The organism is Isoptericola sp. NPDC019482 (assembly GCF_040632295.1).
GTDB lineage: Bacteria > Actinomycetota > Actinomycetes > Actinomycetales > Cellulomonadaceae > Isoptericola.
In genome coordinates, this window is sequence record NZ_JBEYBQ010000012.1 from 56553 (window position 1) to 112492 (window position 55940).

Consider the following 55940-nt stretch of genomic DNA (forward strand, 5'->3'; position numbering starts at 1 on the left):
CGTCGGCTCGGCGAGGCCGACCAGGATGCGCAGCGTCGTGGACTTGCCGGCGCCGTTGGGCCCCAGGAAGCCCGTCACCCGCCCGGGGGCGGCCGTGAACGACGCGTCGTCGACGGCCGCGAAGCCGCCATACCGCTTGGTGAGGGACTCGATGGTGATCACCATCGGACGCTAGCCGCGCTCCGTGCCCCGGGGCGTCATCCCTGGGGTGGACGTCGACGGGCGGGGTCAGCCGACGGGAGGACCCGCGAGCGCGCCCTCCTGCCCCGCGGCCCACGCGTAGTCCGGAGCGTCGCGCAGCAGGGCGTCGTGCGGGCCGCGCGCGACCACGCGGGCCGTCCCGGCCCCGTCCGCGCCGAGCAGCAGCACCTCGTCGGCGCCGGCGAGCGGCGTCAGGCGGTGCGACGCGACGACGACCGCGCGCCCGGTGGCGCGGGCGTGCGCCGCGAGCGTGGCGACGAGCGCGTCGGCGGTGGCTGCGTCGAGGTGCTCGGCGGGCTCGTCGACCAGCAGCACGCGGGCCGGGGCGAGCAGGGCCCGGGCGATCAGGAGCCGCCGGCGCTCGCCGCCGGAGACGTCGGCGCCGTCCGGGCCGAGCATCGCGTCCAGCCCCTCGGGCAGGGCGGCGAGCCACCCGTCCAGGCCGACGGCGGTGAGCGTGTCGCGCGCGTCGTCGGCGGTCACGTCGGGCCGCGCGACGCGGAGGTTCTCCAGCACGGTGGTGCCGAACAGGTGCCCGTCCTCGGCCACGAACAGCGCGCCGCCGTCGCCCACGCCGACGGTCCCTGCGCGCGGGGGGAGCAGGCTCGCCGCCGTGAGCAGCAGCGTCGTCTTGCCGACCCCGGACGGTCCGGCCAGGGCGACGACGGAGCCAGGCCGCAGCGTCAGGTCGACGCCCTGCACGACCGTGCGGTCGGCCCAGCCGGCGTCGACGCCGCCGAGCTCCAGCAGCGTGCCGGACGCCGGTCGCGCGCCGGTGAGCTGTGCGTCCGACGGGTCCGGGCCGTCCTCGGGGAGGAGATCGACGAGCCGCCGCGCGGCCTCCCGCGACCGGCGCAGCTGGACGGCGGCGGCGGGCAGCGTCGACGTCGCCTCGAAGACGGCGAGCGGCGTGAGCACCACGACGGCCAGCTCGACGGGCGTCAGCGTGCCCGCCGCGACGGCGGGGAGCCCGAGCAGCAGCGAGCACAGCACGGCGAGGGTCTGCGCCCCCGCGTCGATCGCGGCCGACGTGCCGGAGATGCGCGCGCCGTCGTCGGTGGAGCGGGTGAGCCGCGCGTCCGCGGCCCGCAGGCCCGCCAGCCTTCCGTCGAGCCGGCCGGCGACGCGCAGCTGCTGACCGTCCTCCAGCAGCTCGAGCGCGCGCCCGGTGACCTCGGCCCGTGCGGCGGCGCCACGGCGCTCGACCGACGCGGCCGCGCGGGACGCCAGCCACGGCGCCAGGACGCCCGTGAGCAGCAGGCACCCGAGCAGGGTGGCCCCCGCGGCGGGCAGGAACGCCCCCACGAGGACCACGGAGCCGAGCCCCACGCACGCCGCCACCCCGGCCGGGATCAGCGCCCGGACGACGACGTCGCCGACGTCGTCGACGTCGGCGCCCACGCGGGCGAGGAGGTCGCCGCGGCGCAGGGCGATCACCCGCGTCACGGGCCCGCGGGCCAGCGCGTCGTAGAGGTTGGCCCGCAGGGCGGCCATGCCGCGCAGGGCGACGTCGTGGGACGCGAGCCGCTCGAGGTAGCGCAGCACGCCGCGCCCGGTGCCGAAGGCCCGCACGGCCACGACCGCGACCGAGAGCTGCAGCACCGGCGGCATCTGCGACGCGCGGGCGATGAGCCACGCCGCCGCGGCGGCCAGGCCCACCGAGAAGCCGAGCGCCAGCGTGCCGAGCGCGACGGCGCGGGCCACGCGGCTCCAGCGCACCTCGAGCATCGGCAGCACGCGGCGCAGCGGGTCGGCGGCGCCCCAGGGGCGGCTCACGACGCCACCGCCCCGGCCGGGCCGACCGCGTCGACCGGGCGCGCCGCGACGTCCACGACCTGGTCGGCGAGCGCCAGCAGCGACGCCCGGTGCGCGACGACGACGACGGTGCGCCCGGCATCGCGCCAGGCGCGCACGGTGTCGAGCACGACCTGCTCGCCGCGGGCGTCGAGGTGCGCGGTGGGCTCGTCGAGCAGCACGAGGGGCGGGGGAGCGCCGTCATCGGGAAGCCTGCCCGAGGCCTCGCCGTCGAGCAGCGCGGCCGCGAGTGCCACGCGCTGCCGCTGGCCCACGCTGAGGCCGGTGCCGCCGAGACCGACCGGGGTGTCCCACCCCTGCGGCAGCGTCGCGACGACGTCGTCCAGGCCGGTGGTGCGCGCGGCCGCCGCCAGGACGGCGTCGGGCACGGGGCGGCCGTCGGTGACGGCGTCGCGCACGGTGCCGGGGGCCAGGGTGGGGCGCTGGGGCACCCAGGTGACCTGGGACCACCAGGTCGCGGGGTCGACGTCGGCCAGGTCCACGGGGCCCACATCGACAGGAGACTCGCCGACGTCCTCCGCGACAGGCTCGACCAGCACCCGGCCCTCGTCGGGGCGCAGCAGGCCCAGCAGGACGAGCGCGGTCGTCGACTTGCCCGCGCCGCTGGGGCCGCGCAGCGCGACGACGCGCCCGCCGCCGGGACGGCCCGTGCCGAGCGGCACCCGGGCCGTGAGGCCGGCCGGGGCGAGCACGCCGCGGTCGCCGGCGCGCACGCCGACGCCGTCGAGCACGAGGGTCGCCCCGGCGAGGGCGGGCGCGGGCCTGGTGCCCGCGGCCGGGGCCGGCCGCTCGAGGAGGGTGAAGGCCCGCTCGGCGGCGGCGAGTCCGTCGGTGGACGCGTGGAACTCGGCGCCGACGCGGCGCAGCGGCAGATAGACCTCGGGCGCGAGCACGAGCACGGCGATGGCGGGCACCAGGGCGATCATCCCCTCGACGAGGCGCAGGCCGACGCCGACGGCGACGATCGCGACCGACAGCGTGGTGAGCAGCTCCAGCACCATCCCGGACAGGAACGCGATCCGCAGCGTGCCCATCGTGGCGCGCCGCGACGCGTCGCCGAGGGCGCGCACGCGGGCGCCGGGGCCGATCTCGCGGCCGAAGGCGCGCAGCGTCGGCAGCCCGGCCAGCAGGTCGAGCACCTGCGACCCCAGGCGCTCGATGGTGCGCAGCCGGCGCTCGGAGGCGCCGGCGGTCATGACGCCGACCAGCCACATGAACAGCGGGACGAGCGGCAGCGTCACGACGCAGATGAGCGCGGAGACCCAGTCCAGCCCGAGGACGACCAGGACGAGCGCCGGGGTGAGGATCGCCGTCAGGAGCAGCTGCGGCAGGTAGCGCACGAGGTACGGGCCCAGGTCGTCCAGGCCGCGCGTGGCGAGCGTCGCCGTGGCGGCGGCTCCGTCGCCGTCGCCGCCGGCCGGCCGCGGGCCCAGCGCCACGGAGTGCGCCACGACCTGTTCGCGCAGCTCGGCCACGACGTCGGCCGCCGCCTTCTGCGCGTAGCGCTCCTGCGCCCACGCGATCGCGGCTCGCGCGACGAGCGCGCCCACCAGGGCGCCGAGCCACGGCGCGACGTCGGCCACCGCCAGCGGCGAGCCGTCGCTGCCCGCCGTCACGGCCGGGCCGAGGGAGTGCGCGATCGCGAAGGCCTGGAGCACGACGGCGCCGGCGGCGGCGACGCCCAGCGCGGCGGTCAGGGCGACGTACCACCGGGCCGCGCGGGCGCGCTGCAGCAGGCGCGGGTCGAGGGGCTTCACGGGAGCAGGCCAGGGGTCGGCACAGGCGTCAGTATCGACGACGGGGCGCGGGTCAGAACGCCGCGTCCTTGATCTTCTGCCACGACAGCCCGGCCGGGGCGGGGATGTCCTTGCTGGAGAGGCGCCGGCGGAAGATCCAGTACGTCCACGCCTGGTAGGCGATGACGAGCGGCGTGAGCACCACCGCCACCCACGACATCACGGTGAGCGTGTACGGCGTGGAGGAGGCCTCCGCGACCGTGAGCGCCTCGCCGCCGTCGAGGGCGGGGATGACGTCGGGGTACATGGAGCCGAAGATCAGCACGACGGCGCCGGCGATGGCGACGGCGGAGAGGGTGAAGGCCCAGCCCTCCCGCCGCGCCCGCGCGGCCACGACCACGCCGACGAGGGCGAGCGCGGCGACCGCGACGACCGCCCAGGTCCAGGTGACCGAGTAGGCGACCTGCGCCCAGACCGCCCAGCCGCCGGCGACGACGAGCGCCACGACCGACAGCACGGAGGCCAGCCGCCCGGCCCGCTCCCGCACGTCGCCGTCGGTCTTGAGGGCCACGAACACGCTGCCGTGCAGGAGGAAGAGCACCAGCGTCGTGAGGCCGCCGAGCAGGGCGAACGGGTTGAGCAGCGCCCAGAACCCGCCCACGTACTGGTGGTCGGCGTCGAGCAGCAGCCCGCGCACGAGGTTGCCGAACGCCACGCCCCACATGATCGAGGGGATCCACGAGCCGAACTGGATGGCGACGTCGCAGCGTCGCGCCCAGCGGGCGTCGGAGATCTTGCCGCGGTACTCGAACGCGACGCCGCGGGCGATGAGGCCCAGCAGGATGATCAGCAGCGGCAGGTAGAAGCCGGAGAACATCGTGGCGTACCACTCGGGGAAGGCGGCGAAGGTGGCGCCGCCCGCGGTGAGCAGCCACACCTCGTTGCCGTCCCACACCGGGCCGATCGTGTTGATCAGCACGCGGCGCTCCTTGTCGCGCTGCTCCCTGCCGCCGCGCGGCAGGATCGACAGCAGCATGCCGACGCCGAAGTCGAAGCCCTCGAGCACGAGGTAGCCGGTCCACAGGACGGCGATGATGACGAACCAGAGGATCGCGAGGTCCATGGGTCTCCCAGTCTCGGTCTCTATGCCTGCTACGCGATGGCGCTCAGTACGCGAAGGACAGCGGGCGGTCGGCGTCGTCGGGGTCCTGCGCCTCCGGCGACTCGTCGCGGACGACGTCCGGCACGCCCTCGACCGTGTACCGGTGCATGAGGCGATACCAGACGACGGCGAGCACCGCGTAGACCAGCGTGAGGACGATCATCGAGGTGAGGATCACGCCCGCCGGCACCGCCGTGGACACGCCGCGCTCGGTGAGCAGCCGCACCTGGTCGATGCCCGTCGGGTTGGGCGCCACCACCCAGGGCTGGCGGCCCACCTCCGTGAAGATCCACCCGAACGAGCAGGCGAGGAACGGCATCGGGATCGCGAGGATGCCGAGCCGCCCGAGCCAGACGTTGTCGCTCACCCTGCCTCTGCGGGTGGCCCACAGCGCGGTGAGGGCCAGCGCGAGCGAGAACACGGCGAGCCCGATCATGAGCCGGAACGACCAGTAGGTGATCGCCAGGTGCGGGGTGTAGGTGACGGGATCGCCTGATGCGGTGGTGTCGCCGTACCGCTCGGTGTACTGCTCCTGCACGTCGTAGACGCCCGGCAGGTAGGACTCGGGGCCGGAGAAGTGGCCGGTGCCGAGGAAGCTGGTGACGCCCGGCACGGAGATGAGGTGGTCGACGTCCTCGCAGCCGGCGTACAGGGGCCCGATCGCCAGGATCGAGAACTCCGCGCCCTCGGTGCCCTCGCACAGCGCCTCGGCCGACGACATCTTGCCGGGCTGCTGCTCGTACATGAGCTTGCCCTGGAGGTCGCCCGACCAGATCACGCCGGCGCCGGCGATGATCATGGTCCACACGCCGACGAGCACCGCGGGCCGGTAGACGGTGCGCGCCTTCTCGACGTTCTCCGGCTTCTTGCTGCGCACGAGCCGCACCATCCACCAGGTGGCGATGCCGCACACGAAGGTTCCGGCGGTGAGGAACGCCGCCGTGATCGTGTGCGGGAAGGCGGCCCACAGCGTGTTGTTGGTCAGCACGGCGCCGATGGACTCCATCTCGGCGCGGCCCGTCTCCTCGTTGTAGATCGTGCCGACCGGGTGCTGCATCCAGGAGTTCGCGGCGAGGATGAAGAACGCCGAGAGGTTGGTCGCGAGCGCGAACAACCAGATCGCCGCGAGGTGCACCTTCTTCGACACGCGGTCCCAGCCGAAGATCCACAGGCCGAGGAAGACGGACTCGACGAAGAACGCCGCCAGGGCCTCCATCGCGAGCGGCGCGCCGAAGACGTCGCCGACGAAGCGGGAGTACTCGCTCCACGCCATCCCGAACTGGAACTCCTGCCAGATGCCGGTGACCACACCGAGCGCGAAGTTGATGAGCAGGAGCTTGCCGAAGAACTTGGTCAGCCGGAGCCAGCGCTCCTTCTTGGTGACGACCCACGCGGTCTGCATCCCGGCGACCAGCGGGGCGAGACCGATGGTCAGCGGGACGAAGATGAAGTGGTAGACGGTCGTGATGGCGAACTGCCAGCGGGCCAGTGCGAGGGCGTCCACGGGGTTCTCCTTGCTCGTTCGTCCGACCGGTCTCTCGACCGTAGGACCACCGGTGTGCGGGCGCACGACCAGCGCGGTCGTCGTCACGGGACGGGGTTCGTGAAGACTTTCACGATCTAAGTAGTGAAGGTCTTCACAAGTCAAGCCGGGGCGAGTCGAGTCCGCGACCTGCGGCGTCGGGTCACGCGGCGGGGCGCGCAGGATGCGATACTGGTCCGAAGCCGCACGGGCCCACATCCCGGGCGGCCCACGAGCTCGCAGCACTCGCGATCCGCACGCGATGCCGCCGCCAGGCACGAGGCCGGGCGGCGCGTCCGCGAAGAACGCGGTGCCGCAGCCGGAACCGAGACTTCCGTCGGCCGGCGCGCTGAGCGGCGCGCCCGTCCGACGACGACCACCGGTGGTCCGCACATGTGGGGGCGGGACCGCCGGAGCTGGAGCGCCTTCCGTGACGTCCGACAACCCGACCGACGCACAGCCCGCCGAGCAGCGCCGCAAGCCCGCCCGCCGCCGTGCCACCCGGCCGGCCGCCGCCCCGCAGGCCGAGCAGCCCGCCACCGCGCCCGAGACGACCGCGGCGCCGACCGGGACGCCGACCGTGACGCCGACCGCGGCCACCGCCGCGTCCTCCCTTGCCGACCTCGTGCTGCCGGAGCGGGCCGACGCTCCCGCCGGGTCACCCGCCGGCGGCACCGCGTCGCTCGCCGACATCGTCCTTCCCGAGGGGCCCGCCGGTCGCGCGACCGACGATGCCGCCGATGCCGCCGAGAAGCCCGCCCGCCGCCGTCGCGCCACCCGCACCGCGGGCGCGCAGCGCGGCACCGAGCCCGCCGCGACCGAGCCCGCGACCCCCGCGCCCACGGCCGCGGAGCCCGCCGACACGGCCTCCGCCGCCGAGGGCGAGACCGCCCCGGCCGCGACGAAGGGCCGCAGCCGCGCCCGTCGTTCCGCGTCGTCGAAGGCCGAGGCCCCCGCCGCGGCCGCCGACAAGACCGCTGACGAAGCCGCGCCGGCCGACGTCGCGGACGCTGCCCCGGCGGCCAAGGCCCCGGCGAAGAGGACGACGAAGAAGGCCACCACGCGGAAGTCCGCGGGGGCGGCCAAGGCTGCCGAGAAGCCGGCCGAGAAGTCGGCTGGGAAGTCGACCGAGACGGCGACGACTCCCGCCGAGAAGCCCGCCGAGCAGGCCTCGGCCCCGCAGAAGCCCGCCCAGGACGGCGCCGAGAAGGCCGCGCCGCGGTCGCCCGCCGCCCGGGGTGGCGGGTCGGCGACGCCGCGCCTCGCGACGACGGCCGTGCTGTTCCAGGCCCCCGACCTGTCGACCGCGCGGCGCTCCCGCCGCGCGCAGGCCCCCGCGGGCCCGCCGCGCCCGCACGACGCCGCGGCCGAGGGCGCGACGCCCGCGCCCGAGCCCGAGGCCGCGACGAGCGCGCCCGAGACCGCCGCCCCCGTCGAGACGGCGCAGAGCGAGCCGACGCGGACCCGGTCGCGCCGCGCCACGCGGGGCACCCGTGCCGCGAAGGCGCCCGAGCCCGCCGAGCAGCCGGCGTCGGAGGCGGCCGTCGAGGAGCCTGCCGCCGACGCGGCGCCGGTCGCCGGGCCCGCCGAGGTCGTGGCGCCCGCGGAGCCCGTGGCCGACGTGGAGCTCAGCGAGGACGAGGCCGCCGCGGTCGAGGAGGTCGGCGCGATCGAGTCCGAGCTCGTCGCCGAGGGCGTCGAGCTCGTCGACCTGGGCCCGGAGGACCTGAACGACGAGGACGGCGAGGACGACGAGATCCGTCCGCGCCGCCGCCGTCGTCGGGGCGGCCGCGGCCGTCGGGGCGGCCGTCGTCCCGAGGGCGAGGACCTGAACGACGAGGACGGCCCCGACGACGCCGGTGACGACGAGCGGCCGGCCGACGGTGACGCCGGCGAGCAGGCCGACGACCGTGGCGAGGACCAGGCCGACGAGCAGGCCGACGAGCGGGCGGACGAGCAGGGCGACGACGAGGGTGGCGAGTCCGCCTCGAGCCGTCGCCGCCGTCGCCGTCGCCGCGGCACCCGCCAGGAGCGGGCGGAGGCCGCCGTGGCGCGCACCCGCGACCGCGACGAGGTCACGGCCCTCAAGGGGTCGACGCGCCTCGAGGCGAAGCGCCAGCGCCGCCGCGAGGGCCGCGACGCCGGGCGCCGCCGCCAGATCATCACCGAGGCGGAGTTCCTCGCGCGCCGCGAGTCGGTGACGCGGTCGATGGTCGTGCGCGAGCGTGACGGCCGCACCCAGATCGCCGTGCTCGAGGACGGCGTGCTCGTGGAGCACTACGTCTCGCAGCAGTCGCAGGCGTCGATGGTGGGCAACGTCTACCTCGGCCGCGTGCAGAACGTGCTCCCCAGCATGGAGGCCGCGTTCGTCGACGTCGGCAAGGGGCGCAACGCCGTCCTGTACGCCGGCGAGGTGAACTGGGACGCCGCGGGTCTCGAGGGCCAGCCGCGCCGCATCGAGGAGGCCCTCAAGTCGGGCGACTCCGTGCTGGTCCAGGTCACCAAGGACCCGATCGGCCACAAGGGCGCCCGCCTGACGTCGCAGGTCACGCTCGCGGGCCGCTACCTGGTGTTCGTGCCTGGCGGCGGCATGACCGGCATCAGCCGCAAGCTCCCCGACACCGAGCGCAGCCGGCTCAAGAAGATCCTGCGCGACGTCGTGCCCGAGGGCGCCGGCGTCATCGTGCGCACCGCCGCCGAGGGGGCGAGCGAGGCCGAGCTGCGCGCCGACGTCGAGCGCCTCGAGTCGCAGTGGGCCGCGATCCAGAAGAAGTCCAGGTCCGCCAGCGCCCCGGCGCTGCTGCAGGGCGAGCCGGACCTCGCGATCCGCGTCGTCCGCGACATCTTCAACGACGACTTCTCGTCGCTGCAGATCCAGGGCTCCGGCGCGTGGGACGAGATCGCCCAGTACGTCGAGGAGCTGGCCCCCGACCTGCGCGACCGCGTGACGAAGTGGACGGAGAACACCGACGTGTTCGCCGTGCACCGCGTGGACGAGCAGCTCGCCAAGGGCATGGACCGCAAGGTCTGGCTGCCGTCCGGCGGGTCGCTGGTCATCGACCGCACCGAGGCCATGACGGTCATCGACGTCAACACCGGCAAGTTCACCGGCGCGGGCGGCACCCTCGAGGAGACCGTGACGCGGAACAACCTCGAGGCGGCCGAGGAGATCGTGCGCCAGCTGCGGCTGCGCGACATCGGCGGCATCGTCGTCATCGACTTCATCGACATGGTGCTCGAGTCGAACCGCGACCTGGTGCTGCGCCGCCTCGTGGAGTGCCTGGGTCGTGACCGGACCAAGCACCAGGTGGCCGAGGTCACCTCGCTCGGCCTGGTGCAGATGACGCGCAAGCGCGTGGGCCAGGGCCTGGTCGAGGCGTTCTCCGAGACCTGCGAGCACTGCAAGGGCCGCGGGTTCATCGTGCACAGCGAGCCGATCGAGAAGAACGGTGCCCACCAGCACCACGACGGCGACCAGGGCGAGGGCTCGAAGCGGTCGCGCCGCAAGCGCGGCGGCAAGCAGGCCGAGAGCGCGCCCGCGCCCGCGGCCGAGGTGCCGACCCTGCCCGAGGACCGCTCCGAGGCGCGCGAGGCCGTCAAGGCGACGCTCGCCACGATCGCGGCCGCCGCGGCGCACGCCCACGAGCACGAGCACGAGGCGAACGGCGCGAAGGACCCGGCGCCGGAGGCGGACACGGCCAAGGACGTGGCGCGCGACGCCGCCCCGGCGGCGGAGGCGCCTGCCGCGGACGCCCCGTCGGCCGATGTCCCGGCGCCCCTGACGCTGCCCGAGCCCGTGGAGCCGCCGGCCGTGACGCCCGTCGCGCCGGAGACGCTCATCGAGCTGCCGGAGCGCAAGCCGGAGTCGGGGCCCGAGGCCGCGGCCGAGCCCACGACGCCTGCCGAGAAGCCCGTCAAGAAGGCCCCGCGCCGCGCGCGCAAAGGAGCCGGAGCCCCGAAGCCTGCTCAGTCGGGTGCTGGGGAGGCTGCGGCCACGGGAGTGACCGGCACCGAGTGACCTGACCACGAGGTCGAGGTGAGGGCCCGGGGGTGACGTCGACGACGTCACCCCCGGGCCCTGTCGTGTGGTCGGCGCGTGTCATGCTCGGGCCATGACGGGGGACGACGGACGCAGCGGGCGGCTCGAGGTGATCGCCGGCCCCATGTTCGCCGGCAAGACGGAGGAGCTGGTGCGCCGCGTGCACCGGGCGCAGGTGGCGCGCCGTGGCGTGCTCGTCGTCGCGCACGAGCTGGACACGCGCAGCGGTCCGGGCCGGGTCGCGTCGCACTCGGGGCTCGAGGTGCCGTCCCGCAGCGTGCGTGCCGCGGACGAGATCCAGACGCTCGTCGCGGACGGGACAGAGCTCGTGGCGGTCGACGAGGCGCAGTTCTTCGGCCTCGACCTGCCGGACGTGGCGACGGCGCTCGCGGACGCGGGCCTCGTCGTCGTGGTGGCAGGGCTGTCGGTGACGTTCGACGGCCGCCCGTTCGCCCCGCTGCCCGAGTTGATGGCGGTCGCCGAGTCGGTCACCAAGCTCACGGCGGTGTGCGCGGTCTGCGGGCGCGACGCGGCGTTCCACGTCCGGCTCGAGGCCGCGCCCGCCGACGTCGACGACGCGCTGGCCCCGACGTCGGGGCACGTGGGCGGCGCCGAGTCGTACGAGGCGCGCTGCCGGCGGCACCGCGCCTGATGACGCCGGCAGCGCGGGGGAGCGGGGACGCTCAGCCGCGCCCGAGGCGCTGGCGCAGCGGGCAGTCGAACGGGTCGCGCGCGGCCAGCCCGACCTCGTTGAGGTAGCGCACGACGATCGCGTAGGAGCGCAGCAGCGACGTCTCGGTGTACGGCAGCCCGAGCTGCGCGCAGTGCGCACGGACGATGAGCCGCGCCCGCGCCAGGTGGGGCCGGGGCATGCTCGGGAACAGGTGGTGCTCGACCTGGAGGTTCAGGCCGCCCATGAGCACGCTCATCCAGGCGCCCCCGCGCACGTTGCGGGAGGTGAGCACCTGCTTCGACAAGAAGTCGATCCGGCTGCCCGCGGGGATCATGGTCATGCCCTTGTGGTTGGGCGCGAACGTCGCACCCATGTAGACGCCGAACACCGCGAGCTGCACGCCCAGGAACGCGAGGCCGAGCCCCAGCGGCAACCACCAGAGGACGATCGCCACGTAGACGCTGAGGCGCACCAGGATGGTGACGAGCTCGCGCCGCCGCGACGCCCGGTCCTCGGGCGGACCGGTCAGCAGCGACCGCACGGCCGTCACGTGCAGGTTGATCCCCTCGAGCGTGAGCAGCGGGAAGAAGAGCCAGCCCTGCCGGCGGGTGATCGCGCCGAGGAACCCGTGGTGGTCGGCGGCGGCCTCCGTCGTGAACGAGATGACCCCGGGGGCGACGTCGGGGTCCTTGCCCACCTGGTTGGGGTTGGCGTGGTGGCGGGTGTGCTTCGTCATCCACCACGAGTAGCTGATGCCGACCACGGCGTTCGCCAGGAGGCGTCCGACCCGGTCGTTCAGCGGGCCGGACGCGAAGACCTGCCGGTGCGCCGTCTCGTGCGTGAGGAACGCGAGCTGCGTGAGCACGACGCCCAGCGCGGCCGCGATCAGGAGCTGGAACCACGAGTCGCCCAGCAGGACGAAGCCGGTCGCCACGCCGCCGAGCGCCAGGAGGAGGACGACGCCGTTGACGAGGTAGTAGCCGTAGGCGCGGCGCAGCAGCCCGGCCTCGCGGACCTCCCGGGACAGTGCGCCGTACGTGCTGGTGAACTTCGCCGCGGCGCCACCGCGCGGGGCGGCGGAGCTGTCGAGGACGGCCGGGACGACTGGGGGCATGCGTGCCTCGCAGGGGTCGGGGTCGACTTCCCAGCCGAGGTGTGAGCGGTCGCTCGGTCGCGCGGATGCCTCGAGCCTACGGAACCGTAGCCTCAGGACAAGGGGGATGTCCCCCCGAGGGCACGGAGGCGGGCCAGCACGTCGCGCGAGGTCGCGGCGTCGGCCGCCGCGACGATCCCGCGCCCGCCGCGGACGGGCCCGCCGTCGAGGTCGGTGACCACGCACCCGGCCGCCTCGCAGAGCGCGACGCCGGGCAGGAAGTGGACGCTGGCGTCGACGCCGGCCCCGGTCACGTAGGCGGCGTGCCGGCCCGCGGCCACCCAGGCGAGCGCGAGCGACGTGGACGCGACCCGGACCGCCCAGGCCCCGCGCAGCCCGGCGTCGGCGACGAGCTCGGGCGCCCCGCCGGCGTTGTCGACGTCCACGTTGACGAGGCGGGTCACGGGGGTGGGTGAGGCGTCGACGTCGGGGGAGCCCGCCGCGCTCCGCACGCGGGTGCGGACGCCGTCCGTCCACACCACCTCGCCGGTGAGGGGGTCCGCGACGGCGGCCGCCAGCACGCGCTCGACGCCGTCCCGATGCTCCGCGAGGGCGACGTTGACGCCGAACGACGGGACGCCCGCGGCGAAGTTGAGCGTGCCGCACAGGGGGTCGACGTACCACCGCCGGGCGGAGTCGCCGCCGGACGCGCCCAGCTCCTCGCCGACGACGGCGTCCCCCGCCCGGGCCGCGGCGAGGACGGCGCGGACCGCCCGCTCGGCCGCGACGTCGGTGTCGGTGGCGAAGTCCAGACCGACCTTCGCGTGGCGGGTCACGGGGCGCCGGAAGGCGCCGGCGACCTCGGCCGCGCCGGCGAGGGCGGCCTCGACGGCCACCTCGGCATCGGACGTCCGGGGCGAGGGGACGGGGGGCGGCGGGGAGTCCGCGGGGCGGGTCACGTCCGGCATCCTGGCACGGCCGGCGGCCCGGCGGCGGTCAGTCCGTCACGAGCGGCACGAACGAGTAGGTCCCGTGCTCGGTGGTGCGCACGGTGCCGTGCTCGTCGCGCTCCACGAGGACCATCACGTGGCGGACGGGGATCACCATCCGTCCGCCGGGGGCGACCTGGTCCACCAGCTCCTGGGGCAGCCGGGTGGGCGCGGCGGACACGAGCACCCGCTCCCAGCCGCCGACGCGGGGGGCGCCCAGGCGGCCGGGGACGGCCCGGGCCACCCGAGCCCAGGGCATGCCGGCGCGGCGCACGTTGGCCGCACCCCAGGCGGCGAGGTCCGCGTGCCGCTCCAGCCCCAGCACCGACCCGGCGGGCCCGACGAGGCGCGCGAGCAGCGCCGTCGTCCAGCCCGAGCCGGACCCGACGTCGAGCACGTCGGCGCCCGTCGGCACGTCGAGGAGGCGGAGCATCGCCGCGACGGTCGACGGCTGCGAGCACGTCTGGCCGTGCCCGATCTCGACGGGGCTGTCGGCCTCCGCCCACCGGGCGGCCGCGCGGGGCAGGAAGCCGCTCCGGTCGACGTCCCGCAGCGCGGCCGTCACCGCGTCGTCGATGCCGCCGGCGCCCGTGGGCAGGCCGGCGTGTGCTGTCCGCCCGGTCATCTCCCCATCGTCACCCCGCCCGGCGGCGGTCACCGGGCGAGCAGCCACGGCCGGGCCGACGATCGAAGGAGCGGCCGGCGACCGGCGCCGGCCCGCCCGAGATCGGAGGACGACATGGCAGGCACGGTCGCGCGCGTCACGGAGATCACGGCCCGGTCGGACACGAGCTTCGAGGACGCGATCCGCGTGGGCCTCGAGCGGGCGGGGCAGACGGTCCGCCACATCACCGGGGCGTGGGTCAAGGAGCAGAAGGTCGAGGTGTCGGACGGCGCGATCGTCGCATGGCAGGTGGACCTGCAGGTGACGTTCGTGCTCGAGGGGTGAGCCCGGCCGTCGCGAGGTGGGGCACGTCACGGCCGCCGACCGCGGAGGACGTTTGAACCGATCGGCGCCGTGACGTAGTCTTGGACGTCGGCGCGCCTCCGGTGTGCCAGTCCCGTGTGCCCAGGACGCACCGCACTCGACCGCCGCGGCGGGCCGAGTTGCAGACCAAGTCGGTGAAGAACGTCGTGCGGCATGCCCAGACCAGGAGAGATGAGCAGCAACGTGGTGTACGCGATCGTCAAGGCCGGTGGCCGTCAGGAGAAGGTGTCCGTCGGGGACATCGTCGTCATGGACCGAGTCAAGGCGCAGGCCGGTGACACGGTGGAGCTGCCCGCTCTGCTTCTGGTGGACGGGGAGAAGGTGACCACCGACGCCGCGAAGCTGGCGAAGGTCAAGGTCACGGCTGAGGTCGTGCGGGACGAGAAGGGCCCGAAGATCACGATCCTCAAGTACAAGAACAAGACCGGCTACCGCAAGCGCCAGGGTCACCGCCAGCCGCTGACCCGCCTCAAGGTCACCGGCATCAAGTGACCCCCGCCGGGCCGAGCGCGACACCCCGCAGCACGGCCCGCGGCACGGATCCCCTCGTTCTTCGCAGAAAGCAGGTCTGACAGATGGCACACAAGAAGGGCGCGAGCTCCTCGCGCAACGGTCGTGACTCGAACTCGCAGCGCCTCGGCGTGAAGCGCTACGGCGGTCAGGTCGTCAAGGCCGGCGAGATCATCGTCCGCCAGCGCGGCACCCACTTCCACCCCGGCGAGAACGTCGGCCGTGGCGGCGACGACACGCTGTTCGCGCTGACCGCCGGCTCGGTGGCCTTCGGGACGCGTCGTGGCCGCAAGGTCATCGACATCGTCGCGGCCGAGGTCTGAGCCTCACCGAACGCTTCGACTCACCCGAGTCCACGACGAGGGGCGCACCGTCGCGGTGCGCCCCTCGTCGCTTTTTGCCTGAGAGGATCTGACCATGGCCAGCTTCGTCGATCGCGTGGTGCTGCACGCCGTGGGCGGTGACGGCGGCCACGGCGTCGCGTCGATCCGCCGCGAGAAGTTCAAGCCCCTCGCGGGGCCCGACGGCGGCAACGGCGGTGACGGCGGCACGGTGAAGCTCGTCGTGGACCCGCAGACGACGACGCTGCTCGAGTACCACCACTCGCCGCACCGCCGCGCGACCAACGGCACGCAGGGCATGGGCGACGACCGCGACGGCGCCAACGGCGGCGACCTCGTGCTCGGCGTGCCCGACGGCACGGTCGTCAAGGACCGCGCCGGGAACGTGCTCGCCGACCTGGTGGGCGCGGGCGCGGAGTACGTCGTCGCGCAGGGCGGCCGCGGCGGGCTGGGCAACCGCGCCCTCGCCTCCCCGAAGCGCAAGGCCCCGGGCTTCGCCCTGCTCGGCGAGCCCGGCGAGGAGCACGAGGTCGTCCTCGAGCTCAAGTCGATCGCCGACGTCGCCCTCGTCGGGTACCCGAGCGCCGGCAAGTCCTCGCTGGTCGCGGCGATCTCCGCCGCGCGCCCCAAGATCGCGGACTACCCGTTCACGACGCTCATCCCCAACCTCGGCGTCGTGCAGGCGGGCGACACCCGCTACACGGTGGCCGACGTCCCCGGCCTCATCCCCGGGGCGAGCGAGGGCAAGGGCCTCGGGCTGGAGTTCCTGCGCCACGTCGAGCGCACCGCCGTGCTCGTGCACGTGCTCGACTGCGCCACCCTCGAGCCGGGCCGCGACCCGCTCAGCGACCTCGACGTGATCGAGGCCGAGCTGGCCGCCTACGCCGGCGACCTCGGCATCGAGGGCGGCCGGGTCCCCCTCACCGAGCGACCCCGTCTCGTCGTGCTCAACAAGATCGACGTGCCCGAGGCGCGCGAGCTCGCCGAGCTGGTGCGTCCCGACCTCGAGGCGCGCGGCCTGCGGGTCTTCGAGGTCTCGACCGCCAGCCACGAGGGCCTGCGCCCGCTGACCTTCGCGCTGGGCGAGCTGGTCGAGCGCGCCCGCGCCGCCGCCCCCGCACCGGAGCCGACCCGCGTCGTGCTGCGCCCGCGTGCGGTCGACGAGGCCGGGTTCACCGTCACGGCCAAGCGGGAGCACGAGGGCGTCTACTACGAGGTCCGTGGGTCCAAGCCGGAGCGCTGGGTGCGCCAGACGGACTTCAACAACGACGAGGCCGTCGGCTTCCTCGCCGACCGGCTCGCCAAGCTGGGCGTCGAGGACAAGCTCCTCAAGGCGGGCGCGGTCGCGGGCGACGAGGTGCGCATCGGCGACCCGACCAACGCCGTCGTCTTCGACTGGGAGCCCACGCTCAGCACCGGGCCGGAGCTGCTCGGCGCGCGCGGCACGGACCTGCGGCTCGACGAGAGCGCGCGGCCGACCCGCGGCGACAAGCGCCGCGAGCACCAGGAGCGCATGGACGCCAAGACGGAGGCGCGCCGCGAGCTGTGGACGGAGCGCCAGTCGGGTCACTGGACGGACCCCGACGACGACTGAGCGCGGATCCGGCGAGAATGCCGGGGTGAACGCCGCCACCTCCCGCGCCAGCCTGCCCACGGCACACCGGATCGTCGTCAAGATCGGTTCGTCGTCGCTCACCGGCCCGGACGGCCACCTCGACCTCGCGGCGCTGCGCGCGCTCGTCGACGTGCTGGCCGCGCGGGCGGCGGCGGGCGCCCAGGTCGTGCTGGTGTCCTCCGGCGCGATCGCGGCCGGCATCGGCCCGCTCGGCCTGAGCGCCCGACCCCGCGACGTCGCGACCATGCAGGCCGCGGCGATGCTGGGCCAGGGGCAGCTGGTGGCGCGGTACACCGAGGCGTTCGCCGCGCACGGGCTGCAGATCGGGCAGGTGCTGCTCACCGCCGAGGACACGGTGCGCCGGTCGCGGTACCGCAACGCGCAGCGCTCCCTGGAGCGGCTGCTGGCGCTCGGCGTCGTGCCCGTCGTCAACGAGAACGACGCCGTGACCACCGACGAGCTCACCTTCGGCGACAACGACCGCCTGGCCGCCCTCGTCTCGCACCTCGTGCGCGCGGACGCCATGGTGCTGCTCACCGACGTCGACGGCCTGCACGACGCGCCGCCGTCTCGCCCCGGCGCCCGGCGCATCGCGCACGTGGCGGACCTGGGGGACCTCGAGGGCGTCGAGGTCACCGCGCGCGGCAGCGCGGTCGGCACGGGCGGCATGGTGACCAAGCTCGAGTCGGCCCGGATCGCGACCGGTGCCGGCGTGCCGGTCGTGCTCACCAGCGCGCGGAACGTCGCTGCCGCGCTGGCGGGCGAGGACGTCGGCACGTTCTTCGCGGTGACGGGCCGGCGCACGACGGCGCGGCGGCTGTGGATCGCGCACGCGGCCCAGGCCCACGGCCGCCTCCACCTGGACGACGGCGCGGCGCGGGCGGTGCTCGGCGGCCGGGCGTCCCTGCTGCCCGCGGGCGTCACGCGCGTCGAGGGCACGTTCGAGGCGGGCGACCCGGTGGAGCTGGTCGCACCGGACGGCGCGGTCGTGGCGCGCGGGCTCGTCGCGTTCGACTCCGGCGAGCTGCCGGGGCTGCTGGGCCGCTCCACGTTCGACCTGCGGGCCGAGCTCGGGGAGGGCTACGACCGGGAGGTCGTGCACCGCGACGACCTGGTGCTCGAGCACCGGCGATGAGTTCCGGGCCGATGAGTGACCACGCCCCGGCGTCGACCCGGCTCGTGCCTCCGCGCGCGCCCCGTCCCTCCTGGTGAGAGGGGTCTGCCGCCGCGCGCGTCGCCGTCGTACGCTCGGGGGATGACCACGACCCTCACGGAGGACCTGGCCGCGGGCGGCGCGGGATCGGGCGCGGCGTCCACCGACGTCACCGGCGCCGTGCGCGACGTCGCACGCCGGGCCCAGGTCGCGTCGCGGACGCTCGCCACGGCCACCCGGGCCACCAAGGACGCGGCGCTGCACGCGCTGGCCGACGCCCTCGTGGCCGCGGCCGACGAGATCGTGACGGCGAACGCCGACGACCTCGCCCGCGGGCGCGACCGCGGGCTGAGCGACGGGTTGCTCGACCGGCTGGCGCTCACGCCGGCACGCATCGGCACCATCGCGGACGCCCTGCGCGAGCTCGCCGGCCTGCCCGACCCCGTGGGCGAGGTGGTGCGCGGGCAGACGCTGCCGAACGGCCTGCGCCTGCGCCAGCTGCGCGTGCCGATGGGCGTGGTCGGGATGATCTACGAGGCCCGGCCCAACGTCACGGTGGACGCCGCGGGCCTGGCGCTGAAGTCGGGCAACGCGGTGATCCTGCGCGGCGGCAGCGCGGCGGCGTCGTCCAACGCGGTGATCGTCGACGTGCTGCGGCGTGCGCTGGGGGCCCAGGGCCTGCCGGCGGACCTCGTGCAGACCATCGACGCCTACGGCCGCCCGGGCGGCGTCGCGCTCATGCAGGCGCGCGGGCTGGTGGACGTGCTCGTCCCGCGCGGCGGCGCCGACCTCATCCGCACGGTCGTCGAGTCGTCGACCGTGCCGGTCATCGAGACCGGCGTCGGCAACGTGCACGTGTACGTGGACGCCACCGCCGACGTCGCGAGCGCCGTCGAGATCGTGATGAACGCGAAGACGCAGCGGGTCGGCGTGTGCAACGCGGCCGAGACGCTGCTGGTGCACGCGGACGCCGCCGAGGCGTTCCTCCCCGCGGCGCTCGCCGCGCTGGGCGGCGCGGGCGTCGTGCTGCACGGCGACGCGCGCACGGTCGCGCTCGCCCCCGAGTCCGTCGAGGTGCTGCCCGCGACCGACGCCGACTGGGCCACCGAGTACCTCGCGCTGGAGCTCGCGGTGCGGGTCGTCGACTCGCTCGACGACGCCGTCGAGCACATCCGTACCTGGTCGTCGGGGCACACCGAGGCGATCGTCACCCGCGACCTGGCCGCCTCCGAGCGGTTCGTCGCGGAGGTCGACTCGGCCGCCGTGATGGTGAACGCGTCCACGCGCTTCACCGACGGCGGCGAGCTCGGGCTGGGCGCCGAGATCGGCATCTCCACGCAGAAGCTGCACGCGCGCGGGCCGATGGGACTGGCCGAGCTGACCACCACGAAGTGGGTCGTGCACGGCGACGGACACGTCCGGCCCGCGTGAGAGACTGACCCCCGACCCTGCCCGTCGCGACCCGTCGCACACCCACGCACAGGAGGAACCCGTGCTGCACACCGCCGTCCAGGTGGCCCAGGAGGCCGCCGAGCACGCCGAGACCATCTCCCCGATCGCGATGGGTCTCCTCGCGTTCGGCGGCCTGGTCGCCGCGCTCGTGGTGACGTACGCCTTCCGCAACGTGTCCAACCGCCACCACTGACGACCGCCTTCCGGTCAGCGTGAACGAGCCGTCGTCGCAGCCGCGCCGTCCGCGCCTCGGCGTGATGGGCGGCACCTTCGACCCCATCCACCACGGGCACCTGGTCGCCGCCAGCGAGGCGGCGGCGCTGCTCGACCTCGACGAGGTCGTCTTCGTCCCCACGGGCAAGCCGACCTTCAAGCAGCACCAGAAGGTGTCGCAGGCCGAGCACCGCTACCTCATGACGGTGATCGCGACGGCGTCGAACCCCCGGTTCACCGTGAGCCGGGTCGACATCGACCGTCCGGGACTCACGTACACCGTCGACACCCTGCGGGACCTGCACGAGCAGCGACCCGACGCCGACCTGTTCTTCATCAGCGGCGCGGACGCGATCGAGCAGATCCTGACCTGGAAGGATGCCGCGCTCCTGTGGGAGATGGCACACTTCGTGGCTGTCACGCGGCCGGGGCACCAGCTCATGGTGGACGGCCTGCCCCACGACGGGGTCACGACGCTGGAGGTCCCGGCGTTGGCGATCTCGTCGAGCGACTGCCGTCGTCGGGCGCAGGCCGGCCAACCGGTGTGGTACCTGGTGCCGGACGGCGTGGTCCAGTACATCGCCAAGCACGGTCTGTATCGAGGTCTCGATGAGTGACAACAACCCGTCCCGCCCGCTGACCCGCCGCGAGATCCGCGAGCGGGAGCAGGCGGCCGCCGCCGCACAGGCCAGCGCCGGGCAGCAGGCGCCGCCCGCGCCGGAGTACGGCGCGCCCGCCGCGGCCCGGTCGCCGTTCGGCCCGCCCGCCGGCCAGGCGCCCGCTCCGCGGTTCTCCGCGCCGGCCGCAAGCGCGCCGTCCCGCCGCTCGCTCCGCGAGCAGAGCCCCGCGCCCGCCGCCCCGGCCCCTGCACCGATGGTGCGGCCGCCGTCCACCTCCGCCGGCGTGCGCGGGCTGGACGAGACCGGGCGCCTGGCCCCGATCCAGCGGCCCACCGGGGAGATGTCCCGCGCCGTCGCCCCCACGCCCGCGGTCCGGCCCGCGCCGGCGCCCAGCGCCCCGGCCGCGCCTCCTGCGCGCACCTCGACCCGCCGCGACCCCGGTGCGGCGCCGACGGGCGCCGCCACCGGGCTCGGGATGCCCCCGCTGGCCGCGCCCTCGAGCCCGTCGGCGAGCTCCGCGCCCCCCGCGGCCAGCCCGCCGGCCACGGTCGCCCCGCGCCCCGACGGACCCACCCGCCGTTCACCGTTCGCGACGACGGGCACCGCGTCGCCGTTCGGCACGACGTCGGCGCCGTCGGCCCTGTCGTCGGCCCCGTCGTCGATGCCGCCCGCCGCGGCGCCGACCACCCCGCCGCCCGCCGCCTCCACGTCGGTGGCGCCCCCGCTGCCCTGGGCGAGCCCGACGACCGAGCGGCCCGCGTCCGTGCCGCCCTCGCGCCCCGCGCCCGGTGCCGCGCAGGCGCCGGCCGCCGCCGAGCGTCCCGCCGCGTCGCCGTTCGACGCGCTGGTGGCGTCCGAGCAGCCCGTCCGGGCGCGTTCCGCCGCGCCGCAGGTCGACGAGGACGACGACGAGGACTGGGACGAGCCCGAGGCGTCGTACACCTGGCTGCACTACATCGTCCTCGTGGTCGTCGCGTTCGTGCTCGGCCTGCTGGTGTGGAAGCTTCTGCTCGGGGGCCCGGACACGAACGACTTCCAGACGGACCAGGCCGCCCCCGCGGCCGGCCACTCGCTCACCCTCGAACACCCCGGAGCCGCCGCATGACCGCCAGCCCCCGCGCCGTCGAGCTGGCGGTCGTAGCCGCCCGGGCCGCGTCCGACCGCAAGGCGCAGGAGATCATCGCCCTGGACGTGAGCGACCAGCTGGTGCTCACCGACGTGTTCCTCATCGCCTCGGGCACCAACGAGCGGCAGGTCTCGGCCATCGTGGACGCCGTCGAGGAGGCGATGTTCCTCGCCGGGTCCAAGCCGATCCGCCGCGAGGGCAAGGCGCAGGCGCGCTGGGTGCTGCTGGACTTCGGCGAGGTCGTCGTCCACGTGCAGCACGCCGAGGACCGCGTGTACTACGCGCTCGAGCGGCTGTGGAAGGACTGCCCGGCGGTCGAGCTGCCCGAGGACGCGCGCGGCGGCGACGGCGCGGCGGCCGCTGCCGAGTACGGCGACGACGGCGGCGACGGCGTGATCCGCCTCGCGGGCGACGAGCGGTGACGGCCGGCACCGTCGTCCTGCTGCGGCACGCCCGCACCGCGTACAACGCCTCGCTGCGGCTGCAGGGGCAGATCGACATCCCGCTCGACGAGGTCGGCCGCTGGCAGGCGGCGGAGGGCGGCTCCGCGCTCGCGTCGTCGCACCGCGCGACGCGCATCGTGTCCTCCGACCTGGGGCGTGCCGTCGAGACGGCGGCCGCCTACGCGGACGCGCTCGGCGGGATGTCCGTCGTCGCCGACGAGCGGCTCCGGGAGCGCGGCTTCGGCGCCTGGGAGGGCCTCACCGGCGCGGAGCTGCAGGAGCGCTGGCCCGAGGAGTACGCCGCCTGGCGGCTCGGTGCCGAGCCGGCGGGGGCGGGCGCTGAGACGAAGGCGGCGGTCGCGCAGCGCATGGCCGTGGCCGTGGCCGAGCACGTCGCGGACCTGGACGACGACGCGACCCTCGTCGTCGTGTCGCACGGGGCCGCGATCTCGCTGGCGGTGACGGCGCTGCTCGGGCTCGACCCGACCACCTGGCGCGGGCTGTCCGGCATGCACAACGTGCACTGGTCCCACCTGCACCGTGCAGGCGAGGGGGCCGAGCCGGCCTGGCGACTCGTGGCGCACAACGTGGGCGCGGGGTACCCCCTGGACCGCTGGCAGGCGGGGCCGGACTGGAATTTGGAACCTGGCCCGAAGTCTGCCTAAGATATCGACGTTCCCGAGGGGCGCAAGCCCGGAGGAACACACCGAATCAGACGAATCGCCTGGCCGTCCGCGGTCGCGAGAGTCGGTTCTCGGGGCTGTGGCGCAGCTGGTAGCGCACCTGCATGGCATGCAGGGGGTCAGGGGTTCGAGTCCCCTCAGCTCCACCCCGACGAGAAGGCCCGGAACCTCATGGTTCCGGGCCTTCTCGCATGACCAGGGGTTTCACCGTACGGGACGCCCCTTGCGCCGACGCCGACGTCGCCTAAGGTCGGCCCTGCGGCCGCCTCGTCGGCCGTCACATCTGAAGACACCCATGACAGGGGAGCGCCGTCGAAGGGGCGCTGAGAGTGCGGGCACAGCCGCAGACCCTTGGAACCTGCTCCGGTTAGCACCGGCGAAGGGAGTTACCTGGAATGTCCGCGCCCATTTTCTCGCGCATCCCGTCCCTGCGGTACCGCACCGTCGACCTCGTCACCGTGGCCATGCTCGGCGTGGCCGTCGGCGTCGTCTTCTGGGGCTGGACCCAGCTCTACCACCTGCTGTCCGCCGGTCTGGCGGTCGTGTTCCCACCGGCCACCGGTCTGCTCGGGGGCGGCTGGCTGCTCGGCGGGGTGCTGGGCGGGCTCATCGTCCGCCGCCCCGGCGCGGCGCTGCTCACCGAGGTGGTCGCCGCGAGCGTCGAGGCGTTGCTCGGCGCCGGCTGGGGCTTCTCGGCGATCGTCTCCGGCGTCGTCCAGGGGTTCGGCGCCGAGCTCGTGCTCGCCCTGTTCCTGTACCGCCGCTTCGGCACCGCCGTCGCCGCCCTGGCGGGCGCGGCGGCGGGCGCGTGCGGTGCCGTGTACGAGTGGTTCGCGTACTACCCCGACTGGGAGTGGCCCTTCCGGCTGGCCTACCTGGGCCTCTTCGCGCTGTCCGGCGCGCTGCTCGCGGGGCTCGGGGGCGCGGCGCTCGTGCGCGCCCTGGCCCGGGCCGGCGTGCTCGACGCCTTCGGGCCCGGGCGCGACCTTGCTGATCGTGCCGCCGGCCGCACGGGCCGCGCCGCCGGCCGCACCCGGGCCTGACGCCGTGGCACGCGACGACGTCCGGGCGCGCGTGCGGGGGCTGCGCTGGCGGCCCACGGGGCGCGCGACCCCGACGGTCGACGGCCTCGACCTCACCGTCGGCGCGGGGGAGCGCGTGGGGCTGGTCGGCCCCAGCGGCGCCGGCAAGTCGACCGTGCTGCACGCGCTGGCGGGAGTGCTCGGGGACCCGCTGCCGGGGGAGCTGTCCGGCACCGTGCACGTGGACGGAGGGGTCGGGTACGTCCCGCAGGACCCGGGCTCCGCGGTGGTCGCGTCCCGGATCGGGCGGGACGTCGCGTTCGGGCCCGAGAACGCCGGCCTGCCGCGGGCGGAGATCTGGCGCCGCACGGACGAGGCGCTGGACCGGGTGGGACTGCGGTACCCGACCGGCCGTCCCACGTCGGCCCTCTCGGGCGGTGAGCTGCAGCGGCTGGCGCTCGCCGGGGCGCTCGCCCGGACGCCCGGCCTGCTGCTGCTCGACGAGCCGACGGCCATGCTCGACCCGGCCGCCGCGGCCGAGGTGCGCGCCGCCGTCGTCGGCGCGCTGGAGGGCACGGACACGTCCCTCGTCGTGGTTGACCACCACGTCGGGCCGTGGTTCGAGCACCTGGACCGCGTCGTCGTGCTCGGTCCGGGCGGCCGGATCACGCACGACGTCGCGCCGGCTGCGCTCGACGCCGCCGCGCTCGACGTCCCCGCGGGCGGCGCGACCTCGCTGCGGGACGAGCTGACCCGGGCCGGGGTGTGGCTGCCCGGGGTGCCCGCGCCCGCGCCGCTGGACGTGCCCGCGTCGCTGGTGGCGCCGGACGGGCCCGGGCCGGACGTCGTCGTCGAGGGGCTCCGCGTCGACCTGGTGACCCGCGGCCTGCGCGGGCGCACCACCACGAATGCGCTCGACGGCGTGGCCGCGCGGCTGCCGGCGGGGCGGCTCACGGCCGTGACGGGGCCGTCGGGGGCGGGGAAGTCCACCCTCGTCGCCACGGTCGCGGGGCATCTGCGACCGACGGCCGGCGAGGTGCGGGGCGCCCCAGGGCGTACCGCGCGCTCGCGCGACCTCGCCCGGTCGTGCGGGTGGGTACCGCAGCAGCCGGAGCACGGCCTGCTCGCCCTGCGGGTGCGGGACGAGGTCGAGCTCACGGGGCGCCGCCTCGGCGTCGCCGTGGACGCGGACGAGGTGCTCGCGCTGCTGCGCCTCGACCACCTCGCCGACGCGCACCCGTTCCGGCTGTCCGGCGGCGAGCAGCGCCGGCTCGCCCTGGCGGCCGCGCTCGCGCACCGCCCGGGGCTCGTGCTGCTCGACGAGCCCACCGTCGGGCAGGACCGGCAGACCTGGGCCGCGGTGGCCGGCTGGGCCGTCGCCGCCGCCCGGCACGGGGCCACGGTCGCGGCGAGCACCCACGACGGGCACCTCGTGGCCCACGCCGGCCACCAGGTGCGGCTCGACGGTCCGGCACGCCAGCGACAGGTGGTGGCGGCGTGACCGGCGTGCTGGCGCGGGTGAACGACCTCGTGCTCGTGGTCCTCGGGCTGCTCGGCCTGGTCGCCTCGCTGGGGGTGCGGGACGTCGCCAGCGCGGCCGCCGGGCTCGGCGCCTGCCTGGCCCTCGGGCTGGTGCTGCTGCCGCGCGGCGTGGGGTCGCCGCTGCGATATCTCACGGTGGTCGTCGCGGTCGCGTCGGTGACCTGGTCGACCTGGCTGCTCGGCGGCCACGACCCCGTGGTCGCGGGCGTGGCCGGGGCCCGCATCGCGGTGCTCGCGCTGCCGGGGGTGGCGCTCGCGCCGCTGGTCGACCCGAGCGGCCTGGCCGACCAGCTCGGCCAGCGGCTGCGCCTGCCGGCCCGCTTCGTCGTCGGGGTCGGGGCGGCGCTGCAGCGGTTCGAGCGGCTCGGCACCGTGTGGCAGCAGGCCTCCCGTGCCCGCCGGTCGCGGGGCGTCGGGCCCGGCCGGGGGCCGCTCTCGCGGGCGCGGCACGCGGCGTCGGTGACGTTCGCCGTCCTGGCGGCCACCCTGCGCGACGCGACCGTCATGTCCGTCGCGATGGACGCCCGCGGCTTCGCCGCCGCCCACCGCCGCACCTGGGCGGAGCCGGCGCCGTGGACGAGGTCGGACACCGTGGTGCTCGCCCTCGGCGCGGTCGCGGCGGCGCTGCCGTGCGCCGTCCTGGTCCTCGCGTAGGCGCGCCGCGAGCGACCCGCCGGGCGCAGAATGGGCGTCGGGAGGTGCTCCATGGCTCGCCAGGTGCACGACTTCGACGCGCTGTACGCCGCGGACGACCCGCCGCCGTGGGAGATCGGGCGTCCGCAGCCCGCGCTCCTGGCGCTCGTGCGCCGGTCGGTCCTCGCGGACCCGGTGCTCGACGTCGGGTGCGGCACGGGCGTGCTGGCGCTCGCCGTCGCGCGGGCGGGCCACCAGGTCGTGGGCGTGGACGCCGCGCCGCACGCGATCTCCCGCGCCCGGGAGCGGGTCGCGGGGGCGATCCTCGATGCCGGGGAGGTGCGGTTCGAGGTGGCGGACGCCCGCCGGCTCGACCGCCTGGACCTCCGGCCGCGGACCGTCCTCGACTCGGGCCTGCTGCACACCCTGGACGACGACGGTCGTGCGGCCTACGTGGCCGGCCTGGAGGCGATCTGCCCGCCTGACGCGCTCGTCGCCGTGCTCGCGATGTCCGTGGACGCCGGGCTCGGCTGGGGCACGACCGCCGACCGGCTGCGGGCCGCGTTCGGGGGAACCGCCTGGTCGTCCGCCGCGGTCTCGGACGCCGAGATCGCCGCGCGCACCGCCGGCGAGGAGCTGCACCTGCCGGCGCTGCTGCTCACGACGCGGCGGGCGTGAACGCCCCCGACCCGTCGAGAGCCCGTGCGATAGGAAGGGGGCGTGCCGTCCCCGCCCCTCTTCCCGTTCCGCAGCGTCGTCCTGGGGGCCTTCCTCCCCACCCTGGTGCTGGAGATCGGCATCGGCGCGCTGCTGCCGGTCGTGGCGGTCACCGCCACCGGCCGCGGCGCGACCCTCACGGTCGCGGGGCTCGTGGCCGCCCTGCTGCCGCTCGGCAAGATCGCGTTCGACCTGCCGGCCGGCGCGCTCTCGCAGCGGCTCGGCGACCGGGTCGCGATGCTGGTCGCCGGCAGCGTCGCCGTCGTGGCGTTCACGACGATCGCCCTGTCCTCGGCGCTGTGGGGCCTGGCCGCCGGCGTGCTCGCGCTCGGCGCGGCGAACGCCGTGTTCAACCTCGCCCGGCAGGCGTACCTCACGGAGATCACGCCGCCGCTGCGGCGGGCGCGCGTCATGTCGACGCTCGCGGGGGTGCACCGCATCGGCCTGTTCCTGGGGCCGTTCGCCGGCGCCGCGGTGATCGCGGCGACGTCGCTGCACGGCGCGTTCTGGCTGGGCACCGGTGCCGCGCTGGTCGCGGTGCTCGTCATCGCCCTGGTCCGCCCGGAGCCGCAGGCCGACGCGCCCCTGCCGCGGCCCGCAGGCGGGCCGCGGGTGTCCATCGCGGCGGTCGCGCGGGACCACCGGCAGCTGTTCGCGACCCTCGGGGTCGCCATCCTGCTGGTGAGCTCCGTACGCGGTGCGCGGCAGACCGTCATCCCGCTGTGGGGCGAGCACCTGGGCCTGAACGCCGAGGTGACGTCGCTCGTCTTCGGCGTCTCGGGCGCCCTGGACATGCTGCTGTTCTACCCGGCGGGCAAGGTGATGGACCGGTTCGGCCGGCTGTGGGTGGCCGTGCCTTCCATGCTGACGATGGCGCTGGGGCTCGCGGTGCTGCCGCTCGCGCACACGGCCGGCGCGCTCGCCGTGGTCGCCGCCCTGCTCGGCATCGGCAACGGCATGGGCTCCGGCATCGTCATGACGCTGGGCGCCGACGTCGCACCCGCCGCGGTGCGGCCCACGTTCCTCAGCGTGTGGCGGCTCTTCCAGGACACGGGGGACGCGCTCGGCCCGCTGATCCTGTCGGCAGGCGCGGCGCTGGGCTCGCTCGCCGCCGGGGTGTGGGCCACCGCCACGCTGGGGGGCGCGTCCGCGGCCGCCCTCGCACGCTGGGTGCCGAGGTACTCCCCGCTGGCGAACCTGGTACGCCGACGGCGCTGACCTGCGCGCACCGCTGACCTGCGCGCACCTGACCCGCGCAGGCGCAGGCGGCGCCCGGCGCGACCTCGGGCACGGCCACGACATCAGAACGTTACGCACGTCGTCCCGCGAGTTCCTTGACGGGGCGGGCCTCGGGCACCTACATCTGGTTGATGGAGGTCTTCGAGAAGTGGGAATCCGAGATCCGTGGGTACAGCCGCACGTACCCCACGGTGTTCGCCTCGGCGTCGAACGCGCGGCAGGTGGACGAGGCCGGCCGTAGCTACGTCGACTTCTTCGCCGGCGCGGGGGTGCTGAACTTCGGGCACAACAACCCGCGCATGAAACGCGCCATGATCGAGTTCCTCGAGGCCGACGGCGTCGCGCACAGCCTCGACATGGCGACCACGACCAAGCGCGACTTCATCGCGAAGTTCGTCTCCACGGTGCTGGAGCCGCGTGGCATGGCGATGAAGCTGCAGTTCATGGGGCCCACCGGCAGCAACGCCGTCGAGGCGGCGCTCAAGCTCGCCCGCAAGGTCACCGGCCGGCGCGAGGTGGTCGCCTTCACGCACGGGTTCCACGGCATGACCCTCGGGTCGCTCGCGCTCACGGGCAACGACGTCTTCCGGCGGGCCGCCGGGGTGCCGTTGGAGAACGTGCACCGGCTGCCCTTCGAGACCGCCCCCGGGGGCGGTCTCGCGTCGCTCGAGGCCTACCGGGAGCAGCTCGCCGACGTGTCGAGCGGGCTGCTGCCGCCCGCCGCGTTCGTCGTCGAGACGATCCAGGCCGAGGGCGGCGTCAACGTCGCGAGCGCCGAGTGGCTGCACGCCGTGCAGCGGCTCGCCCGCGACGTCGGGGCGCTGTTCGTCATCGACGAGATCCAGGTGGGCTGTGGCCGCACCGGCAGCTACTTCAGCTTCGACGGCATGGGGCTCGACCCCGACGTCGTGTGCCTCGCCAAGGGGATCGGCGGCTACGGGACGCCCCTGGCGATGAACCTCAACCGCCCCGAGCTGGACGCGCAGTGGGCGCCGGGGGAGCACACCGGCACCTTCCGCGGCCAGGGTCTGTCGTTCGTGGCCGGGCGCGAGGCGCTCACGTACTTCGACGACGACGAGCTCATGACCCAGGTGCACGCCAAGGCCGAGCGGATGGTGTCCGTGCTGGACGGGCTCGCCGCCGGCGCACCCGACCGCGGTTTCAGCGTGCGCGGCCGCGGCATGATCCAGGGCCTCGACGTCGTCGACGGCGCGTTCGCCAAGGCGGTCGCGGCCGAGTGCTTCGCCCGGGGGCTGCTCATCGGCCCGTGCGGCAGCGGCGGCCGAGTCCTCAAGCTCATCCCGCCCCTGACCATCCCCGACGACGACCTGGACGAGGGCCTGGAGATCCTCGCGGGGGCGGTGCGCGACACCCTCTAGCACCCCCGACCGGGGGCGCGTGACGACCGACGTTCGTGAGACCTGAAGGAGGCCCGGCATGCGGCAGCGCGACGACATGACGTTCCCGTTCGAGGAGTACGCGAGACGCCTCGGCGACCTGCGCCGCCGCATGGCGGAGCGCATGCTCGACGCGGTGGTCATCACCGACCCCGAGAACCTCATGTACCTCACGGACTACCAGACCACCGGGTACTCCTTCTTCCAGGCGCTGGTCGTGCCGCTCGAGGACGAGCCGTTCATGATCACGCGCGCCATGGAGGAGTCGAACGTGCACGCCCGCACGTGGGTGGAGCTGACCCGCCCCTACCCGGATACCGGCGACGCCATCCAGAGCCTGGTGCAGTCACTGCGCGAGTTCGGCCTCGACACGAAGGACGTCGGGTACGAGCGCAACAGCTACTACTTCCCGGCCTACCACCAGGACTACATCCACAACTCGTTCACCGACGGCCGCCTGCTCGACTGCTTCGGCATCGTGGAGGAGGGGAGGGTGGTCAAGTCCGACGCCGAGATCGCGATCATGCGGCGGGCCGCGCGTGCCACCGAGGTCGGGATGGCGGCGGGGATCGAGGCGGTCGCGGCGGGGGTGACGGAGAACGACATCGCGGCGGAGATCGCGGCGGCGATGTTCCGCTCGGGCGGGGAGTTCCCGGCCGTGATGCCGTACGTCACCTCCGGACCGCGCAGCATGATCGGGCACGCGACGTGGGAGGGGCGCACCGTGCGGCCCGGGGAGCACGTCTTCCTCGAGGTCGGCGGCTGCTTCCGGCGGTACCACACCGCGATGATGCGGACCGTGGTGCTCGACGACCTGTCGCGCAGCATGGTGGTGGCGCAGGAGCGGATGAAGCTGGCGCTCGCGGAGGTCAAGGCCGCCATCCGGCCCGGGCTCACCGTGTCCGACGCCGACAACATCGTGCGGAACATCATCTCGGACAACGGCGTCGGCGCGCGGCTGGTGACACGGTCGGGGTACTCGATCGGCATCGCGTTCCCGCCCAGCTGGGACGAGGGCTACATCGTCAGCCTCAACCAGGGCGACCCGCGGGTGCTGCGGGAGGGGATGACGTTCCACATCATCCCGTGGATGTGGGGGGTCGACGGCGACAAGACCGTCGGCATCTCGGACACGGTGCGGGTGACGGCCGACGGCTGCGAGTCGTTCTTCACCCTGCCCGAGGACTTCACGTGCAAGCCCGAGCACGCGGCCGGCGGCGTCGACGGCGAACCGTCCGACGACGCGCCGCTCGCGCTCGTGCACGACGCGCCCGCGGACCTGACCGAGGAGGAGACCGCATGACCATGCTGATCGCGACGGACCCCAGCACCGGCGAGGTGGTCCGCGAGGTCCCGGCGGCGACGGCGGCGGAGGTGGACGCCACCCTGGCCGCGGCCGAGGCGGCGCGGGCGGCCTGGCGGGACCGCGGGCTCGACGGGCGCGCCGAGGTGCTGCACGCGGTGGCGGCCGACCTGCGTGCCCGCGCCGACGAGCTGGCTCCGCTCATGACGCAGGAGATGGGCAAGCCGATCACGGAGGCGCTCGGGGAGGTCGAGAAGGCGGCCTGGTGCGCGGAGCACTACGCCGAGCACGCGGCGGCCTACCTGGCGACCGAGGAGATCGCCTCCGACGCGACCCGTAGCTACGTGCAGCACCTGCCGCTGGGCACGGTGCTCGGCGTCCTGCCCTGGAACGCGCCGTTCTGGCTGGCCCTGCGCTTCGCCGCGCCCGCGCTCATGGCGGGCAACACGGGCGTGCTCAAGCACGACCCGCACGTGCCGGGCTGTGCCGAGGCGATCGGCGACGTGTTCGCGCGGGCGCTGTCGGCGTCGGGAGCGCCCCCGGGGGTGTTCCGCAACCTGCCGCTGGCCACCGGGGACGTCGCCGCCGTCATCCGCGACCGGCGGATCCAGGCGGTGTCGTTCACCGGGTCGGCGCGTGGCGGGTCGGCCGTGGCGAGCGTCGCGGCCGCCGAGATCAAGCCCGCCGTGCTGGAGCTGGGCGGTTCCGACCCGTGCATCGTGCTCGCCGACGCGGACCTGGACGCCGCGGCCGACACCATCGCCCTGTCGCGCATCATCAACGCGGGACAGTCGTGCATCGCCGCGAAGCGGATCATCGTCGAGGACGCCGTGCACGACGCCCTGGTCGACCGGCTCCGGGACCGGCTCGCCGCGCTGAAGGTGGGCGACCCGCGGGACCCCGCCACGCAGGTGGGGCCGATCGCCCGCGCCGACCTGCGCGAGACCCTGCACCGCCAGGTCACGCAGACGGCCACGGCCGGCGCCCGGCTGCTGCTCGGCGGCGAGCTGCCCCAGGGGCCCGGGTACTACTACCCGCCCACGCTGCTCGACGACGTCACCGACGCCATGGCCGCGGCGTGCGAGGAGACGTTCGGTCCGGTCATGGCGGTGCTGCGGGCGGCCGACGCCGACGAGGCGGTCGAGACCGCGAACCGGACCGAGTACGGCCTGGCGGCGAGCGTGTGGACGACGGCGGAGCGCGGCGAGGCGATGGCCCGCCGCATCGCGGCCGGGCAGGTCTCGGTGAACGGCATCGTCAAGACCGACCCCCGGCTGCCCAGCGGCGGGGTGAAGCGCTCCGGCTACGGGCGCGAGCTCGGCCCGCACGGCATCAAGGAGTTCGTCAACGTGCAGCAGGTGTGGGTCGGCCCGCGCCGGGGCTGAGCCCGGCGCGGGCCGACCGTACGGGGACGACGGTTCTCAGTCCACCGTGGCGAAGCTGGGGTGCGGCGGCTGGTTGTACCCCGTGTTCTGCCACGCGACGGCCAGCCGGTACTGCCGGTCCTCCATGAGCGACGGGTGCGCGATGTCGGTCGGGATGTCCGTGGAGTAGATCCGCAGCGCGCTGGAGTCGGTCGTGCGCCAGATGACCTCCTCACGCCAGTCGCCGAGGATGTCGGCCTGCAGGGCCGGGGTCGCCTTGGTGGTGTTGTTCGACGCGACCCCCTCGCCCGTGAGGAGACGGGTGTCGCCGTCGGCGCCGTACTCGTCGATGTGGGTGCCGTCGAGCAGCTCGCGCTGGCCGTCCCCGTCCCACCAGATCACGAAGTTGGTGGAGCCGGGCTTACGACCCACGTCGGAGCCGTCCGTCGCGCTGCGCAGGCCGGAGACCTTGGACGACCAGACCTCGGCCCCGGGGTTGTCCGCGGTGATGTCCGCGGCCACGCCGCGCCCGTTGTCGGAGCCGGCGGCCGGGGCGCTGGAGAGGATCTCGCCGGTGGCGGCGTCGGCCACCCAGTGCGCCGGGTCGCTGCCCGACTCGGACGGCTTGAACACCTCGAGCCCGGGGTTCGACGGCACCAGGTCGCTCACGTGGTACGCGTCGCCGTGGTGGGTGCCGTTCTGCCAGAGCCCGTGCCCGTTGTCGTCGATCGCCATCGAGCCGTAGAGGATCTCGTCGCGGCCGTCCTCGTCCACGTCGGCGATCGAGAGCTGGTGGTTGCCGCGTCCGGTCCAGTCGGGCCCGTTGGTCGACGAGCTGGAGTCGAACGTCCAGCGGCGGGTGAGCGCGCCGTCGCGGAAGTCCCACGCGGAGACGGCCGTCTTGGCGTAGTAGCCGCGCCCCATGACGATGCTCGGCCGCGACCCGTCGAGGTACGCCGTGCCGGCGAGGAAGCGGTCCACCCGGTTGCCGTACGTGTCGCCCCAGTCGCCGACGTTCCCGCGGGCGGGGCGGAAGTCCACGGTGTCGAGCTCGGCGCCGTCGGTGCCGCGGAAGACCGAGAGGAACTCGGGCCCGCTGAGCACGTAGCCGCTCGAGTTCCGGTGGTCGGCGTCGCCGTCCCCGATCACCTGGCCGGTGCCGGAGACCGTGCCGTCGCCGGTCTTCACGGCGACCTCCGCGGCGCCGTCGCCGTCGTAGTCGTACACCTGGAACTGCGTGTAGTGCGCCCCGGCGCGGATGTTGCGGCCGAGGTCGACGCGCCACAGCCGCTCGCCGTCCAGCTCGTAGGCGTCGAGGTAGACGTTCCCCGTGACGCCGGACTGCGAGTTGTCCTTGGCGTTGCTCGGGTCCCACTTGAGGACGATCTCGTACTCGCCGTCGCCGTCGAGGTCGCCCACCGACGCGTCGTTGGCGGAGTAGGTGTAGCCGTCGCCGGCGGGCGGCACGTCCAGCGGGACGTCGAGCGAGCTCGCCTGGGCGCCCGCGACGGGCGCGAGCGTGAGGGACTCGCCCGCGACCTGCCCGACGGCGTCCTCGGCGGCGCCGGCGAACCGCGCGGCCGTGGCGCGCGCGGCCCCGTCGCCGACCGCGGCGACGGCGTAGCGGGCGTCGGCGGGGGCGCCACGGTCGAGGAAGCTGGTCCCGCCGGTGACGGCGGGCCCGGGCACCCGGACGCCGTCGCGGTAGACGTGGAACGCCGCGTCGTCGCCGTCGGAGGCGAGGAGGCGCCAGCTCACCCGGTTGCCGTCGGCGGTGGGCGTGCTGATCACCGCCCGCCCGCCGGGGGTCGTGTCTGCCGCGGACGCGGGCGCCGCGGGGGAGGGCGGGTCGGCAGCGAGGGCGGGGGAGGCGAGGGCGAGCGCGCAGAGCGCGCCCACGGCGGTGGCGAGCGTGGTGGTGACTGCGGTCGTGCGGAGTGGCAGCATCGTTGCTCCGTTCCGGTTGAGACGATTCACACCGTGCGCGACCGAGGCTGCCAGAAACCGGTTGCCCGCGTCACCTCCGGGTCTCAGCACGTGGGACGCGGGTGGGTGGCGGTGATGCTCAGGGCTTGGGGATGCTCGTCACCGTGGTGAGCAGGAAGACCGAGTCCTCGAGCGCGCTGACGGCGTGCCGCTCGTGGGTCAGCACGCGCAGCTGCCCGGCGCGGACCTCGTCGTTCCCGTCGAGCGCGGTGACCCGCACCCGCCCGTGCAGCACCAGGACGGACGCGGCGGGCGGGGAGTTGTGCTCGCCGAGCTCGATCCCCTCGACCAGCGCCAGGATCGTCTGCCGCAGCGGTCCGTCGTGCACGACGATCTCGGCGCTGCGGCCGTTCTCGGCGGCGCGCGCCTTGTCGAGGTGGGTCGTGGTGAGGGCGTCCAGGTCGGCCATCAGGGCTCCGTCCGTCGATCGGCACGCGGGGCCGCGTCGTCGGGGCCCGCCGTCCTCACCGTACCCGGGCGCACGTCCCGCGGCGCTCGCGTCCGGCATCACCCCGGGGCGCTCCAGAGGACCTCCGCGACCATGTCGCCGCCCCCCGAGGCGCTCGACGCCATGATGCTCACCCGGTGCTCGCCCTCCGCGCCGTCGGCGTCCGTCAGGTCGACCCGCCACCAGCCGTCCCCGAGGTGCTCGACGTCGCCCCGCGGGCCGGGCGGTGCGGCCGCGACGTCGAGCGCGGTGAGCTCGGGGACGGGCACGCGCACGAAGAGCTCCGCGGCCGAGCCCACGGACGGCGGGTCCTCGTCCACGCCGTCGGCGCACCCTCCGGCGTGGCAGAACGTGAAGGCGTACAGCAGGAGAGCCCGGTCGCCGTAGCGCACCTCGAACGGCGGCGGCTGCTCGATGTGGTCGTCCGGTGGCCACCGCCCGTGCGTCGCCGTCGCCGTGGGCGACGGCACCCCGGCAGGGGGTGGCGCAGGCGCTGCCCCCGGCGTGCAGGCCGCCAGCGCGGCCAGGGCCGCGACGACCGTCACGACGACCGGCGCGACCGTCCTCCGGTACGGGCGGGAGAGGCGCTCCATGCCCTGCTCGTGTCGTGGTGGGGCCGGTGCTTGCAGCGCGGGGCTCGCGGCGTCCGCGGCGTCAGACCGCGCCGTCGATCATCCCCAGCCGGGCGAACGCCTCCGCCACGCCGCCGCGGGCGGGCCCCGGCACGACCAGGTCGGCCTCGGCGAGGACCGCGGGCGGGGCGCCCTCGACGGCGACGGCCGCGCCCGCGTACTGGAGCATCTCGACGTCGTTGTACCCGTCGCCGATGCCGACCGCCTGCGCGGCGGGGAGGCCCAGGTGCTCCATCACGGCGGCCATCCCGACGGCCTTGTGCACCCCGGCCAGGTGGATCTCCCCGGCGTTGTCGCCCGTGTCCGCGTAGGACGAGGGGAGGATGCCGACCTCGGGGCCGAGCTCGGTGCGCAGCGCCGCGATCGGCACGCGCGAGTCGAAGTAGCTGATCTTGGCGTACCGGACGCCCGCGAGGTCGCCGGGCATCCGCAGCACGTCGAGGATCTCGTGGGGTGCCGCGTCCCCGCGGACGGCGAGCCGGGCGTCGAGCCCGACTGGGCCGTACACGGCCTCCGGGGCCTCCAGCAGGTAGGCGACGTCGTGGGCGTCGAGCACGTGCCGCACGCGGGTCGCGAGGTCGTCGGGGAAGCGGAGGTCGGCCACGACCTCGCCGTCGAGCCGGACGAACGCGCCCGCCGTCGCCACGATGCCGTCGAACCCCGCCGCCAGGAGCGACGGCGGCAGCATCGACTCCGGTCGCCCCGTGCACAGCAGCACCCGGTGGCCCGCGCGCCGGGCGGCGCGGACGGCCTCCTCGTGCGCGGGCGGCACGGTGCCGTGGTCCGCGTAGGTGCCGTCCACGTCCAGGAACGCCACACGCGCCCCGTCATTCTTCGAACCCGACACGGGCGCAGTCCTCCAGGTCTTCGGCGTCGTCGTGGGCACCGTCGAGCCTAACCGGGGCGTGAGTGCCCGGGGTCGGCCGGCGGCGTGAGGACGAGCACCCCCGTGCGCCCGAGACGTGGTCCACGGGCCGTACCGCACGCGACGCTCTCGCGGACGAGCTCGAAGGGGCTAGCTGTAGCTCTCGGTGGCCGTCGCGCCTGGCCCGGCGTAGAGGGCGGCGAACTCCGCGGACGGCCGGATCGGGGTGACGACGTCCACGAGCGCGCCGTCGGGCGCGGCGACGACGAAGTGTCGCTGGCCGAACGCCTCGTCGCGCAGCGGCAGCAGCACGTGGTGACCGCCCGCCGCGAGGACGCGGGCGTGCACGGCATCGACGTCGTCCACCTCGACGGTGACGAGGACGCCGGCCGCGCGGGCGCCGCGGGCGGGCTCGGGGATCGTCTCGTGGTCCGCGTCGACGACGGCGAGCTCCGCCGTGCCGGAGCGGAGGCTGACGTACCAGTCCGAGGAGAACGTCGGCGTCATGCCGAGCAGGTCGGCGTAGAAGCGGGCGGCGCTCGGCACGTCCGAGACGGCGAGGACGGGGTACAGGCTGGTGATCATGACGACTCCCGGAGGGGTTACGTACGGCGTGTACGTATCTATACATTCACGGTGTCGGTAACCTGTCAACCATGCCGAGGAGATCGAGGGCCCAGAGCGAGGCGACGGCGGCCGCGATCCTCGCCGCCGCGCGTGGGCTGTACGCGGAGCGGGGGTACGCGGCCGTGGCGGTCGAGGAGGTCGCCGCCGCGTGCGGGGTGACGCGCGGCGCCGTGTACCACCACTACGGCAGCCGCAACGGGCTGTTCGCCGCCGTGCACGCGGACGTGACCGCGGCCGTCGGCGCGGAGATCGAGCGCGCGACCGACGGCCTCGGCGACCCGTGGGAGAGTCTCGAGGCGGGCTGCCGGGCGTTCCTGGCGGCCGTCGTCGCCGACGATGCCCGGCAGGTCGTCCTCGTCGACGGGCCCGCCGTGCTCGGCTGGGTGCGCTGGCGCGAGGACGACGCCGCCAGCTCCGGGCGGCTGCTGGACGAGGTGCTCGGCGACCTCGCGGACGCCGGTCGGGTGCGCGCGGATGACGTCGCCGCGACATCGGCGCTGCTGTCCGGGGCCATGAACGAGGCGGCCCTGTGGGTGGCTGCCGCGCCCGACCGCGACCGGGCGCTCGACCAGGCATGGGCGGCGCTGCGCCGCCTGCTGCGGGGGATCGAGGCCTGAGCCCGGCGGGTCCGCCGGGCTCAGGGGCGCGTCAGGTGACGGCGCCGAGCTGCCAGGGCACGAACTCGTCGGCCCCCAGGTCGAGCTCCTCCGAGACGGTCTGCTCGCCGGACGCGACGGCGAGGATCTTCTCGAACAGCTCCTCGCCCACCTCCTCGACGCTCAGCCCGGTCTCGACGATCCGGCCGGCGTCGAGGTCCATGTCCTCGCTCATGCGGCGGTAGGTGTCGGAGTTCGTCGCGACCTTGATGGAGGGCGACGGCTTGCAGCCCAGCACGGAGCCCCGGCCGGTGGTGAAGACGACGACGTTCGCGCCGCCCGCGACGATGCCGGTCACGGACACCGGGTCGTATCCGGGGGTGTCCATGAAGGTCATGCCGCGCTCGGTGACGGGCTCGGCGTACTCGTGCACCGCGACGAGGTCGGCGGTGCCCGCCTTGGCGACGGCGCCGAGCGACTTCTCGAGGATGGTCGTGAGGCCGCCGGCCTTGTTGCCCGGCGACGGGTTGTTGTCGAGCGTGCCGCCGCCCGCCGCGGCGTACCCCTGCCACCAGTCGAGCCGGTCGAGCAGCCGCTGGCCCACCTCGCGCGAGACGGCGCGGCGCAGCAGCAGGTGCTCCGCGCCGAACACCTCGGGCGTCTCGGCGAGGATCGACGTGCCGCCCTGCGCGACGAGCAGGTCGGACGCGTGGCCGAGCGCGGGGTTGGCGGTGATCCCCGAGAACCCGTCCGACCCGCCGCAGTTGAGTCCCAGCACCAGCTCGGACGCCGGAGCCTCCTCGCGGCGCAGCGCGTCGATCGCGGGCAGCATCTCGGTGATCGCGGCGACGCCGGCGCGCACGGTGGCACGGATGCCGCCGGTGTCCTGGATGGTGAGCGTGCGTACCGGCAGGTCGTCGCGCAGCGCCAGGCCGTCGAGCACGGAGGCGGCGGGGAGCATCTCGCAGCCCAGCCCGACGACGAGCAGCCCGGCCATGTTCGCGTGCGAGGCGTACCCGCGCAGCGTGCGGAGCGTGACCTGCGCGCCCTCCGACGTCGGCACGAGGCCGCAGCCGGTGTCGTGGGTCAGCGCGACGACGCCGTCGACGTGGGGGTAGGCGTCGAGCACCGGGCCGCGGAACTGGTCGGCGATCATCCGGGCCGTCGACGCCGAGCAGTTCACCGACGTGAGGATGCCGACGTAGTTGCGCGTGCCCCAGCGACCGTCCGAGCGGCGGTAGCCCTGGAACGTGCGGCGCGTCGTGGGCTCGGGGAGCGTGGTGCGCGCGGTGCCGAACTCGTACTCCCGCGCGCCGTCGTCCATGCCCAGGTTGTGCGTGTGCACGTGGTCGCCGGGCGCGACGTCCTTCTTCGCGCGCCCGATCGACTGCCCGTACTTGCGCACCTCCGTGCCCGCCGCCACCGGGCGGACGGCCAGCTTGTGGCCGCGGGGGAGCGTCGAGCGGGTGGTCGCCTCCGACCCGTCGGGCAGGCGCACGGTCGTGCCGGCGGGCACCTGGCGCGTCGTGACGGCGACGTCGTCGGCGGGCCGCAGCAGCAGGGCGACGTCGGCGAGGTCGACGACGGCCGGCAGCGGCGGCTCGGCCGTCGCTCCGGGGGCGGGGGCCGCAGCGAGGGGCAGCAGGGGGTGGTGCGGGGCGGTGCTCATCGGATCGCGACCTCGGGATCTGTGGGACGGACGGTGGGGGCGGGAACGGGGGCGGTGGACGCGCGCACCACGAGCTCGACGGGCAGCCGGCGGTGCCCGGGTGCAGGGGAGTCGCCGGCCAGCAGGTCGACCGCGACCCGTCCGGCCCGGGCCAACGGCACGGCGACGGTGGTCAGGGCGGGCGTCACCAGCGACGCGGCGGCGACGTCGTCGAACCCGACGACCGACACGTCGGCGGGCGTGGCCACCCCGCGGGCGTGCAGCCGGGCCAGGACGCCGAGCGCGACGAGGTCGTTGAAGCACAGCACCGCCGTGGCACCGGCGGCGAGCGCGAGGTCCGCGGCCTGGACGCCCCCGCCGTGCGTCGGCCGGAAGCTGCCGAGGTCGAGCACCGCGTCGCCGGTCGCGCCCGCCGGCAGCGCGCCGAGCGCCGTCCGCCGCTCGGCGTCCGACCACGAGGTGCGCGGGCCGCCCGCGTAGGCGACGACGTCGTGCCCGAGGGCGCGCAGGTGGTCGAGCGCCTGCCGGACCCCGTCGGCGATGTCGAAGGAGACCGACGGGACGCCGGGCGCCTCGCGGTTGACGAGAGCCACCGGCCCGCCCGTCGACGTCAGGAGCGGCCCGAGGCGGTCGGCGGGCAGGCGGGGGGAGCACAGGACGAGGCCGTCCACCCGGTCGGCGAGCCGCGTGATGACGTCGGGCTCGACGGTGACGTCCTCGTCGGTGTCCGCGACGAGGACCTCGCGCCCGGTCGCCCGCGCCCGCGCCTGCACGCCCTTGGCCACCGCGGCGAAGAAGGGGTTGGCGAGGTCCGGCACGACGAGCCCGACCGTGCCGGTGCTCCCGGTCGTCAGCGCGCGGGCCGCGGGGTGGGGCCGGTAGCCGAGCTGTTCCGCGGCCCGGGCGACCTGGGCGCGGTTGGCCGCCGAGACGTGGGGCGCGTCGCTCAGCGCGCGCGACGCCGTCGCGAGCGAGACGCCCGCCGCGCGCGCGACGTCGCGGAGCGTGGCCACACGGACCTCCCGGGTGTCGACGGCCGACCGGCCCAGCCTGGAACCGGTTCCAACGTGTTTCAGCCTACCCGATCAGGCGGGCTCCTCGTCGAGCCAGCGGAACCACGCGTCGGGCACGTCCTCGTCCAGCCGCCGTACCTCGTGGCTCTCGAGGACGCCCGCGGTGAGGAGCCCCGTGGCGACGAGCCGCGCGACGGCACCCGCGCCGGGCGGGTTGAAGTGCGTGTCGTCGCGGCGCCCGTCCTCGGCGTGGAAGAAGTAGTGCAGGGTGCGCTCCGGCCCGAGGTCGTGCCACAGCGCGAGCGAGTCGCGCTGGACGTCCACGAGCGGCACGTCCTCGCGCGCGGCGAGGGCGCGCATGGCGTCGGGGTACTCGCCGTGGGCGGGCACGGCCCGGCCCTCGTCGTCGAACCGGCGGCGCTCGACCGACGTCGCGAGCACGGGCTGCGCGCCCGCGTCGCGCGCGGCCCCGACGAACCGGGCGAGGTGCTCGGTGTAGGACGTCCACGGCTCGGTGTGCCGCTCGGGGTCCTCGACCTTCGCGTCGTTGTGGCCGAACTGGATCACCAGGACGTCGCCCGGTCGGAGGGTGCGGGCCACGGCGTCGAGCCGCCCCTGGGTGACGAAGCTGCGCGTGCTGCGACCGTTGCGCGCGTGGTTGGCGACGGCGACGGAGTCGTCGAGGTAGTACGGCAGCGCCATGCCCCAGCCGGTCTCGGGCGCGGCGGCGAGGCTCTTCGGGCCAGCGGTCGAGTCGCCGGCGAGGTGGACGGTGCGGGTCATGCGGTCCTCCGAGGGTCGGGCTGGGGGCGGAGCGGGCAAGCGCTTGCCCGTCACCCTAGCGGCGCGCGACACCGGGGATCGCGCGCCGCCGTGCACGTCCAGGGCGTAGCGTCGGCGCCGAGCGACCGAAACGTGCCACGCACCACGATGAGCGTCACGAAGTCTGCGAGGAGTCAGCGATGCCCCGTCCGCCGTTCCCGGCCCCCGTGCTCGACCTGCTGCGCCGTCCTCAGCCCGCCGTGATCGGCGTCGTCCGACCGGACGGCAGCCCGGTGACCGCGGCGACCTGGTACCTGCTCGAGGACGACGGCGTGGGCGGCTGGCACGTGCTGGCGAACCTCGACGCGACGCGCAAGCGGGTGCAGCACCTGCACGCCGACCCGCACGTCAGTCTCACCGTGCTGGACGACAGCTGGTACACGCACGCGACGCTGCTCGGCCGCGTCACGGCGTGGCGCGACGACGTCGACCTCGCCGACACCGACCGCATCGCGCGGCACTACACGGGCGACCCGTACGCGGTGCGGGACAAGGCCAGGGTGACCGCCGTCGTCGAGGTCGACCGGTGGACGGCCTGGGGCGCCCTGCGGAGCTCCCTCGGCACCCTGAACGACACAGCCCGCTGAGGGGGCGGCCATGCGCCTCGGAGCCCCCCGCACGACAGGCGCGGACCCGCGCCTCGTCGCCGTCACCCCGGACGCGGTGCGACGCCTCGTCGACCTCGGCCACGACGTCGTCGTCGAGCCCGGGGTGGGGGACGGCGCGCGCCTGCCCGCACACGAGTACGTCGCCGCCGGCGCCCGCGTCGCCGACCGCGCCGACGTCTGGGCCGCGGACGTCGTGGTCACCCTCCACCCGCCGGGTGACGCCGAGCTCGACCTGATGCGACCGGGGTCGACGCTCGTCGCGCAGCTCGCGCCGGCGACGAGCCCCGACCTGCTCGCCACCCTCGCCGCGCACGGCGTGACCGCGCTCGCCCTGGACGCCGTGCCCCGGATCTCCCGCGCGCAGGCCCTCGACGTGCTGTCCGCGCTGTCGAACGTGGCCGGCTACCGCGCGGTGGTCGAGGCGGCCGAGGAGTTCGGCGGCATGTTCACCGGCCAGGTGACCGCCGCGGGCAGCACCCCGCCCGCGCGGGTGTTCGTCATCGGCGCGGGGGTGGCCGGGCTGGCCGCGATCGGCACGGCCGTGAGCCTCGGCGCCGAGGTGCACGCGTTCGACGTGCGGCCCGAGGCCGCCGAGCAGATCGAGTCGCTCGGCGCCCGCGTCGTGCGGGCGGACGACGCCGTGCAGCAGGTCAGCGCCGACGGCTACGCGAGCGCACAGAGCGCCGACCAGGAGGCGGCCGCCCTGCGCGCCTACGCGGAGCAGTCCGCGCAGGCGGACGTCGTCGTCACGACCGCCCTCGTGCGCGGCACGGCGCCGACGACGATCACCCGCGCGATGCTCGACGCGATGCGGCCCGGCTCCGTGGTCGTGGACCTCGCCGCGCCCGGCGGCGGCAACTGCGAGGCCACGGTGCCCGGGGAGCGGGCGGTGACCGACCGCGGCGTCGTCGTGCTCGGGTACACGGACCTCGCGGCGCGGCTGCCGCAGCACAGCTCGCGGCTGCTCGGCACCGTGGTGGTCAACCTGCTCACCCTGCTCACGCCGGGAAAGGACGGCCGCGTGGTGCTCGACCTCGACGACCCGGTCGTTCGCGGCATGACGGTGACCCACGAGGGCGCCGTGACGTGGCCGCCGCCGCCCGTCGCGGTATCCGCGGCGCCTGCCCCACCGGCCCCCGAACCGGCGCCGCCCGAGCGGGCCGCCGTCGACCAGGAGGCCGAGCGCCGTCGCCGCGGGATGCGCCGCACGGTGCTGGGCGCGCTCGGCGCCGTGGCCGCCGGCCTGCTGATCGCCGTCTCGCCGCCGGACGCCGTCGGGCACTACACCGTGTTCGCGCTCGCGGTGGTGGTCGGCTTCTACGTGATCTCGAACGTCACGCACGCCCTGCACACCCCGCTCATGGCCCAGACCAACGCCATCAGCGGCATCATCATGGTCGGCGCGCTGCTGCAGATCGGCGACTCCTCGCCCCTGGTCACGACGCTCGCCGTCGTCGCGGCGGCGCTCGCGAGCGTCAACGTGTTCGGCGGGTTCCTCGTGACCCGGCGGATGCTCGGCATGTTCCGCCGTGACACGCAGGGCGGGGAGGCGTCATGACGGTGACGTCGGTCGCGCTGGCCGCCTACGTGATCGCGGGGCTGCTGTTCGTGCTGTCCCTGGCGGGGCTGTCGGCGCAGGAGTCCGCGCGGCGCGGCACGGTGCTCGGCATGCTCGGCATGGGGCTGGCGATCGTCGCGACGATCGCGCTGGCCCTCGACCGCTCGGAACGACCGTGGCCCGTGACCGCGGGCCTGATCCTGCTGGTGCTGGTCGTGGGCGCGGCGGTGGGGTCGTGGCGCGCGCGGCGCGTCGAGATGACGCAGATGCCGGAGCTCATCGCGCTGCTGCACTCGTTCGTGGGCCTGTCCGCCGTGCTGGTCGGCTACGGCTCGTTCCTCGCGGAGCCGGTGGGCGCGGCGGGCGGCGACACCGTGCACCGCGTCGAGGTGTTCCTCGGCGTGCTCATCGGCGCGGTGACGTTCACGGGCTCGGTCGTGGCGTTCGGCAAGCTGTCCGGAAGGCTGCCGTCGGCCCCCCTGACGCTGCCGGGCCGGCACGCGCTCAATCTCCTGGCGCTGGTCGCGTCCGCCGTCCTGCTGGCCTGGTTCGTCGTCGCGGACGACGTCGGGACCGCGGTCTGGGCGCTGGTGCTCATGACGGTCGTCGCGCTGGCGCTCGGCTGGCACCTCGTCGCGGCGATCGGCGGGGGCGACATGCCGGTCGTCGTGTCGATGCTCAACTCGTACTCCGGCTGGGCCGCGGCGGCCGCAGGCTTCACGCTCGGCAACGACCTGCTCATCATCACCGGCGCTCTCGTGGGCGCCTCCGGCGCGATCCTCAGCTATCTCATGTGCAAGGCGATGAACCGCTCGTTCTGGTCCGTGGTCCTCGGCGGCTTCGGCGCGGGGGCCGCGGGCGGGCCGCCCGGCGGGGGGACGGCCGAGGCGGGCGAGGTGCGCGAGACGTCGCCGGACGAGGTGGCGGCGCTGCTCACCGCGGCGCGGTCGGTCGTCGTCGTGCCCGGGTACGGCATGGCGGTGGCGAAGGCGCAGCACCCCGTGGCGGACCTCGCCGAACGCCTGCGGGCCCGCGGCGTGACCGTCCGGTTCGGCGTGCACCCTGTCGCGGGGCGGCTGCCAGGCCACATGAACGTGCTGCTCGCGGAGGCGCGGGTGCCCTACGACGTGGTGCTGGAGATGGACGAGGTCAACCCCGACCTGCCGGACACCGACGTCGTGCTCGTCATCGGCGCCAACGACACCGTGAACCCGGCGGCGCAGGACGACCCGTCGTCGCCCATCGCGGGCATGCCCGTCATCGAGGCGTGGAAGGCGCGCGACGTCGTCGTGTTCAAGCGGTCGCTCGCCACCGGCTACGCGGGCGTGCAGAATCCGCTGTTCTTCCGCGAGAACACCCGGATGCTCTTCGGCGACGCCAAGGAGCAGGTGGACAAGATCGTCCAGGCTCTCTGACGCCGCCGAGGAGGGTCGGGCTCAGAAGCGGGAGTCCGCCTGCGACTCGTAGACCGCCGCGTCCAGGACGCCGTCGGCGTGCAGGTACGACGGCGAGTCGGGGACCGGTGTCGCGTCGATGGTGCTGGCGTCGGCGGGCACGCCGTCCAGGCTGGGCATGACCGAGGCGAGCTCGGGGCGCCACTTGGTGAACCGGAACGGGAAGCACTTCTCGAGCAGGTCGACCATCGCGGAGGCCGCGGTCGAGGCGCCCGGCGAGGCGCCCAGCAGGCCGGCGATCGAGCCCTCGGCGCCCGTGACGATCTCGGTGCCGAACTGCAGCACGCCCTTGCCGTCGGCGTCGCGCTTGATGACCTGCACGCGCTGGCCGGCCGTCAGCTTCTCCCAGTCCTTGGGGTGGGCGGTCGGCATGAACTGCTGCAGCGCCTGGAACTTGGTCTCGGGCGCGGCCATCAGCTGGCCGACGAGGTACTGCGTGAGGTCGAGGTTCTTGAGGCCGGCGCCGAGCATCGACGTGACGTTGTTGGCGCGCAGCGACGTGATCAGGCCCAGGTACTTGCCCTTCTTGAGGTACTTGGGGCTGAAGCCGGCGTAGGGGCCGAACATGAGGTACGTCTTGCCGTCGACCACGCGGGTGTCGAGGTGCGGCACGGACATCGGCGGGGCGCCGACGTCGGCCTTGCCGTACACCTTGGCCTGGTGCTGGGCGACGAGCTCCGGGTTGTCGGTGCGCAGGAACTCGCCCGAGATGGGGAAGCCGCCGAAGCCCTTGATCTCCGGGATGCCCGCCGACTGGAGCAGGGGGAGCGCGCCGCCGCCCGCGCCGACGAAGACGAACTTCGCGGTCACGGTGCTGGTGCGGTTCCGCGCGTTCCAGGAGCGGTCCTTGACGCGCAGGCGCCAGCGGCCGTCCTTCGTGCGCTTGAGGCTCTTCACCTCGTGCTGCAGCTTGAGCTCGGCGCCGTTCGCGACGAGCCCGTCCACGAGCTGGCGCGTGAGGTTGCCGAAGTCGACGTCGGTGCCCGACGTCGCGCGGGTGGCGGCGATCGGCTCGCCGGCGTCGCGCTCGGTGGTCAGCAGCGGCGCCCAGCGGCCGACGGTCGCGCGGTCGGTGCTGTACTCGAGGTCGCGGAAGAGGGGGTGCACGCGCAGCGTCTCGTACCGGCGGCGCAGGTAGTCCACGTTCTTCTCGCCACGCACGAACGTCATGTGCGGGGTGTTGCTGAGGAACGAGTCGTCCTTGAGGCGGCCGGTCGCGAGCAGGTGCTGCCAGAGCTCCCGCGAGATCTCGAACTGCTCGTTGATCGCCACCGCCTTGGTGATGTCGATCGAGCCGTCCTTGCGCTCGGGCGTGTAGTTGAGCTCGCAGAGCGCGGCGTGCCCGGTGCCCGCGTTGTTCCACGGGTTCGAGGACTCCTGCGCCACGTCGTCCAGGCGCTCGTAGATCCGGATGGACCACGACGGCTCGAGCTGCTGGAGCAGCGTGCCGAGCGTGGCGCTCATGATTCCGCCGCCGATGAGGACGACGTCGACGTCGGCCCCTGTGGGGGCCCCAGCAGTCGTAGCACTCGAAGTCACCGGCTCACCATACGCCGCGCGTGAAAACTGTCACAAAGAATGAGAGCAACCTCACACGGGCCTCTGACCTGCAGTGACGTGGGTCACACCGACTGCTGGGCGCCGCCGCAGGTCACGGCCTCGGCGCCGCCGACGACGGCCACGGGCCGAGCTCGGGCAACGGCGCGGGCTCGCCGTCCCGGAGCGCCGAGACGGGCCCCGAGGGCGTGCGCCCGGCGAGCCATGCGGCGACGTCGCGCGGGTCGCCGACGAGCTCGATCACGCCGTCGTCCGCCGGGAGCCGCACCGCGAGGAACTCGCGCAGGTGCGCGCAGAACGCGTCGTCCCACGTGCCGTACCCGAGGGCGCGGTCGCCGAGGCCGGCCGTCGCGTCGACGGCGTGGATGCGCGCCTCGCGCCACCAGGCGAGCAGGGTGTCGGTCAGCACGCCGTCGCGGTAGGCCACCGGGGCCGACCAGAGGGCGTCGCCCGGCGCGGGCCAGGCCGCGGCGAGGCGGGAGCGCGAGGCGTCGAGCGCCCTCGCGTGCTCGGCCGGCGTCCGGCCCGCGCCCGCCTGGATGGCGGCGTCGCGGCCCGCCTGCCCGCCGTCGTACGGGGCGACCTTCTCCCCGCGGGCGGCGTACTCCGCCTGGCGGGCGAGCGCGGCGCCCACGTTGGCGACGTGCGACAGCACGTGCCCGCGGCTCCACCCGTCCAGGGGGGACGGGTCGGAGACGGCGTCGTCGGGCAGGGCTCGTACGACGTCGATCAGGGCGGCGAGCGCGGCGTCCGCGTCGGCCAGCGCGTGGGGGAGGGTGGTGTCAGGCGTCGTCACGGCCACAAGAGCTCCTTGGTCCAGGTGGGGTCGTTCTCGGTCGTGCTCGGGTCGGTGCGGTAGCGCAAGCGGGACTGGCCCTTGTCGTCGCTCGCCGCCCAGAACTCGACGGTGGCGGGGGCCAGCACCCAGGCGGTCCAGGCGGGGGCGACGGCGTCGGGGTGCTCGCGGGCCTCGTCGAGACGGCCGGCGAAGGCGTCCCGGTACTGCTGCGGCGAGCCCAGCGGCTCGCTCTGGTGGCCGACGAGCCCGGCGGCGCGCGAGCCGTCCGGGCGGGCACGGAAGTCCGCCGCACCCGCCTCGGGGCCCGCCGAGGAGGCGCGACCGGTGACGCGGACCTGCCGGCCGAGGTCGCGCCAGAACACCGTGAGCGCCGCGTGCGCGTTCTCGGCCAGGTCGCGGCCCTTGGGGCTGGTCGCGTGCCCGGCGAACCACCAGCCGCCAGCGGTGACGTCCTTGATCACGAGGGTGCGCGCGTGGACGTGGCCCGCGGCGTCCGCCGTCGACAGGGTCGCCGCGTGCGGGGCGCCGACGCCCGCGGCGAGCGCGTCGTCGAACCACTGCGCGAAGAGCTCCTGCGGCGTGGCCGGGGCGGTGGCGAGGTCGTCCAGGTCGACGCCGAACGGCGGCAGCCCGGGCGGGAAGGTCGGCAGGGCGCGCAGGCGCTCGCGGAAGGTCACGCGGTCTCCTTCGGGTTCTCGGGGGTGAGGATCGAGACGAAGCCGCGCACGGCGGCCCGCATCGCGTCGGGGTCGCCGGTGGCGCGGGCGAGCACGTAGCCGCCCTGCACGATCGCGACGGCGGCGTGCGCGCGGTCGCGGGCGGCGTCGTCGGGCAGGCCGGCCTCGCGCAGGGTCGTGGCGACGACGTCGAGCAGGCGGACGAAGTAGGCGGTGACGACGTCGCGCAGGCCGTCGTCGTCCATCACGGCCTGGTCGCTGGTGAGGCGGCCGACCTTGCAGCCGGCGAGGGCGTCGCGGGGGCGCTCGACATAGGCGACGACGCGGTCGAGGGCCGGCGTCGCGCCCTCCAGGTCGCGGCGTGCGGCGGCGAGCGCGCTCTCGACGGTGGCGCCGACGGCGGCCGCGGCGAGGTCGTGCTTGGTGGGGAAGTGGTGGTACAGGCTGCCCTGCCCCACCCCGCTGGCCGCCAAGACCTGGCGGGGGCTGGTGGCGCCCACGCCCTGGGCGGCGAACATCTCCTGCGCGGCGGCGACGAGGCGGTCGCGCGCATCGGTCGACGTGCTCATGCCGCCACCATACCTACCTCTAGGTATGGTGGCTACCCCCGGCGCGCCGACCCCGCGAGGTGGAGCGCGAGACGGCGCGCACGACGGCGACGCCCGCTGCCACGCCGACGGCGGCGCCCACCGCGGACCAGAGCAGGCCTGCCGCGGAGAAGGCGGGGTCGAGCACCGGGGCGAGGGCGGGCCACCGCTCGGCGAGCGACCCGGGCAGCGGGGTCAGCCGCAGCAGCTCGACCGTCGCGCAGAGCCCGAACGCGACCAGCCCGGCCGTGAGAGCCCGCGTCCGTGGGGCGACGACCAGGACGAGGACCGCGACGAGAGCCGCCGCCAGCACGTCCCCGAGGGCGTCGTCGACCGACTCGCCGATCGATGCGGGCAGCCGGTGCTCGGCCAGCCGTCCCACGCGCGCCGCCACGACCGCGAGCAGGAGCAGCGCGAACCGGGGCGCGAGCGCGCGGGCCAGCGTGCGGGACAGGGAGGCGGGAGCGCGGCCGGGCACGGCAGAGCGCCTCAGAAGTAGTCGCGCACGTGCACCTGGCGGCCGCCCCACAGGGAGTCCCAGACGGCGTCGTGCTCGGCGGGACCGCTGACGGCGCCCGCGAGGCGGGCGTTCGCCGTCGACTGCGCGCCGGCCCACGTGAGCGCCAGCCCGGCGGACGTGAACGTCAGGCGGTCACCCGGGGTCGCAGCGTCGTCGGGCGAGACGCGCACAGCGCCGACGGAGGCCTCGAGCGTCCACGCGCCCTCGAGGTCCGGGGTGCGCGGGTCGACGACGGCGAACCGGACGCGGGCCGTCACCGGGGCGACCCGGGACGAGCCGAGCGCGCCGGGCACGTCGAGCAGGCGCAGCATGTACGGGCGCGGCACCGAGGTGGCGGCGTGGTCGGGCAGCACCAGGCGGGAGACGTCGACCCCCGACCAGCCGCCCGACGTGCAGACCTGCACCCACCCCGCGACCGACGCGAACGAGGCGAGCACCCGCCACAGCGCTCGGGCGGCGTCGGGGGTCAGCGCGACGAGGTCGTCGACCTCGATCGTGTTGGTGCGGTCGTAGCCGGGGCCGCGCGACCAGCTCGCGAAGCCGAGCACCTCCTCGTCCGCCCCCGCGCCGCTCACGGCGAGGCTGACGCCGGTGTAGTCGGCGTCGGGGCCGACCATCTCGTCCGCCTCCATGATGAACGGCGCCTCGCCGCGCGAGAGCGGCCCGTTCTGCGCGGACGCCCACTGCTCGTACACCCGCCGGACGGCGGGGACGTCGGCGGCGGTGGCACGCCGGGCGCGCACACCCCCGGCGGGTCGCGGTACGGCCGCGAGCGCCGCCACCGGGATCCGCACGTCCTCGAACGCGCCCACCACCTCGTAGCCGACGCCGCGGTAGATGCCCGCCGACGACGGGTACAGCGTGGAGACGACGTCGCCCAGGTCGCGGGCCTCGGCGAGCGCGGCCGCCATCAGCGGGCGGAGGAGCCCGGAGCCCCGGTGCTCGGCGGCGACGGTGACGCCCGCGAAGCCCGCGGTGGGGAGCCGGGCGCCGTGGAACCACGACGTGAACGACCGCACGCCCAGCCCGGCGACGACCTCGTCGTGGTCGGTCGCGACCCACGGCCGGACGTTGGGCGACGGCCACGACCCCGGGTCGGGGTCCGGGGACGGCCGGGTGGAGACGCCGAACGCCTCGGCGCCGAGGCGACGGGCGGCGGGGACGTCGGCGAAGGTGCTGCGGCGGATCTCGATGCTGGCGGCGAGGCTCACGTCGGCGACGCTAGCGCCCCACGACCGGCGCGTCACCGACATTGCGCCGTACCGTGATCCGGTGAGCACCCCGCCCGCGCCCGACGAGGCCGCGGCCCGCCTGCGCAGCCGCGTCCTGGTGGTCGCGATCCTGGCGTCGTTCGTGTCGTTCCTCGACGGGACGGTCGTCAACGTGGCGCTGCCCGCGATCGGCGACGAGCTCGGCGGCACCGGGGAGGCGCGGCTCAGCCTGCAGCAGTGGGTGGTGGACGGCTACCTCGTCACGCTCGGCGCGCTCATCCTGCTCGCGGGCTCGTTGTCGGACCTGTACGGGCGGCGCCGGGTGCTCGTCGCCGGGCTCCTGGGCTTCGCCGTCGCGTCGGTGCTGTGCGCGCTCGCTCCGACCGGACCGGTGCTCGTGGGCGCCCGCCTGCTGCAGGGCGTGGCCGGGGCGCTGCTCGTGCCGAGCTCCCTGGCACTGATCATCTCGACGTTCGACGGCGAGGCGCAGGGTCGCGCCATCGGTCGCTGGACGGCCTGGACCGGGACGGCGATGATCGTGGGCCCGTTCGTCGGCGGCGGCTTGGTCGACCTGCTGTCCTGGCGCTGGGTGTTCTGGATCAACCTGCCGGTCGTCGTCGTCACGCTGGTCCTGCTGCGGCCCGTGCCCGAGGTGCACCAGACCACCGGGCGCCGGCTCGACGTGCCGGGTGCGGTGCTGGCCGCGACCGGCCTCGCGGCGGGCGTGTACGGGCTCATCGAACGGACCTGGGCCGCCGTCGCCGTCGGGGCGGTGCTGCTGGTCGCGTTCGTCTGGTACGAGCGGCGGGCGCGCGACCCGATGATGCCGCCCCGGCTGTTCGCCGCGCGCAACTTCGCGTGGGGCAACGTCGCGACGTTCGCCGTCTACGGGGCGCTCTCGCTCGGCGGGTTCGTGCTCGGCCTGTTCCTGCAGCAGGTGGCGGGCTACTCGGCCACCGCCGCCGGGGTGGCGCAGCTGCCCTCGACCCTCGCGATGCTCGCGCTGTCGACCCGGTTCGGCGCCCTCGCCGCCCGCTACGGGGCGCGCTGGTTCATGACGGTCGGGCCCGTCGTCGCCGGCGGCGGGTACCTGCTGCTGCTCACGATGGACGCGAGCGCGCACTACGTGACGCAGGTGCTGCCCGGGCTGCTGGTGTTCGGCCTGGGCCTGTCGATCACGGTGGCGCCGCTGACGGCCGCGATCCTCGGGGCGGCGCCCGCAGCGGACGCCGGCATCGCGTCGGCGGTGAACAACGCCGTCTCGCGCGTGGCCGGGCTGCTGACGGTCGCGTTCGCGGGCGTGATCCTCGGCGGGGTGCTCGACGTCGCGTCGTTCCACCGGGCGCTGCTCGTCACCGCGGGCCTGCTCGTGCTGGGCGGGTTGGTGAGCATGGTCGGCATCCGCGACGCGCGTCGTCCTGCCGCCCCGGAGGACGCCGGGGTCACAGGGGCAGCTTGAACCCCTCGTGCGACTGCGCGTAGCCGAGCGACCGGTAGAAGCGGTGCGCGTCCGGGCGCTGCTTGTCCGACGTGAGCTGGGCGAGGATGCAACCGCGCTCGCGGCCGCGGGCGTGCGCGTGCTCCATCATGGCCCGTCCGAGGCCCTGCCCGCGGAGCGCGGCGTCGATGCGCACCGCCTCGACGAGGAGGCGCGTGGCCCCGTACCGGGAGATGCCGGGCACGAACGTCAGCTGCATGCAGCCGACCACCGCGCCGTCCAGCTCGGCGACGACGAGCTCGTTGTCCGGGCTGGCCTCGATCGCCTCGAAGCCCGCGACGTGCGCCGGGCCGAACTCCCCGGTGCGCGCGGCCGCGATGGCGTCGTCGACGATGAGCTCGAAGATCCTCGGCAGGTCGTCGCGGGTCGCGAGGCGGAAGGTGACGGCGGAGGCGGGGGAGTCGGGCACGGCGGGACGCTAGCAGCCGCCGCTAGCCTCGCGCTGTGACAGAGCACGAGACCGAGGACGACACCGAGCACGACATCGAGCGCGAGATCACCGCCGACGTGGCCCTGTGCCTCCCCGACGGGCGCCTGAACCCCGACGCGGTCGGCTGGTCGAGGGCGCCGCTGCACGACACGTCCGGCATCGGCCGGGGCGTGCGCGGGCTCGGCCGGAACAAGCGGTGGGAGTACTGGGCGGTCGTGACGCCGGACCACGTGGTCGCGCTCACCACGTCCGCGCTGGACTACGCCGCGCTGCACCAGGTGTGGGTGTGGGACCGGGCGTCCGGCGAGGAGGTCGACGCCGTCGCGATCGCGCCGCTGACCGGGTCGGCGACGCTGCCCGGGCGCCTCGGTGGCGGCCCGGTCCGGTCGCGCACGCGCTCGGTGGCGGTCGCGGTCGACGAGCGCCCCGGGGGCACGCGCCTGCGGGCGCGGACGGCGCGGGTGGAGCTGGACGTGACGGTCGCGCGGCCCGCCGGACGCGACCTGCTCGCGGTGGTGGTGCCGTGGTCGCGGCGGCGGTTCCAGTACACGGTGAAGGACGTCGGGCTGCCGGTGGCCGGCACCCTTCGGGTCGACGGCGTCGACGTGCCGGTGCCCGTGGGCTCGTGGGCCGTGCTCGACCACGGTCGGGGGCGGTGGCCCTACCGTGCCGCCTGGCAGTGGGGCGTGGGCGTCGGCAGCGGCGTCACGGGTAGCGGCACGCGGCACGAGGTGGCGGTGCAGCTCGGCGGGACGTGGACGCGCCAGGGTCCGACGACGGAGAACGGCGTCTTCGTGGACGGCCGGCTGCACAAGGTCCACGACGAGCTCGACTGGACGTTCGACCGCGGCGCGTACACCCGGTGGTGGCGGGTGCGTGGCGAGCGGCTGGACCTCACGTTCGTGCCCGCGCACGACCGGGTGAGCCGGACGCAGCTCGGCGTCCTCGCCTCGTCCACCCACCAGTGCTTCGGCGCGTGGTCGGGTTGGGTCATGACCGACGACGGCGCACGCCTCGACGTCGAATGTCTCGACGGCTGGGCCGAGGACGTCGCGCAGCGCTGGTGAGCACGTCCCGCCCGGTCAGAACGGCGGGCCGGGGTCGGGGATCTCGGGGGTGTGGGGGATCGTCCGGTGTCGGGTGGTGTCGACGGGTTCCGGATGCGTGAGGTGGCGGCGGCCGGTGGGGGAGGTCCATTCGAGGGTGCCGCCCCAGTCGTGCGGTTGATGGTGCGGACGGGTGCCGCCGGCCGCATTCACCTGCCTGAGCTGCCAGCTGGTCTGGTGTTTCGTCACGTGGTGTCGGCGGCAGAGTGTGGCGAGGTTGGTGGCGCTGGTGGTGCCTCCGCTCGCCCAGGCGGTGGTGTGGTCGAGGTCGGTGTGGGTGGCGGGGTGGGTGCAGCCCGGGAAGCGGCAGGTGGTGTCGCGTGCGCGGACGAGGGCTTTGAGGTCGGCGGGAACGGTGTACGAGTCGCGGCCGACGGACAGGACGGTGCCGTTCTCGGGGTGGGTGAGGATCCGCCGCAGCGACGGCGCGAGGGCGGTGAGGTGTCGGGCGGTGTCGGGGTCGATGGGGACGTGGCCGTTCATCGTCGCCGGTGCGTCGGTGATGCCGAGGAGTGTCAGGACGGGGACGGTGACCGTGACCTGGGGGCGGATGGAGCGGGCGAGGATCGCGAGCGTCGCCTGATCCGCTGCCTGATCCGGTGCAGGCGCCGGTCGGTGGTCGTCCGCGGTGTCTCGTGGGACGTGTCCGGTGTCGCCGTCCTGGGTGGTTCCGTGGGGCGTGGGTCCGGTGCTCGTGTCGGCTCCGGGGCTGGGTGGCGCTGCCGCGCTGTCGAGGGTGCCGTCGTCCAGGAGGAGGGCGGTGAGGGTGTCGGCGCGGGCTTGGGCGAGGGTGCGTCCGTGTCCTGCGTTTCCCTTGCCGTCGTCCGCGACGAGGTGTCGGGCGGTGCGGGTGAGGCGGTCGTAGGCGGCGTGGGCGAGGGGTGCGGGCAGGTGGGCGACCAGCCAGGTCATGCCGTCGCGGCCGTCGTCGAGCCAGACCGCGCGCTGGGCCGTGGCCTCGGTGTGCCGGACGTCGGCGGGGACGGGGTGGGCGGTGTCGCGGGCTCGGCGTGCGCGGCGGGCGACCTGCGCGGGCGTGCAGGTGACCGTGCTGGTGGTGGCATCAGGACCGTCGTCGGGGCTGATCACGGCGGCGAGGACGGACCGTTCGACGGTGGCGGCTTCCTGGGGGTTGAGGTCGGCCAGGTGGGTGGTGATCGCGGTGGCGTGGGCCCAGGACAGTCGGCCCTGGTGCAGGGCGGTCAGGGTGGCGGGGGCTTTGCTGGTCAACGTCACGGCGTGGTCGGTGAGGGTGCCGGTGGCGTGCTCGCCGATCCGGAGGGTGGTGGCGATCTCGGCGGTCACTGCGCGCCGGGCGAGCTCGAGGCGGCGGGACGAAGGGGAACGCCGAGCGGTGGGGTCCTCGGGGTCGAGCAGGTCGGATTCCAGCGCTTCGGCCAGCCCGGTTGCCTGGGCGAGGAGGACTGCCCGTCGGGCGTGCAGTGTCGCGATCTGGGTGTCGTTGTCGGCGAGCTGGTCCAGCACCTGGTCCAGGTCCGCCAGCGTCGGGCGATGCGCCACGGCATGGGTTTGCCGGCTGTCTTCGCGCTCGTCGGCGTCGCTCTTGTCGGTCGCGTGCTCCCCGGTCCGAACCTGGTGTCGTGCTTCTTCCTCGAGCAGCTCGTCGATCGACGGGGTCCACGACCGTGGCAGCGCCGCGAGCCGGTCCGCCTCCGCGCGCAGACCCGTGCTCACACCACCGGGCGTGCCGGCGTCGGTGCCCGTCGCGGGGTCAGGGAGCGTCGTCGTCATGCCCCCAACCTACCGACGTTCGAACACCTGTACTACCCCTTGGTCGAGATCTGTGGACAACCCCGAGGTCACCGGGGAGGGCAGCGGGCGGGCGCCGGCAGCGGCGGCGCTCAGCGCACCCGCTCAGCGCACCCGGTCGGCGCCGCCCGCGGCGACGTAGGCGGCCGCGACGGACGCGGGCTTGCGAGCGGCCTGGTCCCGGAGGCAGGCGCTGAAGGTCTCGCGGAAGTCGAGCCGCGGCCATCGGGACTCGAGGTCGGCGCGGAGCGTCGTGGGCCAGTGCTCGAGCCCGCGGCCGCTGACGTCGGCGCCGGTGGACCGGGCGAGCAGGTAGCCCTCCGGGCGCTCGACCGCCGGGACGTCGTCGTCGTCGAGCATGTGGTCGACGACCGTCCGCGCGGTGCGGTCCCGGCGCTCCGTGGGCCAGCCGGCGCCCGCGGCGACCGCCCACGCCACGTTCCCGCCCGCGACCTCGAAAGGCTCGGTGTGCGCGTCGAAGCCCGCGGTGAGGCCGGTGTCGTGCAGGAGGCCGGCGACGGCGAGCACCTCGTCGTCGACAGGGAGGGCCAGCCGGCGCCCGAGGTCGGCCGCCAGCAGGGTGGAGCGCACGGCGTGGTGCACGAGAGTCGCGGGGGAGAAGCGCACGAGCACGTCGAACGCCGCGCGGACGGGCACGGTTCGGGGCAGCCCCTCGGGCAGCTCGTCGGTCATGGCACCGGACGTTAGCGCGTCGGCGTGCCGGGGCGTTCTGCCGCGGGCAGAAGGCGGGGGCGGGCGGCGTCGAGGTGCGCCAGGGTGGGGCCATGAGGCTGCTGGTGCTGGGTGGGTCGGTGTTCCTGTCGAGGGCGGTCGCGGCGGACGCCGCGGTGCGCGGGCACGAGGTGGTGGCCGCGAACCGCGGCCGGTCGGGGCCGGTGCCGGGCGGTGTGCGGCACGTGCCGCTCGACCGCGCCGAGCCGTTTCCCGAGGCCCTGGTGGCCGAAGGCTTCGACGCCGTCGTGGACGTGTCGCGCACGCCGTCGCACGTGCGGCGCGCGGTGGCGGCGCTGCCCGACGCGCACTGGGTGTTCGTGTCGACGATCAACGTCTACGCGGACGATGCCGACCCGGGCGGACCCGGCGTCGGACGGCTGCGCGCGCCGCAGCCCGACGACGTCGACGGGGCGGAGGACCCGGAGGCCTACGGCGCGATGAAGCTGGCGTGCGAGGAGCTCGTGGGCGCCGGGGCGGCGACGTCGGCGGTCGTGCGCCCGGGGCTGATCGTGGGTCCGGGCGATCCGAGCGGGAGGTTCGCGTACTGGCCGGCTCGGTTGGGCCGAGCGCTCGACGACGGCGGCGGCGACGTCCTGGCCCCCGGCGACCCGGCGGACCCGATGCAGGTGATCGACGTGCGCGACCTCGCGGCCTGGCTCGTGGACCTGGCCGAGCGGCGGACGGAAGGGATCTTCGACGGCGTCGGCCCGGTCGTCCCGGTCGGCGAGCTCCTCGCCGCGGTGGCGCGCGGTGTCGGCGCCGAGCCGCGCTGGGTGTGGGCGGACGACGCCGCCCTCGAGGCGGCCGACGTCCGGCCGTGGTCGGGGGAGCGGTCGCTGCCGCTGTGGCTGCCGCGCCCCGAGTACGCGGGGATGCCGGCGCACGACTCCGGTCCCGCCGCGCGGGCCGGCCTGGCGTCGCGGCCCGTCGAGGACGTCGCGCGGGACACGCTGGCCTGGCTGCGCGCGACGCCCGACGCCCACGTCACCGGGCTGACCGCGGCCGAGGAGGCCGCCGTCCTGGCCGACCTGCGGGGCGCGGCGGAGGGTGCTGACGCGAGGGTCTAGTTGTGATGTCCAGGGAGGGTGGTCAGCCGACTGACCGGCGGCTGGTTGCCGATCGCGCTGTGGAGCCTGTGGTGATTGTAGAAGTGCAGCCATCCGGGCAGCGCGGCGCGCCGC

General features: G+C 75.2%; 52 protein-coding genes, 1 tRNA gene, 2 pseudogenes and 1 riboswitch (1 of these 56 only partly in view). Of the genes and pseudogenes, 29 read left to right on the forward strand and 26 right to left on the reverse strand.

The features are described from left to right. The 5 genes from ABZ493_RS10460 to ABZ493_RS10480 all read right to left on the reverse strand — a co-directional run. Nucleotides 1-162, reverse strand: the 5' end (the start) of a protein-coding gene (locus ABZ493_RS10460; protein ID WP_430582104.1) for an ATP-binding cassette domain-containing protein. The gene continues 756 nt to the left of window position 1, outside the view; the window shows 162 of its 918 coding nt (coding positions 1-162); the start codon lies at nucleotides 160-162; its stop codon lies off the left edge, out of view. 66 nt (nucleotides 163-228) lie between these two features. Then, nucleotides 229-1977: a thiol reductant ABC exporter subunit CydC gene (gene cydC, locus ABZ493_RS10465; protein WP_430582105.1), complete on the reverse strand. Its 1749-nt coding sequence runs from the start codon at nucleotides 1975-1977 to the stop codon at nucleotides 229-231. Beyond that, complete coding sequence (cydD, locus tag ABZ493_RS10470) at nucleotides 1974-3773, reverse strand: thiol reductant ABC exporter subunit CydD (protein WP_430582106.1); 1800 nt, start codon at nucleotides 3771-3773, stop codon at nucleotides 1974-1976. The genes cydC and cydD overlap by 4 nt, the downstream gene beginning before the upstream one ends. Before the next feature lie 52 nt (nucleotides 3774-3825). Then, nucleotides 3826-4875: a cytochrome d ubiquinol oxidase subunit II gene (gene cydB, locus ABZ493_RS10475; RefSeq protein WP_430582107.1), complete on the reverse strand. Its 1050-nt coding sequence runs from the start codon at nucleotides 4873-4875 to the stop codon at nucleotides 3826-3828. A 43-nt stretch (nucleotides 4876-4918) separates the two neighbouring features. Beyond that, on the reverse strand, nucleotides 4919-6418 hold the full coding sequence (locus ABZ493_RS10480; RefSeq protein ID WP_430582108.1) for a cytochrome ubiquinol oxidase subunit I: 1500 nt from the start codon (nucleotides 6416-6418) through the stop codon (nucleotides 4919-4921). A 448-nt stretch (nucleotides 6419-6866) separates the two neighbouring features. Here ABZ493_RS10480 and ABZ493_RS10485 point away from each other — a divergent pair, with 448 nt between their 5' ends. Further along, nucleotides 6867-10454 (forward strand): Rne/Rng family ribonuclease, encoded by a 3588-nt coding sequence (locus ABZ493_RS10485; protein WP_430582109.1) that lies wholly within the window; start codon nucleotides 6867-6869, stop codon nucleotides 10452-10454. Between the two features lie 94 nt (nucleotides 10455-10548). Beyond that, on the forward strand, nucleotides 10549-11127 hold the full coding sequence (locus ABZ493_RS10490; protein ID WP_430582110.1) for a thymidine kinase: 579 nt from the start codon (nucleotides 10549-10551) through the stop codon (nucleotides 11125-11127). 31 nt (nucleotides 11128-11158) lie between these two features. Here the strand turns inward: ABZ493_RS10490 and ABZ493_RS10495 are convergent, their stop codons facing one another. From ABZ493_RS10495 to ABZ493_RS10505, 3 genes are all read right to left on the reverse strand, one after another. Beyond that, a complete protein-coding gene (locus tag ABZ493_RS10495; RefSeq protein WP_430582111.1) occupies nucleotides 11159-12262 on the reverse strand; it encodes an acyl-CoA desaturase in 1104 nt (367 codons plus the stop codon). Nucleotides 12263-12354: 92 nt separating this feature from the next. Continuing rightward, on the reverse strand, nucleotides 12355-13200 hold the full coding sequence (locus tag ABZ493_RS10500) for an inositol monophosphatase family protein (protein ID WP_430582112.1): 846 nt from the start codon (nucleotides 13198-13200) through the stop codon (nucleotides 12355-12357). Nucleotides 13201-13237: 37 nt separating this feature from the next. Further along, a complete protein-coding gene (locus tag ABZ493_RS10505; protein ID WP_430582113.1) occupies nucleotides 13238-13855 on the reverse strand; it encodes a protein-L-isoaspartate carboxylmethyltransferase in 618 nt (205 codons plus the stop codon). Nucleotides 13856-13969: 114 nt separating this feature from the next. Between ABZ493_RS10505 and ABZ493_RS10510 the strand changes: the two genes are divergently transcribed. From ABZ493_RS10510 to ABZ493_RS10605, 20 genes are all read left to right on the forward strand, one after another. Continuing rightward, complete coding sequence (locus ABZ493_RS10510) at nucleotides 13970-14179, forward strand: dodecin family protein (protein ID WP_429732001.1); 210 nt, start codon at nucleotides 13970-13972, stop codon at nucleotides 14177-14179. 222 nt (nucleotides 14180-14401) lie between these two features. Next, nucleotides 14402-14710, forward strand: coding sequence for a 50S ribosomal protein L21 (rplU, locus tag ABZ493_RS10515; protein WP_429732712.1), 309 nt, complete (start codon nucleotides 14402-14404; stop codon nucleotides 14708-14710). A gap of 83 nt (nucleotides 14711-14793) precedes the next feature. Further along, on the forward strand, nucleotides 14794-15051 hold the full coding sequence (gene rpmA / locus ABZ493_RS10520) for a 50S ribosomal protein L27 (protein ID WP_430582114.1): 258 nt from the start codon (nucleotides 14794-14796) through the stop codon (nucleotides 15049-15051). Between the two features lie 94 nt (nucleotides 15052-15145). Further along, a complete protein-coding gene (gene obgE / locus ABZ493_RS10525; RefSeq protein WP_430582115.1) occupies nucleotides 15146-16663 on the forward strand; it encodes a GTPase ObgE in 1518 nt (505 codons plus the stop codon). Nucleotides 16664-16688: 25 nt separating this feature from the next. After that, nucleotides 16689-17819 (forward strand): glutamate 5-kinase, encoded by a 1131-nt coding sequence (gene proB / locus ABZ493_RS10530; protein WP_430582116.1) that lies wholly within the window; start codon nucleotides 16689-16691, stop codon nucleotides 17817-17819. A 120-nt stretch (nucleotides 17820-17939) separates the two neighbouring features. After that, entirely contained in the window at nucleotides 17940-19268 is a 1329-nt protein-coding gene (locus ABZ493_RS10535; protein WP_430582117.1) for a glutamate-5-semialdehyde dehydrogenase, read from the forward strand. Nucleotides 19269-19329: 61 nt separating this feature from the next. Continuing rightward, nucleotides 19330-19482, forward strand: coding sequence for a hypothetical protein (locus tag ABZ493_RS10540; protein WP_429764031.1), 153 nt, complete (start codon nucleotides 19330-19332; stop codon nucleotides 19480-19482). A 19-nt stretch (nucleotides 19483-19501) separates the two neighbouring features. Beyond that, nucleotides 19502-20119, forward strand: a complete 618-nt coding sequence (gene nadD, locus ABZ493_RS10545) for a nicotinate-nucleotide adenylyltransferase (protein ID WP_430582118.1) — start codon at nucleotides 19502-19504, stop codon at nucleotides 20117-20119. Then, a complete protein-coding gene (locus ABZ493_RS10550; protein WP_430582119.1) occupies nucleotides 20112-21227 on the forward strand; it encodes a hypothetical protein in 1116 nt (371 codons plus the stop codon). Before nadD ends, ABZ493_RS10550 begins: the two co-directional genes overlap by 8 nt. Further along, complete coding sequence (gene rsfS, locus ABZ493_RS10555) at nucleotides 21224-21670, forward strand: ribosome silencing factor (protein ID WP_430582120.1); 447 nt, start codon at nucleotides 21224-21226, stop codon at nucleotides 21668-21670. The genes ABZ493_RS10550 and rsfS overlap by 4 nt, the downstream gene beginning before the upstream one ends. Beyond that, on the forward strand, nucleotides 21667-22356 hold the full coding sequence (locus ABZ493_RS10560; protein WP_430582121.1) for a histidine phosphatase family protein: 690 nt from the start codon (nucleotides 21667-21669) through the stop codon (nucleotides 22354-22356). Before rsfS ends, ABZ493_RS10560 begins: the two co-directional genes overlap by 4 nt. 91 nt (nucleotides 22357-22447) lie before the next feature. Continuing rightward, nucleotides 22448-22520 (forward strand) — tRNA-Ala (locus ABZ493_RS10565). A 144-nt stretch (nucleotides 22521-22664) separates the two neighbouring features. Then, a riboswitch (TPP riboswitch) is annotated at nucleotides 22665-22776 on the forward strand. After that, nucleotides 22770-23417, forward strand: a complete 648-nt coding sequence (locus ABZ493_RS10570) for an ECF transporter S component (RefSeq protein ID WP_430582122.1) — start codon at nucleotides 22770-22772, stop codon at nucleotides 23415-23417. (Overlaps the previous riboswitch by 7 nt.) A gap of 4 nt (nucleotides 23418-23421) precedes the next feature. After that, nucleotides 23422-24897: an ATP-binding cassette domain-containing protein gene (locus ABZ493_RS10575; protein WP_430582123.1), complete on the forward strand. Its 1476-nt coding sequence runs from the start codon at nucleotides 23422-23424 to the stop codon at nucleotides 24895-24897. Then, nucleotides 24894-25592, forward strand: coding sequence for an energy-coupling factor transporter transmembrane component T (locus ABZ493_RS10580; RefSeq protein ID WP_430582124.1), 699 nt, complete (start codon nucleotides 24894-24896; stop codon nucleotides 25590-25592). Before ABZ493_RS10575 ends, ABZ493_RS10580 begins: the two co-directional genes overlap by 4 nt. 51 nt (nucleotides 25593-25643) lie before the next feature. Continuing rightward, entirely contained in the window at nucleotides 25644-26249 is a 606-nt protein-coding gene (locus ABZ493_RS10585; RefSeq protein WP_430582125.1) for a class I SAM-dependent methyltransferase, read from the forward strand. Between the two features lie 42 nt (nucleotides 26250-26291). Next, nucleotides 26292-27506, forward strand: coding sequence for an MFS transporter (locus tag ABZ493_RS10590; RefSeq protein WP_430582126.1), 1215 nt, complete (start codon nucleotides 26292-26294; stop codon nucleotides 27504-27506). Between the two features lie 152 nt (nucleotides 27507-27658). Further along, nucleotides 27659-28906 (forward strand): aspartate aminotransferase family protein, encoded by a 1248-nt coding sequence (locus ABZ493_RS10595; RefSeq protein ID WP_430582127.1) that lies wholly within the window; start codon nucleotides 27659-27661, stop codon nucleotides 28904-28906. A 58-nt stretch (nucleotides 28907-28964) separates the two neighbouring features. After that, entirely contained in the window at nucleotides 28965-30227 is a 1263-nt protein-coding gene (doeA, locus tag ABZ493_RS10600) for an ectoine hydrolase (RefSeq protein WP_430582128.1), read from the forward strand. Then, nucleotides 30224-31612: an aldehyde dehydrogenase family protein gene (locus ABZ493_RS10605; protein ID WP_430582129.1), complete on the forward strand. Its 1389-nt coding sequence runs from the start codon at nucleotides 30224-30226 to the stop codon at nucleotides 31610-31612. The genes doeA and ABZ493_RS10605 overlap by 4 nt, the downstream gene beginning before the upstream one ends. A gap of 36 nt (nucleotides 31613-31648) precedes the next feature. Here the strand turns inward: ABZ493_RS10605 and ABZ493_RS10610 are convergent, their stop codons facing one another. The 5 genes from ABZ493_RS10610 to ABZ493_RS10630 all read right to left on the reverse strand — a co-directional run bounded on the left by ABZ493_RS10610 (nucleotide 31649) and on the right by ABZ493_RS10630 (nucleotide 36107). Then, nucleotides 31649-33538, reverse strand: coding sequence for a rhamnogalacturonan lyase (locus ABZ493_RS10610; protein ID WP_430582130.1), 1890 nt, complete (start codon nucleotides 33536-33538; stop codon nucleotides 31649-31651). Nucleotides 33539-33656: 118 nt separating this feature from the next. Next, nucleotides 33657-33986, reverse strand: coding sequence for a cupin (locus ABZ493_RS10615; RefSeq protein WP_430582131.1), 330 nt, complete (start codon nucleotides 33984-33986; stop codon nucleotides 33657-33659). A 98-nt stretch (nucleotides 33987-34084) separates the two neighbouring features. Further along, nucleotides 34085-34618: a hypothetical protein gene (locus ABZ493_RS10620; protein WP_430582132.1), complete on the reverse strand. Its 534-nt coding sequence runs from the start codon at nucleotides 34616-34618 to the stop codon at nucleotides 34085-34087. A gap of 61 nt (nucleotides 34619-34679) precedes the next feature. Then, nucleotides 34680-35474 (reverse strand): HAD family hydrolase, encoded by a 795-nt coding sequence (locus ABZ493_RS10625; protein ID WP_430582133.1) that lies wholly within the window; start codon nucleotides 35472-35474, stop codon nucleotides 34680-34682. Between the two features lie 198 nt (nucleotides 35475-35672). Then, nucleotides 35673-36107, reverse strand: a complete 435-nt coding sequence (locus ABZ493_RS10630; protein ID WP_430582134.1) for a VOC family protein — start codon at nucleotides 36105-36107, stop codon at nucleotides 35673-35675. Nucleotides 36108-36178: 71 nt separating this feature from the next. Here ABZ493_RS10630 and ABZ493_RS10635 point away from each other — a divergent pair, with 71 nt between their 5' ends. Continuing rightward, entirely contained in the window at nucleotides 36179-36766 is a 588-nt protein-coding gene (locus tag ABZ493_RS10635) for a TetR/AcrR family transcriptional regulator (protein WP_430582135.1), read from the forward strand. A 31-nt stretch (nucleotides 36767-36797) separates the two neighbouring features. Here ABZ493_RS10635 and ABZ493_RS10640 read toward each other — a convergent pair whose 3' ends face one another. From ABZ493_RS10640 to ABZ493_RS10650, 3 genes are all read right to left on the reverse strand, one after another. Continuing rightward, the gene (locus ABZ493_RS10640) at nucleotides 36798-38414 is read right to left on the reverse strand and encodes an altronate dehydratase family protein (protein ID WP_430582136.1); all 1617 of its coding nucleotides are present in this window, start codon (nucleotides 38412-38414) and stop codon (nucleotides 36798-36800) included. Continuing rightward, nucleotides 38411-39427 carry a LacI family DNA-binding transcriptional regulator gene (locus ABZ493_RS10645; protein WP_430582137.1) on the reverse strand — a complete coding sequence of 339 codons (1017 nt, stop codon included), beginning with the start codon at nucleotides 39425-39427 and terminating at the stop codon, nucleotides 38411-38413. The genes ABZ493_RS10640 and ABZ493_RS10645 overlap by 4 nt, the downstream gene beginning before the upstream one ends. Nucleotides 39428-39499: 72 nt before the next feature. Then, nucleotides 39500-40210 carry a rhamnogalacturonan acetylesterase gene (locus ABZ493_RS10650; protein WP_430582138.1) on the reverse strand — a complete coding sequence of 237 codons (711 nt, stop codon included), beginning with the start codon at nucleotides 40208-40210 and terminating at the stop codon, nucleotides 39500-39502. 179 nt (nucleotides 40211-40389) lie between these two features. Here ABZ493_RS10650 and ABZ493_RS10655 point away from each other — a divergent pair, with 179 nt between their 5' ends. The 3 genes from ABZ493_RS10655 to pntB are packed head-to-tail and all read left to right on the forward strand — an operon-like array spanning nucleotide 40390 to nucleotide 43830. Then, complete coding sequence (locus ABZ493_RS10655) at nucleotides 40390-40836, forward strand: pyridoxamine 5'-phosphate oxidase family protein (RefSeq protein WP_430582139.1); 447 nt, start codon at nucleotides 40390-40392, stop codon at nucleotides 40834-40836. 10 nt (nucleotides 40837-40846) lie between these two features. Then, the gene (locus tag ABZ493_RS10660) at nucleotides 40847-42415 is read left to right on the forward strand and encodes a Re/Si-specific NAD(P)(+) transhydrogenase subunit alpha (RefSeq protein WP_430582140.1); all 1569 of its coding nucleotides are present in this window, start codon (nucleotides 40847-40849) and stop codon (nucleotides 42413-42415) included. After that, entirely contained in the window at nucleotides 42412-43830 is a 1419-nt protein-coding gene (gene pntB, locus ABZ493_RS10665; protein WP_430582141.1) for a Re/Si-specific NAD(P)(+) transhydrogenase subunit beta, read from the forward strand. Before ABZ493_RS10660 ends, pntB begins: the two co-directional genes overlap by 4 nt. A 21-nt stretch (nucleotides 43831-43851) precedes the next feature. On the opposite strand, the pseudogene mqo reads toward pntB, so the two are convergent. The 6 genes and pseudogenes from mqo to ABZ493_RS10695 all read right to left on the reverse strand — a co-directional run. After that, nucleotides 43852-45411 (reverse strand): annotated as a pseudogene (mqo, locus tag ABZ493_RS10670) (malate dehydrogenase (quinone)); the annotation flags it as partial. A 109-nt stretch (nucleotides 45412-45520) separates the two neighbouring features. Continuing rightward, on the reverse strand, nucleotides 45521-46222 hold the full coding sequence (locus ABZ493_RS10675; protein WP_430582142.1) for a maleylpyruvate isomerase family mycothiol-dependent enzyme: 702 nt from the start codon (nucleotides 46220-46222) through the stop codon (nucleotides 45521-45523). Continuing rightward, nucleotides 46219-46902, reverse strand: coding sequence for a pyridoxamine 5'-phosphate oxidase family protein (locus ABZ493_RS10680; RefSeq protein ID WP_430582143.1), 684 nt, complete (start codon nucleotides 46900-46902; stop codon nucleotides 46219-46221). The genes ABZ493_RS10675 and ABZ493_RS10680 overlap by 4 nt, the downstream gene beginning before the upstream one ends. Continuing rightward, nucleotides 46899-47471 carry a TetR/AcrR family transcriptional regulator gene (locus tag ABZ493_RS10685; protein ID WP_430582144.1) on the reverse strand — a complete coding sequence of 191 codons (573 nt, stop codon included), beginning with the start codon at nucleotides 47469-47471 and terminating at the stop codon, nucleotides 46899-46901. The genes ABZ493_RS10680 and ABZ493_RS10685 overlap by 4 nt, the downstream gene beginning before the upstream one ends. Before the next feature lie 19 nt (nucleotides 47472-47490). Beyond that, nucleotides 47491-47967, reverse strand: coding sequence for a DUF2809 domain-containing protein (locus tag ABZ493_RS10690; RefSeq protein WP_430582145.1), 477 nt, complete (start codon nucleotides 47965-47967; stop codon nucleotides 47491-47493). Between the two features lie 11 nt (nucleotides 47968-47978). Then, nucleotides 47979-49220 carry a GNAT family N-acetyltransferase gene (locus tag ABZ493_RS10695; protein ID WP_430582146.1) on the reverse strand — a complete coding sequence of 414 codons (1242 nt, stop codon included), beginning with the start codon at nucleotides 49218-49220 and terminating at the stop codon, nucleotides 47979-47981. Between the two features lie 61 nt (nucleotides 49221-49281). Here ABZ493_RS10695 and ABZ493_RS10700 point away from each other — a divergent pair, with 61 nt between their 5' ends. After that, nucleotides 49282-50679: an MFS transporter gene (locus ABZ493_RS10700; RefSeq protein ID WP_430582147.1), complete on the forward strand. Its 1398-nt coding sequence runs from the start codon at nucleotides 49282-49284 to the stop codon at nucleotides 50677-50679. Here the strand turns inward: ABZ493_RS10700 and ABZ493_RS10705 are convergent. Next, nucleotides 50663-51127, reverse strand: coding sequence for a GNAT family N-acetyltransferase (locus ABZ493_RS10705; RefSeq protein WP_430582148.1), 465 nt, complete (start codon nucleotides 51125-51127; stop codon nucleotides 50663-50665). The genes ABZ493_RS10700 and ABZ493_RS10705 overlap by 17 nt on opposite strands. Nucleotides 51128-51162: 35 nt before the next feature. On the opposite strand from ABZ493_RS10705, the gene ABZ493_RS10710 reads away from it, so the two are divergent. Then, complete coding sequence (locus ABZ493_RS10710; protein ID WP_430582149.1) at nucleotides 51163-52215, forward strand: DUF2804 domain-containing protein; 1053 nt, start codon at nucleotides 51163-51165, stop codon at nucleotides 52213-52215. A gap of 15 nt (nucleotides 52216-52230) precedes the next feature. Here ABZ493_RS10710 and ABZ493_RS10715 read toward each other — a convergent pair whose 3' ends face one another. Both ABZ493_RS10715 and ABZ493_RS10720 read right to left on the reverse strand, forming a co-directional pair. Continuing rightward, nucleotides 52231-54006, reverse strand: a complete 1776-nt coding sequence (locus ABZ493_RS10715; RefSeq protein ID WP_430582150.1) for a DUF222 domain-containing protein — start codon at nucleotides 54004-54006, stop codon at nucleotides 52231-52233. 123 nt (nucleotides 54007-54129) lie between these two features. Further along, complete coding sequence (locus ABZ493_RS10720; RefSeq protein WP_430582151.1) at nucleotides 54130-54717, reverse strand: HD domain-containing protein; 588 nt, start codon at nucleotides 54715-54717, stop codon at nucleotides 54130-54132. A 92-nt stretch (nucleotides 54718-54809) separates the two neighbouring features. Between ABZ493_RS10720 and ABZ493_RS10725 the strand changes: the two genes are divergently transcribed. Continuing rightward, a complete protein-coding gene (locus tag ABZ493_RS10725) occupies nucleotides 54810-55826 on the forward strand; it encodes an epimerase (RefSeq protein ID WP_430582152.1) in 1017 nt (338 codons plus the stop codon). On the opposite strand, the pseudogene ABZ493_RS10730 reads toward ABZ493_RS10725, so the two are convergent. Next, nucleotides 55823-55940 (reverse strand): annotated as a pseudogene (locus ABZ493_RS10730) (IS481 family transposase); the annotation flags it as partial. The gene ABZ493_RS10725 and the pseudogene ABZ493_RS10730 sit on opposite strands and share 4 nt — an antisense overlap.

Coding starts and splice junctions, on each gene's coding strand:
- ABZ493_RS10595 (WP_430582127.1), top strand. CDS start 27,659: ATGGAGGTCTTCGAGAAGTGGGAATCCGAGATCCGTGGGTACAGCCGC.
- ABZ493_RS10570 (WP_430582122.1), top strand. CDS start 22,770: ATGTCCGCGCCCATTTTCTCGCGCATCCCGTCCCTGCGGTACCGCACC.
- ABZ493_RS10685 (WP_430582144.1), bottom strand. CDS start 47,471: ATGAGCACGTCGACCGATGCGCGCGACCGCCTCGTCGCCGCCGCGCAG.
- rsfS (WP_430582120.1), top strand. CDS start 21,224: ATGACCGCCAGCCCCCGCGCCGTCGAGCTGGCGGTCGTAGCCGCCCGG.
- ABZ493_RS10615 (WP_430582131.1), bottom strand. CDS start 33,986: ATGGCCGACCTGGACGCCCTCACCACGACCCACCTCGACAAGGCGCGC.
- rpmA (WP_430582114.1), top strand. CDS start 14,794: ATGGCACACAAGAAGGGCGCGAGCTCCTCGCGCAACGGTCGTGACTCG.
- ABZ493_RS10505 (WP_430582113.1), bottom strand. CDS start 13,855: ATGACCGGGCGGACAGCACACGCCGGCCTGCCCACGGGCGCCGGCGGC.
- ABZ493_RS10720 (WP_430582151.1), bottom strand. CDS start 54,717: ATGACCGACGAGCTGCCCGAGGGGCTGCCCCGAACCGTGCCCGTCCGC.
- ABZ493_RS10605 (WP_430582129.1), top strand. CDS start 30,224: ATGACCATGCTGATCGCGACGGACCCCAGCACCGGCGAGGTGGTCCGC.
- ABZ493_RS10660 (WP_430582140.1), top strand. CDS start 40,847: ATGCGCCTCGGAGCCCCCCGCACGACAGGCGCGGACCCGCGCCTCGTC.
- pntB (WP_430582141.1), top strand. CDS start 42,412: ATGACGGTGACGTCGGTCGCGCTGGCCGCCTACGTGATCGCGGGGCTG.
- ABZ493_RS10630 (WP_430582134.1), bottom strand. CDS start 36,107: ATGATCACCAGCCTGTACCCCGTCCTCGCCGTCTCGGACGTGCCGAGC.
- ABZ493_RS10510 (WP_429732001.1), top strand. CDS start 13,970: ATGGCAGGCACGGTCGCGCGCGTCACGGAGATCACGGCCCGGTCGGAC.
- obgE (WP_430582115.1), top strand. CDS start 15,146: ATGGCCAGCTTCGTCGATCGCGTGGTGCTGCACGCCGTGGGCGGTGAC.
- ABZ493_RS10535 (WP_430582117.1), top strand. CDS start 17,940: ATGACCACGACCCTCACGGAGGACCTGGCCGCGGGCGGCGCGGGATCG.
- ABZ493_RS10585 (WP_430582125.1), top strand. CDS start 25,644: ATGGCTCGCCAGGTGCACGACTTCGACGCGCTGTACGCCGCGGACGAC.
- ABZ493_RS10610 (WP_430582130.1), bottom strand. CDS start 33,538: ATGCTGCCACTCCGCACGACCGCAGTCACCACCACGCTCGCCACCGCC.
- ABZ493_RS10490 (WP_430582110.1), top strand. CDS start 10,549: ATGACGGGGGACGACGGACGCAGCGGGCGGCTCGAGGTGATCGCCGGC.
- ABZ493_RS10715 (WP_430582150.1), bottom strand. CDS start 54,006: ATGACGACGACGCTCCCTGACCCCGCGACGGGCACCGACGCCGGCACG.
- cydB (WP_430582107.1), bottom strand. CDS start 4,875: ATGGACCTCGCGATCCTCTGGTTCGTCATCATCGCCGTCCTGTGGACC.
- ABZ493_RS10725 (WP_430582152.1), top strand. CDS start 54,810: ATGAGGCTGCTGGTGCTGGGTGGGTCGGTGTTCCTGTCGAGGGCGGTC.
- ABZ493_RS10495 (WP_430582111.1), bottom strand. CDS start 12,262: ATGCCCCCAGTCGTCCCGGCCGTCCTCGACAGCTCCGCCGCCCCGCGC.
- ABZ493_RS10620 (WP_430582132.1), bottom strand. CDS start 34,618: ATGGAGCGCCTCTCCCGCCCGTACCGGAGGACGGTCGCGCCGGTCGTC.
- ABZ493_RS10650 (WP_430582138.1), bottom strand. CDS start 40,210: ATGACCCGCACCGTCCACCTCGCCGGCGACTCGACCGCTGGCCCGAAG.
- ABZ493_RS10640 (WP_430582136.1), bottom strand. CDS start 38,414: ATGAGCACCGCCCCGCACCACCCCCTGCTGCCCCTCGCTGCGGCCCCC.
- ABZ493_RS10635 (WP_430582135.1), top strand. CDS start 36,179: ATGCCGAGGAGATCGAGGGCCCAGAGCGAGGCGACGGCGGCCGCGATC.
- ABZ493_RS10655 (WP_430582139.1), top strand. CDS start 40,390: ATGCCCCGTCCGCCGTTCCCGGCCCCCGTGCTCGACCTGCTGCGCCGT.
- doeA (WP_430582128.1), top strand. CDS start 28,965: ATGCGGCAGCGCGACGACATGACGTTCCCGTTCGAGGAGTACGCGAGA.
- ABZ493_RS10550 (WP_430582119.1), top strand. CDS start 20,112: ATGAGTGACAACAACCCGTCCCGCCCGCTGACCCGCCGCGAGATCCGC.